Genomic DNA, 56944 nt, shown 5'->3' with positions numbered 1-56944 from the left:
GCCCTGGTAGCGCGCGTCGATGACGGCAGACAGGCGCTGCTCCGCGTCGTGCACGCCTTCGCTCGACAGCCAGGCCCGGGCCTTGCCGGCCAGGGCTGCCAGCGCCTGGCGGACCACCGTCCAGCCGTCGGCGGTGGCGTAGGCCATCAAGGTCTGCACGAAGTCCATGGAGATGTCGGACAGCAGGATGCCGCGTGCGCACATGGTGCCGGGCTCCTGCGGGATCAGCAGGGTGCCGATGCCGCAGTCGCGCGCCAGTTCGGCGGCATGCAGGCCGCCCGCGCCGCCAAAGGCGCACAGTGCGAACTTGCGGATGTCATGCCCGCGTTCGGTGGAGACCGCGCGCACCGCGCGCGCCATGTTGGAGTTGGCGATGCGCAGGATGCCGTAGGCGGCTTCTTCGACGCTCAGCCCCAACGGGCGGGCGATCTGCGCTTCCAGCGCTTCGCGCGCCTGCCGCGCATGGACTGCCATGCGGCCTTCCAGCAGCGCGACCGGGTTCAGGCGGCCCAGCACCACGTGGGCGTCGGTGATGGTCACGACTTCGCCGCCGCGGTTGTAGGCGATGGGGCCTGGCACCGCGCCCGCGCTCTGCGGGCCGACCTTGAGCGCGCCCGCGTCGTCGATGCGCGCGATGCTGCCGCCGCCCGCGCCGATGACGTGCACGTCCACCATCTGGGTCTTGACCGGATAGTCGGCCACCAGGCGGCTGGAAGTGAACAGCGGCCGCAGCTCGGCGACCAGCGACACGTCGGTGCTGGTGCCGCCCACGTCGAAGGTGATCAGATTGGGCAGGCCCGCCACGCGGCCCAATTCGGTCGCGCCGATCACGCCGGCGGCGGGACCCGACACGCAGGTGCGCACGGGCGCGGTCAGCACGGATTCCACCGACATCAGGCCGCCGTTGGAGTGCACGGTGGTCGGCTCGGCAGCCACGCCCATGGCGCGCACGGAGCTCACGAGGTTGCGCATGTAGCCGGCCATGCGCGGGCCGACGTAGGCATTGAGCGCGGTGGTCGACATCCGCTCGTACTCGCGGAACTCCGGCAGGATCTCGCTGGACACGCTGAGGTAGACGTTCGGCAAGTGTTCGGCCAGGATGTCGCGCGTGCGGCGCTCGTGCGCATCATTGCGGTAGCTGTGCATGAAGCAGATGGCCACGGCCTCGACGCGGGCCGCGGCCAGTTCGCGCGCCACCGCCGCTACCTCGTCCTCATCCAGCGCCTGTAGCACCGCGCCGTCGGCGCCGATGCGCTCGGTCACTTCGAACCGCCATTCGCGCGGCGCCAGCGGCTGCGGCTTGGTGACGTTGTAGTCGTACAGGTGGGGGCGCGTTTGCCGGCCGATCTCCAGCACGTCGCGAAAGCCGCGGGTAGTGACCAGCGCGCAGCGCGAGCCCCGGCGCTCGATCACCATATTGGTGGCCACGGTGGTACCGTGGCCCACGTGCGCCAGTTCGGAACCGGCGATCTCGTGTTCGCGTATCAGGTGGGCCAGGCCGGTCTGGATGGCCTCGGACGGATCGTGCGGCGTCGAAGGCACCTTGTAGTAATGCAGTTCACCGGTGTGCTCGGCAAGCAGGGTGAAATCGGTGAACGTGCCGCCTACGTCGAAGCCGACGCGAAAACGGCGGGCGCCCGGGGCGGATGCGGTCTGGGTCACGCTGGTCTCCAGGATGCTGGCGCGCAAGGCGCCGGGAGTGGGATGACCAGAATGCTATTGACGCACCATCATTCGGTCCAATCAAAGATTGGTATCAGTGATTATCACTGTTGTGAATGATTTGTCAGGACGTCAGTACGTCAGTACGGATGAGACTCCGCCGGTTGTGCCTGATCGAACACCATCCCTTGCGCCTGGCAGACCTTCAGGATCTCCTCTCTCAGCCAGCGGTGAGCGGGGATATTGTCCGAGCGCTCGTGCCAGATCAGGTTGACGGTGCGCGGGGCGAACGGGAAGGGCGCTTCCACCGCTTCCAGCAAATGGCTGTAGGGACTGTTGCGCACGGTGTTCAGGGGCACCACGCAGATCAGGTCGGTCTCGGCCAGCAGGCGCGGGGCCAGCGCGAACTGGTTGATGGTGAGCACCACGTTGCGCTTGTAGCCGTGGGGCGCGAGTTCATGGTCGATCAGGGTCGGCGTGCCCAGCAGGCTCACCATCAGGTGGCGCGCGCGCAGGAAGTTGTCCAGGGTGAAGCGCGGCTGCGCCAGCAGCGGGTGGCCCTTGCGCATGGCGCAGACGTAGGTCAGCGTTTCCAGCGGCAAGGTGCGCAGGGACGAGCCGAAGTTGGAATACACGCCCGCCGCCATGTCGACTTCGCCTTTCTCCAGCAGCACGCCGGCGTTGTCCAGCGAATAGGGATGCAGGTGGATGCGGACATTGGGCGCCACGGTCTGCTGTTCCACGAACAGCGGGCGGATGACCTGATCCGCCACGTAGTCGGACATGGCCATCCGGAACACGGCTTCGGAGCGCGCCGGATCGAAGTCGTTGCGTTCCAGCGTATCGGCGATGCGGGCCAGCGCGTCGCGGATCGGCGGCCACAGGAGTTCGGCGCGCTGCGTGGGCAGCACGCCGCCCTGGATCTTCACGAACAGCGGATCCTTCAAGGTCAGCCGCAACCGGTTGATGGCATTGCTGACCGCGGGCTGCGTCATGTGCAGGGCGGAGGCCGCGCGCGTGACGTTGCGTTCGGTCATGACCGCGTCGAAGATGCGCAGCAGGTTCAGGTCCATCGAGGTCAGCATCGCAGTCCCAGGTGATTATCAACGTTGGTGATAGAGATCTATTTTAATTGTTGATTAGCCATATAACACGGGAGCGCTTAATCTTCCCCGGGTGCAAGCGCAGTCGTTACACCACGAGGGGAAATCATTGATGGTCAAGCATCTGAAAACTCTGGCCGCTGCCTGTCTGGCGGCCGGGATCGCCGCGCCCGCGATGGCCGCGGACGTCTATCCCAGCAAGCCGATCACGATCGTCCTGCCGTACGCGACCGGCGGATCGGCCGACATGCTGGCGCGTTTCGCGGCGCAGGCCCTGCAGGCCGAACTGGGCAAGCCGGCCATTGTCGAGGCCAAGCCCGGCGCGGGCGGCGTGCTGGGTACCGAGTTCGTCTCGCGCGCCGAGCCGGACGGCTACACGCTGGCGCTGACCGCCAGCGGCACCATGGCGGTCAATCCTTACGTCTACAAGCTGCGCTACAAGCCGCTGGAAGACTTCAAGCAGATCACGGTGCTGGTCGACCTGCCTTTCGTGGTGGTCACGAACAATGAATTCCCTGCCAAGAACCTGCAGGAATTCATCGACTACGGCCGCAAGAATCCCAACAAGATCACCTTCGGCAATGCCGGCCTGGGCACGCAGCAACACCTGACCCAGCTCATGTTCGCCCGCGCCGCCGGCATGCAGGTCAACATCGTGCCCTACAAGGGCAGCAGTCCGGCCATGAACGATCTGCTGGGCGGCCACATCGACGCGGTGCTCGACAACACCGGCGTGCAGACGCCCTTCATCAAGGCCGGCAAGGTGCGCCCCTTGTTCGTCACCAACCCGGAACGCGTGGCGGCCTTGCCCGACGTGCCGACCGCGCCCGAAGCCGGCCTGCCGGGGTTCTCCGCAGTTGCCTGGTTCGGTCTGGCCGCGCCCAAGGGCACGCCGGACGAGATCGTCGACAAGATCCAGCAGGCTCTGGCGCGCGAGTTCGCCAAGCCGGAAATGAAGCAGCGCCTGCTGGACCTGGCGATGATCCCGCGCGTGTCCACGCCGGCCGAAACCACCGCCCGCGTGAAGAGCGATCTGGAAACCTTCGGCAAGATCGCCAAAGAGGTCGATCTCAAGCCGATGTGAGGCCTTGCCGCGTCAGCGGCATGGCCTCGGCGTCGTCCCACGGCGAGCGGGTTGCTGAGATCGGCAGCGCGCCCGCCATCCTTCAGCTGCGCTTCCTCAGTCCGTAAAAACCCGGGTTTCTTGGTGTTTTATATCGTACTACGATCTATTTTCGTATCACGATAAAAACACCAAGGAGCGGGGATGGAACTTGTCGATAACCTCATGCTGGGGTTTTCCGTGGCGTTTACGCCGGAAAACCTGCTGTATGCGCTGTTGGGATGCGTGCTGGGCACGCTGGTGGGTGTGTTGCCTGGCCTGGGACCCGTGCCCACCATTGCGATGCTGCTGCCGATCACCTATGTGCTGCCGCCCGTCGCGGGGCTGATCATGCTGGCTGGCATCTATTACGGCACACAGTACGGCGGCTCGACCACCGCCATACTTGTCAACCTGCCAGGCGAGACTTCCGCGGTCGTCACGGTGCTCGACGGCCATCAGATGGCCCGTAACGGCCGCGGCGGCGCCGCGCTGTCGCTGGCCGCCATCGGCTCCTTCTTCGCCGGATCCGTGGCCACCATGCTGATCGCGGCATTCGCGCCGCCGCTGGCAGAGGTTGCGTTCAAGTTCGGGCCGGCCGAATACTTCTCTCTGATGACGCTGGGCCTGGTGGGGGCGGTGGTGCTGGCATCGGGTTCGCTGGTCAAGGCGATCTGCATGATCCTGCTGGGGCTGCTGCTCGGCCTGGTCGGCACGGACGTCAATTCCGGCGTGGCCCGGTACGACTTCGGCATTCCCGAGCTGCAGGACGGCATCAATTTCGCGATCGTGGCGATGGGCGTATTCGGTTTTGCCGAGATCATGAATAACCTGGAACTGAAGGACAAGCGGGTCGAAATCACGGACAAGGTGGGTTCGTTGTATCCCAACCGGCAGGAGATCCGCGAGGCGGCGCCTGCGATCGTGCGCGGCACCGCGGTCGGATCGATGCTGGGCATCCTGCCCGGGGGCGGATCGGTGCTGTCGGCCTTCGCTTCCTACACGCTGGAAAAGAAGCTGTCCAAGGAACCCGAGCGTTTCGGCAAAGGCCATCCGGCCGGGTTGGCCGGGCCAGAATCGGCCAACAATGCGGGGGCGCAAGCGTCCTTCATCCCGCTGCTGACGCTGGGCATCCCGGGCAATGCGGTAATGGCGCTGATGGTGGGCGCGATGACCATCCACAACATCCAGCCCGGCCCCCAGGTCATGACCAGCCATCCCGAGCTGTTCTGGGGCCTGATCGCGTCGATGTGGATCGGCAACCTGATGCTGGTGATTCTCAACCTGCCGCTGGTCGGGCTCTGGGTCAAGCTGCTCAAGGTTCCCTACCGCGTCCTGTTCCCCGCGATCCTGGTGTTCTGCACGATCGGGGTGTATTCGCTCAACTACAACACCTTCGACCTCTACATGACGGCCTTCTTCGGCGTCGTCGGCTACATCTGGAGCAAGCTGCGCTGCGAGGGCGCGCCGCTGCTGCTTGGCCTGGTGCTTGGTCCCATGATGGAAGAGAACTTCCGCCGCGCGCTGCTGCTGTCGCGCGGCGATTTCACGACTTTCGTGGAGCGGCCGCTGTCCGCGTCCCTGCTGGGCGCGGCGCTAGTGCTGGTCGTGCTGGTTGCCTTGCCCAACATCCGCAAGAAGCGCGAGGAGGCGTTCGTCGAAGAGGACTGAGGCCGGGCCGCTCCTGCTTTAGCGTGGACCGCGCGGCAGGTGACGTCTACTGTCTGCCGTTCTCAATCGCCAGCTGCTGCCGATACTCCGCGCCCGTGCGCATCCTTACATACTCCGCATATCGCTGGCGGTACTTCAGGCTGAACACGTCAGGCTCCTGCGCCCCGCGATAGAGGTCCGCCATGCCCGAGCGCTTCCACAGGTTCAGGTCGGCGCGCACTTCCGCGCGCGTCTTGGATGCGGTCGCCGGCCGGGAAGGCGGGTAGTCCAGCTCGCCGTAGGTGACCAGGCCGGCGGCCTTGGCGCGTTGCAGTTCGTCGGCAACCTGGGCGCTGGTCTTGCCCGCTTGAGAGGGCGCGATGGCGGGCGGGTAGTCCAGTTCACCGTATGTGACCTGGCCGGCATTCCTCGCCTGCTCCAGTTCAAGCCTGACCTGTTCGCGGGTCTTCGGCTCGGCCTGGACAGCCGGGGCCGCTGCGGCAACGGAAATGGCAAGGATCAACAGGGTCAGACGATTCATAATTTCTCCATGGAACGTGGTCCGGCAGTCTCAACAATCCAGGGGAGGCAGATGGCCTCCCTGAGGCCGGCGCCCTTGAAAGCCGCTGTTTTGGCTGGCTTTCAAGCGGCATGGAGAAATTCTAGGGAGCGGGGGCGGACAGAATCCGGACAGGCGGATTAGCTTTCTGTAATGTCCGCCGCCGCGATGCTGAAGCCTATGGTGGTGGTCCGGTTCGCCGATCTGGCGTAGCTGCGGCCGCCGTGCATGCGGGCGATGGCGGCGACGATGGCCAGCCCCAGCCCATGGTGGTTGGCGTCGAACTCGCGCGAGCTGTCGCTGCGGTAGAAGCGATAGAAAAGCCGCGGCAGATGCTCTTGCGGTATCGGCTCGCCCGCGTTGTGCACGGAGACCAGGATGACGCCGGCGGCGTCGCGCGCGATTTCGACTTCGATCACGCTGTCCGCGGCGGCATAACGCACCGCATTGGAAACCAGGTTCGACACGGCCCGCTGGAACAGCCTGCGGTCGACCAGGGCCGGCGCGTCGCCGGCCACGGCTATCTCAACGCCTGCGTCCAGGGCTTCGGCCTCGTGGTACTGCGTGACCTCCTGAACGATGGCGGCCAGGCTGTCCTGCCAGCTGCCTCGGGCCTGCGCGCCGCGGTCGGCTTGCGACAGGAACAACATGTCGTTGACGATGCTGGAGAGGCGCTGCAGTTCCTCGAGGTTGGAGCCCAGCGTTTCCAGCAAGGCCTGCGGCGACGGGCGCGTGCTCAGCGCCAGCTCGGTCTCGCCGATCAGCGTCGCCAGCGGCGTGCGCATCTCGTGGGCGACGTCGGCGTTGAACCCTTCCATCTGCACGTAGGCGCGCTCCAGCCGCTGCAGCACCGCGTTGAACTGGCGCACCAGCGGCCGGATCTCGCAGGGTTGGCCGCTTTCGTCCAGGCGTTCGCCGATGCGGTCCGGGGACAGCTGCGCCGCCTGCTTGCCCAGCGCGTCCAGCGGCGCAAGCCCGCGGCGCACCAGCAGCGTGCCGACCGCCGCCACGACGATGGCGCCGGCCAGGGCGCAGGCGAACAGGGTCCAGGCCAGGGCCTTGCGCAGCAGGATGTCGCTGGAGATGTCCAGCACCAGTTCCGCGTTCATGGCGTCGCCGGGCGCGCCGGGGAAGGGCAGCGTGAAGGCGATGCGCCGTTCATGGCGGAAGTCGTTGTCGCCGGCGATGGGGCTGCCGTAGTAGACCTTTTCGCCGTCTATTTCCAGCACCAGCGAGAAGTCAGGGCGTCCGTAGAAGAAGTCGCTCAGCTTGTGGCGCAGGCGGGTGGAATCCTGGCTGGCGGCGTTTTCCTCGACCAGGTGCCGCACGACCTCGACCTTCTGCTGCAGCAGGGCTTCCTGGCGGCTGGCCAGGTTCAGGTTGGTCGCGTAATAGACCGCCACGCATACCAGGCCGAGCGCGATGAAAGTCTGGATCGCCAGCCAGCGCGACAGCCAGCGGTGCAGCGATTTGGGGCGCTGCCCGGCCATCAGTCGCTCCGCGGTTCCAGCACGTAGCCCATGCCGCGCACGGTATGCAGCAGCTTCTTTTCGAAGGGTTCGTCGACCTTGCCGCGCAGGCGGCGGATCGCGACCTCGACCACGTTGGTGTTGCTGTTGAAGTTGATGTCCCACACCTGTTCGGCCAGCTCCAGCCGCGACAGGACTTCCCCCTGCTTGCGCATCAGCAGGGCCAGCAAGGTGAATTCCTTGGCGGTCAGATCCAGCCGCACGCCGTCGCGGCTGGCGCGCCGGCGCAGCAGGTCCAGTTCCAGCCCGTCGATGCGCAGCACGTTCTGGGCGATGGTTTCGGTCTGGCCGTGGCCGCTGCGCCGGCCCAGCGCCAGCACCCGGGCCAGCAGTTCCGACAAGGCAAACGGTTTGGCCAGGTAGTCGTCGGCGCCATCGCGCAGGCCCTTGACCCGGTCTTCGAGCTTGTCGCGCGCGGTCAGCATCAGGACGGGGACGCGGCTGGTCTTGCGGATCTCGGCCAGCACGGAGAATCCGTCCATGGCGGGCAGCATCACGTCCAGCAGGACGAGATCGTATTGGCTTTCACGGACCAGATGGAGTCCGGTGACGCCGTCCAGGGCCACGTCGACCACGTAGTTGTGTTCGGTTAGCGCTCGCCGCAAGTACTCGGCGAGTTTTTTTTCGTCTTCGATTACGAGTACTTTCATATCAGCAGAATAAAAAGAGTGCGCGGAAGTCCTCGGATCCTGCGTCCTATTCTAGGCGGAATCGTCGCAGGCGAAGAAAACGCAAACAGGGCGGCCCAGCCGCCCTGCGCACGCCGGCAGGCGCGGGACGCGTCCGCCACGGGGCCGGGTTCAGCCCGGGGTGTAGATCGCGTCCAGGCGGGCGCGTTCAGCCGGCGTCATGGCTTCGATTTCCGCCATGGCGTCCGCGCGGGTGCGGGAGGTGCCTTGCTTGACCCAGCCCGGCTTGGCGGCGTTCAGATTGGTCAGGAACCACTGCTTCGGGTCGGACTTGGCCACGGCCAGCTCGGTCTTCACTTCTTCGCGGGTCTTGCCGCCAGCGGCATGATCCGGCGCGATGGCGTAGCCGATCTCGGTGTTGGTCTGGTGCCAGGTGTTCGAAGCGCTGGCGGCAAAGGGAAAGGCCAACACGGAACCCAGGGCGAGGGCGGCGGAAAGGGTTTGGATCTTCATGGATATCTCCTAGGTTGAGCGCGGCGCCGACGACGGTGTCGCGGCCGGTGCATACACGCTGTTTGTGTAGCGACGGTGACACTCTACGGACGCATGTCCGTCAATTCACGAACTCCCTGATTACGTTTTCGTAAGGCCCGTGAACCTTACGGAAATGTCATTTTTCTGTCGGTCGATTGACGCGCCCGCCTGGATACATTGCCGGCTCGCACCTTCCTTGGTTGAACCATGCATGTATCTGCCTTGCCGCTGACCCTGGCGGCCCTGATGATCGCCGCGTCCGCGTCCGCCCAGGACGCAAGCGCGGCTCGCACTCCCGTACCCGTTGAACAGAGCCAGGCAGGCGCCGTGCTGACGCTGGAGCGTGCCTTGGCCGCGGCGCTGGAACGCAATCCTGGATTTGCCGCAGCGAAGAATGAGGCCGCGGCGACCGAAGGCCTGCTGACGCAGGCGGGCGTGCTGCCCAATCCGTCTGTCGACGTCAGCGTGGACGATACGAAATCGGCTACGCGCACCACCACCGCCATGCTGAACATGCCTTTGGAGACCGGCGGCAAGCGGGCCGCCCGGGTCAAGGCGGCAGGCCTGTCCCGGGACCTGGCGCGCCAGGACGTGGCGGGCACGCGGGCCGGCTTGCGGGCGGCGGTGATTGCGGCCTTCTTCGACGTGGCGGTGGCGCAGGAATCCGTGCGCGTGACGCGCGGCACCGTGGATATCGCCAGCGGCGCCTTGCGGCTGGCCGAGAGGCGCGTGGCTGCGGGCAAGGCGCCGCCGCTGGAAGGCAGCAAGGCCCAGGTCGCGCTGGCCAATGCACGCATCGAGGCGCGCGGAGCCGAGGCGGCGTTGCAGGGCGCGCGCCGCAAGCTCGGCCTGCTGTGGGGCGAGGCCGAGCCCGGTTTCGCCAGCGTGGGCGGAGATTTGCAGGCGCTGCCGGAGCGGGCGCCCATAGACGAGTTGCGCGCCGGCCTGGCCGCAACGCCCAGGATGCGGGGCGGCAAGCTCGCCGTCGATCTGGGGCAGGCGCAGCTGGAAGTCGAGAAGAGCAAGCGCTATCCGGACATCACCTTGAGCGCGGGCGTGGCCCGCGACAACGAAGCAGGCCGCAACAAGGCCCAGCTCGGCGTTTCCATTCCCTTGCCGATCTTCGACCGGAACCAGGGCAATGTCTACGCCGCCACCATGCAGGCCTACAAGGCGCAGGACCAGTACCGCGAGCTGGAGTCCGGCCTGATGGGTGAACTGCTGCAGGCCGTGACCCGTTTCGATCTGGCGGTGGGCTCCGCGCGCGAGTACCGCACCGCGGTGCTGCCGGGCGCTACCCAGGCCTATGACGCCGCGCGCAAGGGCTTCGAAGCAGGGAAGTTCGGCTTCCTGGAGGTGCTGGACGCGCAGCGCACCCTGTCGGACGGAAACATTGCCTACCTGACGGTGTTGGCATCCGTGTACCAGGCTTCCGCGGATATCGACCGCATTCTCGGACGTTGAAACGAGCACAAGAAATGGCAAAACACAAAAACAAGCAACCCCCCATGATGTGGACCGCGGCGAGCCTGTGCGCGGCGCTGCTGCTGGCGCCCGCGTACCCCGTGCTGGCGGCGGGCGAAGCGGATCACGGGCATGCCGAGACGGAGCAAGGCGCGGAGGCTGCGAAGGAACAGGAAAAAATCGCCCTGACGCCCGAGCAGATCGCGGTGGCCGGCATCAAGTCCGAAGTCGCTGCGCCGGCCGCGCTGGCGACGTCCGTACAGTTCCCGGGCGAGATCAAGTTCAATGCGGACCGCACTGCGCACGTGGTGCCGCGCATGGCCGGCGTGGTGCAAAGCGTGTCGGCGGACCTGGGTCAACAGGTCAAAAAGGGCGAGCTGCTGGCGACTTTGTCCAGTTCGGCGCTGTCCGAGCTGCGCAGCGAATGGCTGGCCGCGGCCAAGCGGCGCGATCTTGCCGCCCAGACCCACAGGCGCGAACTGCGCCTGTGGCAGGAAAAGGTATCCGCCGAACAGGACTACCAGGCGGCCCGCACCGCGCTGCAGGAGGCCGATATCGCCGTGCAGAACGCGGAGCAGAAGCTACGCACGGTAGGCGCCGAGCCGCGTTCCAAGGACCTGGGCAGCCTGGAGATCCGCGCGCCCTTCGACGGCGTGGTGGTCGAAAAGCACATTGCGCTGGGCGAAGCCCTGCCCGACAACGCCAGCATCTTCACCTTGTCTGACCTGCGCACGGTGTGGGCCGAATTCGTGATCGCGCCCAAGGACCTGCAGGATGTGCGCGTCGGCGAAGCGGCCAGCGTGAGCTCCGCCGCCTTCGCCGGCAAGGCGGAAGGCACGGTCTCATACATCGGCTCGCTGCTGGGCCAGCAGACGCGCACGGCCACCGCCCGGGTCACGCTGGAGAATCCGGACATGGCCTGGCGTCCCGGGCTGTTTGTCTCGGTCGACGTGGTGACCCGGATGTCCGACGCCGCGGTGACGGTGGCGGCCGACGCGGTCCAGACCGTCGACAACGAGCCCACCGTGTTCGTGGAAGTGCCGGGCGGCTTTCTGGTGCAGCCGGTGAAACTGGGCAAGGCGTCGGACGACCGGGTCGAGGTGCTGTCGGGACTTGCGCCCGGCATGCGCTATGCGGTCGAGAACACCTTTGTCCTCAAGTCGGAGCTGGGCAAGGCCGGCGCCGAGCACGCGCACTGAGCCGGGGCGGAACATGTTTGAACGCTTGATCCGTTTCGCCATCGAACAACGCTGGCTGGTGCTGTTCGTCACACTGGGCATGGCCGCCATCGGCGTCTACAACTATTCCCGGCTCGCCATCGACGCCGTGCCGGACATCACCAACGTGCAGGTCCAGATCAACGCCGGCGCGCCGGGCTATTCGCCGCTGGAAACCGAGCAGCGCGTCACCTATCCGATCGAGACGGTGATGGCCGGCCTGCCGGGGTTGCAGCAGACGCGGTCGTTGTCGCGCTATGGCCTGTCGCAGGTGACGGTCATCTTCAAGGACGGCACCGACATCTATTTCGCCCGCCAGCTGGTGAACCAGCGCCTGCAGGAAGCGAAGGAAAACCTGCCCGAGGGCGTGACGCCCATGATGGGGCCGATATCCTCGGGCCTGGGCGAGATCTATCTGTGGACGGTGGAGGCGCGGGACGACGCCCGCAAGCCAGACGGTTCGGCCTACACCCCCATGGACCTGCGCGAGATCCAGGACTGGATCATCAAGCCGCAGCTGCGCAACATCCCTGGAGTCACCGAGATCAACGCCATTGGCGGCTACGCCAAGGAATACCAGGTGGCGCCCAGTACCGAGAAGCTTGCCTCCTACGGGCTGGCGCTGACCGACATCATGACCGCGCTGGAACGGAACAACGCCAATATCGGCGCGGGCTACATCGAGCGCAAGGGCGAGCAGTACCTGATCCGGGCGCCCGGACAGGTCAAGTCCATGGACGACATCCGCGACGTGGTGCTGGCGACGGTGGAGGGCCAGGCGATCCGGATACGCGACGTGGCCGAGGTTTCCATCGGCCGTGAACTGCGCACGGGCGCGGCGACCAGCAACGGCGAGGAAGTGGTGCTGGGCACGGTGTTCATGCTGATAGGCGAGAACAGCCGCGCGGTGTCTCAGGCCGTCTCGGTCAAGCTGGAGGCCATCAACAAATCGCTGCCGGCCGGCGTGCAGGCCGTGACGGTCTACGACCGCACCAACCTGATCGACAAGGCCATCGCCACGGTCAAGAAGAACCTGCTGGAAGGCGCGGCGCTGGTCATCGTCATCCTGTTCGTGTTCCTGGGGAACATCCGCGCGGCGCTGATCACGGCCATGATCATCCCGCTGTCCATGCTGTTCACCTTCACCGGCATGGTGACCTACAAGGTCAGCGCCAACCTGATGAGCCTGGGCGCGCTGGACTTCGGCATCATCGTCGACGGCGCGGTGGTCATCGTGGAGAACTGCGTGCGGCGCCTGAGCCATGCGCGGGCGCACCATGGCAGGCCGCTGACGCGCAGCGAACGCTTCCATGAGGTTTTCGCGGCAGCGCGCGAGGCGCGGCGGCCGCTGCTGTTCGGCCAGTTGATCATCATGGTGGTGTATCTGCCCATCTTCGCGCTCAGCGGGGTGGAAGGGCGCATGTTCCATCCCATGGCCCTGACCGTGGTGCTGGCGCTGCTGGGGGCGATGATCCTGTCGGTGACCTTCGTTCCGGCCGCGGTGGCGCTGTTCATGGGGAACAATGTCTCCGAGAAAGAAAATCGTCTGATGGCATGGGCCAAGCGCCGCTACGAGCCCTTGCTTGAAGTGGCGCTGCGCCGCACGCCGCTGATTCTGGCTGGCGCAACCGTTTTCGTGGTGTTGAGCGGGGTGCTGGCGGCGCGCATGGGCAGCGAGTTCATCCCCAACCTGAACGAAGGCGACATGGCGATCCAGGCGCTGCGGATCCCGGGCACCAGCCTGACGCAGTCGGTCGAGATGCAGAAGCAGCTGGAGACCCGGCTGAAGCAGAAGTTCCCGGAGATCGAGCGCATGTTTGCGCGCACCGGCACCGCGGAGATCGCCTCCGACGCCATGCCGCCCAGCATTTCCGACGGCTACATCATGCTCAAGCCGATCGACCAGTGGCCCAGTCCCAGGAAGACTCGCGCCGAATTGCTGGCGGCGATCCAGGAGGAGGCCAACCAGGTTCCCGGCAACAACTATGAGTTCTCCCAGCCCATCCAGCTGCGCTTCAACGAGCTGATCTCCGGCGTGCGCAGCGACGTGGCGGTGAAAGTGTTCGGCGACGACAACGACGTGCTGAACCGCACGGCGACCGAGATTGCCGAAGTCCTGCAGACCATACCGGGCGCCTCGGAAGTGAAGGTGGAGCAGACCACCGGCCTGCCCATGCTCACGGTCAACGTCGACCGGGCACGCGCCGCGCGCTACGGTTTGAGCATGGCGGACGTGCAGGACACCCTGGCTATTGCCGTGGGCGGCCGCGAGGCGGGCACTTTCTTCCAGGGCGATCGGCGCTTCGACATCGTGGTGCGCCTGCCCGAGGCCGTGCGCGAGAACCTGGCGGCGCTGAAGAAGTTGCCCGTGGCCCTGCCCAGGCAAGAAGGTCAGGCGCAAGCGGCCTACATCCCGTTGAGCGAGGTCGCCACTTTCGACCTGGCGCCGGGGCCCAACCAGATCTCGCGCGAGGACGGCAAGCGCCGCATCGTGGTCAGCGCCAACGTGCGGGGCCGCGACCTGGGCTCGTTCGTGTCCGAGGCTACCGCGGCCATCGAACAAAAGGTGCAGGTGCCTGCCGGCTACTGGACGTCCTGGGGCGGCACCTTCGAGCAGCTGCAATCCGCGGCCAAGCGCCTGCAGATCGTGGTGCCGGCGGCCCTGCTGCTGGTATTCGTGCTGCTGTTCGCGATGTTCGGCAACGTCAAGGACGGGCTGCTGGTGTTCACCGGCATTCCCTTTGCGCTGACCGGCGGCGTGATCTCCCTGTGGCTGCGCGGCATTCCGCTCTCCATCACCGCGGCGGTGGGCTTCATCGCGCTGTGCGGGGTGGCGGTGCTGAACGGCCTGGTCATGCTGTCGTTCATCAGCAGCCTGCGCGAAGAGGGCAAGTCGGTGGCCGAAGCCGTGCGTATCGGGGCGCTGACGCGCCTGCGTCCGGTGCTGATGACGGCGCTGGTGGCCTCGCTGGGCTTCGTGCCGATGGCGATCGCCACCGGCACGGGCGCCGAGGTGCAGCGCCCGCTTGCTACCGTGGTGATCGGCGGCATCATTTCTTCCACCATCCTCACGTTGCTGGTGTTGCCGGCCCTGTACCGCCTGGCGCACAGGAATGACGACGCCGACGAACTTGAACTGTCGAAACCGGCGCTTGCCCGGGAATAGGCCCGACAGAGAGGCGATCCGATGAATGCCAGACCCGAAATCGACATCGCGGCGCTAAGCGTAGCCAGCCCGATACAGCTGTCCGTCATCATTCCCTTCCTCAATGAGCGGGAGGTGCTGCCGGCCTGCCACCAGCGCCTGCGGCGGGTACTGAAGGCGCTGGGCATGCCGTACGAGATCGTGTTTGTCGACGACGGCAGCAGCGACGGCAGCGCCGAGTACTTGCAGGCGTTGCTGCGCGACGAGCGCGGCATCAAGCTGGTCCGGCTGAGCCGGAACTTCGGCAAGGAGGCGGCGATGACGGCGGGGATAGAACATGCGGCTGGCGCCGCGGTCATCATGCTGGACGCCGATCTGCAGGATCCGCCGGAGGCCATCCCCGAGATGGTCCGCGCCTGGAAGGAGGGCGCGGACGTGGTCAGCATGCGGCGCCGCAGCCGCGCGGGCGAGAGCGTCCTGAAGCGGCTCTCCGCCTATGCCTACTACCGTCTGTTGAGTCGGCTGAGCAAGGCCGCGATCCCGCCCGATACCGGCGACTTCCGGCTGATGAGCCGGCGCGCCGTGACGGCGCTGATGCAGCTGCCCGAACGGTGCCGCTACATGAAAGGGCTGTACGCCTGGGTGGGCATGCCGACCCGCATCATCGACTACGACCGCGAGCCGCGCGCCGCCGGCACCACCAAATGGAGCTACCTGGCGCTGTTCCGCCTGGCGATGGAAGGCATCACTTCGTTCTCCACCGCGCCCTTGCGCTGGGCGACGGGGCTAGGTGCGGTCGCGGCCCTGGGCGGCGCGGTGTTCGGCGCCGGCATCATCTTCAAGACCTTGATGTTTGGCGATGACGTTGCGGGCTATCCGTCGCTGATGGCGATGATGACCTTCATGGGCGGCGTGCAGCTCATCACCATCGGCCTGCTGGGCGAATACGTGGGCAAGACCTACATGGAAAGCAAGCAGCGGCCTGTCTATCTGGTGCGCGACGTCCAGCACAGCGGTTCCGCGGGCGTGACGGCATCGGGCTACGGGAGGGATGCAGCTTGCAGCTGAGCGCCCGGGCGGTGGCCGCCGGCCTGGCGGCGATATTGGGCGTGCGCCTGCTGGCGATGGTCCTGGCGCCGTTCGCCGACACGTCCGAGCCGCGCTACGCGGAGATCGCCAGGCTGATGGCGGAAAGCGGCGATTGGATCACGCCCTGGTTCGCGCCGGGCGTGCCGTTCTGGGGCAAGCCGCCGCTGGGATTCTGGGCCGAGGCGCTGTCGATCCGGCTGCTGGGCTTGAGCGAATTCAGCATCAGGTTGCCGTCACTGCTGGCCACGGCGGCGACGCTCGCCATTCTTTATGCGCTGGGCCGCCGTCTGTACACGGTGCAGGCCGCCAGATGGGCCGTGCTGGCGTATGCCTCCATGTTCCTGCCCCTGGTCGCGGCCGGCGCGGTGCTGACCGATCCATTCCTTGCCCTGGGCGTCACGCTCAGCATGGCGTCATTCGCCCTGGCCCGCGGGCCAGCGGCGGGATTATGGCGCTACGGTTTCTTCCTGGGGCTGGCCATCGGCCTCTTGTCCAAGGGGCCGCTGGCCGCCGTGCTGGTGGCGGGCGCCATCGTGCCGTGGATGCTCTGGCAGGGGACCGTCCGGGCCGACCTGCGGCGCCTGCCGTGGGCGGCGGGGACCATCATGATGGCCGTCCTGGTCCTGCCCTGGTATGTGGCGGCGGAAATCAAGACGCCGGGCTTCATCCAATACTTCATCGTCGGTGAACACTTCCTGCGTTTCGTCGATGCGGGCTGGAGCGGGGACCTCTACGGTTCCGCGCACAGAAGGCCTTACGGCGCCATCTGGCTGGACGGCCTTGTGGCATCGCTGCCCTGGGGGCTGTTCGGCGTCTGGCTGCTTGCGCGCCGCTGGCGCGGCTGCGGACCCGCGGCGCAGGCCAGGAGATGGCTGCGCCGTCCACGCTGGACCTACCTGCTGGCCTGGGGGGCGGCCACGCCGGTCTTCTTCACCTTGTCGGGCAACATCCTGTGGACCTATGCGCTGCCAGCCTTGCCGCCGCTGGCCCTGGCGATAGGCGTGTGCCTGAGCCGCGCCCGCGCTTCTGGGCCGGGCCGTGCCGCGCTGGCCTGCATGGCGGTGGCCCCGATTGCGGTGGCCGTCTTCTGCGCCATGCTGCAGGTCAACCCGGAACGGCTCAAGACGGAAAAGCAGCTGGTCGCCCGGGCCTATGCGTTGATGGCGTCCAACGAAAAGTTCTACTTCGTCGACAGCCTGCCGTTCTCGGCGCGCTACTACTCGCGCGGACAGGCTGGACTGGTGCCATTGGACGGTGTCGCGACTGTGTTGCCCCGCGAGAGCGGCAGGGTCTTCCTGGCGGTGGAAAAAGCGGATTTGCCGCGAGTGCGCGAGCAACTGGGCGCGATGCTGGAGCCCGTCTACTCGAGCCGGCGCTATCTCTTGCTGATCGCCGGGCCGCAAGCGCCGCCCTAGGGCGTGCAAGTTTGGGCGGTCACGCAGGCGGCCGTATGCGCCGCGTGATCCGATAGCCTGAAATGCGCATCGCCGCCGGAAGCGGCGGCGATGCTTGGCACGTCGCGCCCGGCCAGGCCGGGCTGGGCTCAGAAGCCCACGGCCTGCCCGTCCCGGCGCGAGTCCGAGGCGGCCGCGTAGCCGCCTTGCGGCAGGCGGCAGATCAGCTGCGCGGAGCCGAACTCCAGGCTGTCTGCCGGAGCCACCGCGACGTTATGGCCGCGCGCGCGCAACGCGTCGACCACGTCCGCGGGCAGATGCGATTCCACGTTGACCACCGGGCCTTTTTCGACGCGGAAGCGCGGCGCGTCGCTCATGGCCTGCGGGTTCTGGCCGAACGCCGCCAGGCGCGTGATCATCTGCAGATGGCCCTGGGCCTGCATCGATCCGCCCATGACGCCGAACGACATCAGCGGCTGGCCGCCGCGCGTCACGAACGCGGGGATGATGGTGTGCATCGGCTTCTTGCGCGGCGCGACCTGGTTGGCGTGGCCGGGCGTGAGCACGAAGTTCAGGCCGCGGTTGTGCAGGCTGATGCCGGTGTCGGGCACCACCACGCCGGAACCGAAGCCGTGGTAGTTGGACTGGATGAAGGACACCATGGTGCCGCTGGCGTCGGCCGCGGTCAGGTACACGGTGCCGCCGGTGGCGGGCGTGCCTGCGACCGGCACGCTGGCGCGGTCCATGGAGATCTGGCGCGCGCGTTCGGCCAGGTAGGCGCGGTCCAGCAGGGCGGCGGCGCTGGTGCGCATGTGGCGCGGATCGGCGACGTGGTGGTGCAGGTCGGCGAAAGCCAGCTTCATCGCTTCGATGCTGACGTGGTAGTAGTCCGCGCTGTCGCGGCCCATGCTTTCCAGGTCGAACTGTTCCAGCATGCCCAGCGCCATCAGCGCCGAGATGCCCTGGCCGCTGGGCGGGATCTCGTGCAGCTCATAGCCGCGGAACGATTGCGAGATCGGCGTGACCCATTCGGGGCGGTGCTCGTCCAGGTCCTGGGCGCTGAGCGCGCCGCCGGTCTGGCTGGCGAAATCGGCAATCTTCTGGGCGAGCTCGCCGCGGTAGAAGCTCTCGCCGCCGCTTTCGGCGATGGCGCGCAGCGTCTTGCCCTGCGCGGGAAAGCGCCACCATTCGCCGGCCTGAGGCGCGCGGCCCTCGGGCAGGAAGGCGGCGGCGAAGCCCGGCTCCTGCGCCAGCTTGGGCGCCTGCGTCGCCCACTGGCGGGCGATGGTGGGCGATACCGCGAACCCGTCCTCGGCATAGGCGATGGCGGGCTCGAACAACTGCGCGAAAGGCAGCTTGCCGAAGCGTTCCGACAAGGCCTTCCAGCCCGCGACCTGGCCCGGCACGGTCACCGTGCCCCAGCCGGTGCCGGGCATGGCGTCGCGTCCGGCGAAGTACTCCGGCGTCCATGCGGCGGGCGCGCAGCCGCTGGAGTTCAGGCCGTGCAGTTGGCCGTCATGCCAGACCAGCGCGAACATGTCGCCGCCGATGCCGTTCATGACGGGTTCGACCACCGTCAGCGCGATGGCGGTGGCGATGGCGCTGTCCACGGCATTGCCGCCGGCCAGCAGCATGCGCAGCCCGGCTTGCGCCGCCAGCGGCTGGCTGGTCGCGACCGCATTGGCGGCCAGGACCGGCATTTTCCGGGAGGCGTAGGGGAAAGACCAATCGAAGGGTAAAGACATGGATGCGGGAACTCGTGATGAAAATTACTGGGGCGTGATGCCGGCCTGATCGATCAGCTGCTTGGTGCGCGGGATTTCGGCCTTGATGAAAGCGGCGAACTCCTCGCGGCTGCCGCCACGGGGCTCCGCGCCGGCTTCCGCGAGCTTACTGCGCAGCGCCGGATCGGCAAGCACTTTGTTGACGGCGCGGTTGAGCTTGTCGAGCACCGGGGCGGGCGTGCCCTCGGGGGCGACCAGGCCATACCACGGCGCGATGTCGTAGCCGGCGTAGCCCTGTTCGGCGATGGTGGGGATCTCCGGCGCCAGCGCCGAACGCTTGGCGTTGGACATGCCCAGCGCCAGCAGCGCGCCGCTCTTGGCCTGGGGCAGGCCGGTCATGATGGTATCGAAGTACATCGAGACCTGGCCGCTGAGCAGCGCCGGGATGGCTTCGCCCGCGCCCTTGTAGGGCACGTGCAGGATGTCGATGCCGGCCACGGACTTGAGCATTTCGCCGGCCATGTGGGAGGTGGTGCCAGTGCCGAACGAGGCATAGGTCAGCTTGCCCGGGTTGGCGCGGGCGTAGGCCACCATCTCCGGCAGGGTCTTGAACGGTTGCGACGGGTTGGCCAAGAGGATGTTGGGCGTGTAGGCCACCATCGACACCAGCGCGAAGGCGTCGGGGTCGTATGCCAGGCGCTTCTGCAAAAAGCGGTTGGTGACGATGGCGGCGGGGCCGCCCATCAGCAGCGTGTAGCCGTCGGGCGTGGCGCGCGCGACCGAGGCGCTGCCGATGGCGGCTGCGGCGCCCGGACGGGCCTCGACGACGAAGGGTTGTCCCAGTTCCGTCGACAGCGCGGCGCCCAGCTGGCGCGAAATCAGGTCAGTGGCGGAACCCGCCTGGAAGGGCACGACGATGCGCACGGGATGCTGCGGCCAGTCGGTCGCCTGGGCGCCGGCCTGGGCGGCGAAGGCCATGGCGGCGGCGCCTGCCAGCGCCCGGATGAGACGAAACTTCATGAATTCCCCTTGATCGCGTTATGGAGTGCGTGCAGGGATTAGACGCAAGCGGACGATCCAGGACTATTGGTATTTGCATCCATGGATCACTGGATCCAATTTGTGTTATTTTTGCGGTTATCTATCATGGCGGCTTCGTGGAGCCTGTGCGAGGCTCCTTTTAGTGTTGACTGGCCCTAACCCTGGATCCCCAATGCTGCAATTCCAGAAGACAGCGATCAGCGCCGAGGACGAGGCGTACCTGCACCTGCAGCGTGAAATCCGCCTGGGCCGCTACGCACCCGGCCAGCGCCTGGTGCCCGAGGTGGTCGCGGCCGAGATCGGCACCAGCCGCATGCCGGTGCGGGGCGCGCTGCGCCGGCTGGCCTCCGAAGGGCTGGTCGAGATCCGCGCCAACCGCGGCGCGGTAGTGCGCGGCCTGAACCAGCAGGAAATGCTGGAAGTGTTCGAAATGCGCTCCGTGCTGGAAGGCCTGGCCATGCGCAACGCAGTGCTGCACATGGGCGCCGAGCACATCCGCCGCTTGTCGCTGCTGCTGGAGCAGCTGGAGCAGGGGCCGGGCGAACACCTGGACTGGATAACGGCGCACCGCGAATTCCACGAATACCTATGCAGCTTCTGCCAGCAGCCGCGCCTGCTGCGCCAGATCTCCGAACTGCATTCCGTGGTCGAACCCTATATGCGCCTGTGGGTGGCGCAACCCGGCCGCGTCCTGCGGGTGCGCGAATCGCACCAGGAATTGATCGCCGCGCTGCAAACCCGCGACCCGGCGCGCTGCGAGGCCGCAATGCGCCAGCATGTGCTGAATACCGTGCCGGCCTTGCAGGCGTTCCTGGAACAGGCTGGCTAGGGCGTCGAGGCTTCCGGTTGCGTGACTCGGTCTGCGAGTAGGTCTGGCGAGCTGCGCCGTGCTCGGCCATCTAGCTGTTGAGAACTCGCTTCAGCTCGTCAAAAAATGAAGCGATGGTATGGCCCCAGAGTTTTGGATCGAAGCTTCCCCATCGTTTCGCAAAGGCGTCTGCAGCGTCCGTGCCATGGTGACTCATGAACTTGTTCATTTCAGCGCATGCCAGAAGGATTCGCCTCTGATCCACTGCCCGCCTGTAGGACGTAGCGATTTCCTCGATCGTATCGCCGGATAGATCGAAATCCTCATTGAAATAGGCCCAAAAGAGTTGGTCGAGCTCCGGGTATTTTTCTTGCGTCGTCGTCATTGGGTGGCTAAGTAGGCAGTTAAAACGAAGTACGGCATGCCGTTGTATGTTTGCTTCTTAAGCGCGACCCTGACTACTGTCCCTTCGACTACAGTAGTCGCCCCTCGTACGAGCACAACACCCAGATTTCCGGAGGCGGGGCCGCTCAAGCCCAGTTTGTCGCCATTATGGGCTGACGCGGCCCATGTCGCCACCGTCTGAGATTGACGGCGCATTAGCGCGTTTACGGCCTGCTCTGCCGCCGCAATGGAATGAAAAGTCGAGGCGGCAGGAAGGCGTGGCTCTGCCCGCAACCGTGCCTCAAGGAATGCCTTTGTCTTTTCAACATGTTTTGCAAGCGTGTGCCCGCCGACTCCGCCGAGAATGCTGGCTTCATGCCTCGACAGCGATATCCGCCCGGCGATAACACTCGATACCCGTGCAGCTTTTACCGCACCCGCAAACCCCACGGGCACCGCTATCTCGACTGCCAAGCCCAGCGTCCGGCCTGAGCCGGGTGTCGCACCATGCTTCGTGGCAAGCTCGGTGAGACCCCTCGCCGTCAGAGATTGCGCTTGCTGGCCCGTCCACATTTGGTACAGACCGGTTGTTGCCGTATCTGAACCGTGGGCACCAAGCAGTACGCAACCGGCCTTGGTCAGGCCGGTTGGCTCAGGCACTACACAAAGTGCAGCGCCGCCGACCATTTCGGCCAAGCCCGCCACCAGCGTAAGGCCACCCCACATTCGATTCGAAAGAGTCGCTTCATTGCCAATCGACTCGCCATGCAGGATCGCAGCCAACTGCACGGGTGTAAGCGCAATGCTGACGCCTGAGTCTTCGGTCATTCGTTCGCCCCATCTAATGACAGAACGTCGAATGTCTCGAAAATCCAAAGGTTCGTCGATCAGGCTTGTCCGATTGTCCGGATGGAATCGCTCCCAATAGATACGAAACCGATGTTCTTGACGCCTGGCGAGGCTGGCAATGGCTCCGCGACGTCGGTCAGATCTTGTTCGACCTGACCTTGGCGGCTTTCTTGCGTCCGAACTTGACCTCGCTGGCCAGCACCCCCGCCACGATCAGGCCGGCGCCCACCAGCGCCAGCGCCGGCAGCCGGTCGCCGGCCAGGCGTCCCACGATGCCGCCCCACACGGGCTCGCCCGCATAGATGACGGTGGCGCGGGTTGGCGACACCGACTTCTGCGCCCAGTTCATGGTCAGCTGGATGATCGCGCTGGCCAGCCCCAGGCCGATGGCGGCGCCGGCCCATAGCCACGAGAATTCGGGTACTGCTTCGCCCATCACGGGCATCAACGCGAATGACACCAGGCCGGCCGTCAGCAACTGCACGAAGGTGACGCGGCGGCTGTCGACCTTCTTGGCGTAGTGGCCGATCAGGATGATCTCGGCGGCGATCGCCGCGGCCCCGGCCAGCGTCGCGGCTTCGCCCGCGCTGAAGTTCAGGGCGCCGGCTTGCGGGCCGGCCAGCAGGATCAGGCCGGCGAAGGCCAGCGTCACGCCCACCCAGCTCATCAGGCCGGGCGGCTTTTTCAGCACGGCCCACTGCAACAGCGGCACGATGGGCACGTACATTGCCGTGATGAAGGCGGACTGGCTGCTGGTGATGGTCTGCAAACCGTAGGTCTGCAGGAAATAGCCCAGGAACAGGGCGCAGCCGATGGCGATGCCCGCGCCGACCTCCTGGCGCGTGATTGCCGCCATGTGCTTGCGGAACATCAGCAGCGCCATCAGTCCGGCGATCGTGAAGCGCACGCCCACGAAGAACAGCGGCCCGCTGTGCTGCATGGCGATGTGGATGATGAGGAAGGTGCTTCCCCACAGCATGGTGACCAGCACCAGGGCGATTTCCTGGCGGGACAGGGCGAACATCGAGGTCTTGGACTTCACGGTCTGCTTCAGGCGCTACGAAATGGTGAGCAATATACAGCGCCTCAAGACACGCTCCACGGCGCGCGTATGCGCGGGGATGCCGATCCGATGACCGCTCACCGAACAGATTTCCGGATTCCGGGCGGAGCAGACATATAGCCAGGAGTAATATGACGCGTCCGGCGGCGTCTGTCCGCCGGCGCCAGCAAGCCGATTCACGCCTCGATCTTCCCGCCCCTGCCGCCAGCGCAGCGCTTGCGCGCCCGCCCGGCGGCGTCAGCGAACCTGGGCGCGCAAGCGGCCATAAGAAGATATCGAGGAGAAGCACAAGTGGAGAAGCAAGAGTCGGGCGGCTGGTATTTCGGCTGGAATATCGTAGGCGCCGCGACGGTACTCACCCTGTTGACCGTCGGCCTGCGCATGGGGGTTGGGCCGTTCTTCCTGCCCATCGCGGAGACGCTGGGCTTCACGCGCAGCACGCTGTCCGCCATCGTCGCGCTCGGCATGCTCTGTTATGGGCTGGCCATGCCGCTGGCGGGTTATCTGGTCGGCACGCGCGGTACCCGCTTCGTACTTCTGACTGGCACCGCCATCGTCGTGTTGTCGATCATCTGGACGGTCTTCGCGCGCGGACCGATCGAATTCCTGCTGTCCTTCGGCGTGGCGCTGTCCATCGGCCTGGGTTTCACCAGTCCGGTGGCGCTGACGCCGGTGATCAGCCGCTGGTTCACGCGCCAGCGCGGCATGGCGCTGTTCTTCCTTTCCACGGGCTCCATGGCCGGCATTGCGCTGATGACGCCGACCCTGACCTTCGCGATTTCGGCCGTGGGCTGGCGGGAGACCCTGCTGGCCTTTGGCGTGCTGTTCGCGCTGCTGACGGTGCCGGCGGCGCTCTTCGTCATGCGTGATGAAGCGCCCGAGCATACCGACCTGCTGCCGCACCAGATCATCGACAAGGCGGGACCGGCCAAGGCCACGGCCAGGCGGCCGGCGCCCAATGTGCGGGCGGCGTTGGGCTCGCTGCCGTTCTGGCAGGTGGCGCTGGGCCTGTTCGCCTGCGGCTTCAGCATGAACCTGCTGGGCACGCATGGCGTGCCCATGCTGATGGACCATGGCTTTGACGCCACCACCAGTTCGCTGGGCATAGGCCTGATTGGCCTGGTCGCCATTTTCAGCACCCTGGTCCTGGGACGCATGTCCGATCAGATCGAACGGCGCGCCATCCTGGCTGCGATCTACCTCGTGCGCGGCTTGGGCTTTTTCGCGCTGGTCATGGTGGGCGCGCATTGGGAACTGTATGCCGCGGCCACCCTGGGCGGCATCGCGTGGGCCGGCAGCATCGCCTTGTCATCGGCCATTCTTGCGGACGTATACGGCGTGCGGCTGGTGGGCGTGCTTTACGGATTGGTCTACCTGGGCCATCAGGTGGGCGGCATGATCAGTTCATGGCTGGGCGGCTGGGCCTACGAGACCTTCGGCACGCATTGGGTGGCCTTCGGGTCAGCGGGCGCGCTGCTGCTGGCCGCGGCCCTGATTTCCTTGCGCCTGCCGGCGCGGGACTTGCCCCGCGCGGTGGCGGCGACCGGGCATTGATCATCGCGGATTGCGGACGCGTTGCCGTCCGCAGCATCCGCCATCGCATCCGTGACGCCGGATGCGATGGCCTCTGAGACCGTCTTAGCGGTCCTTCAGCAGCGACACCAGTTCGGGCACATAGCGCTCGCCGCCGCCCTGCGTGACCGCCTGGTCGAAGGTGTGCTGCACGGCCGCGCCGATTTCCCGCACCGCGCCCGTTTCCGCGGCCATGGTGTTGTAGTAGGACAGGTCCTTTTGCGCGTTCGACATGAAGAACCGCAGCGAAGACGGATCCTGTTCCAGCAAGTACGGCTTGATCCGCTCCAGCGCCACACCGCCGCCGCCGCCCTTGGCCAGCACGTCGGCGAACACCGCCGGATCGATGTCCGCGCGCAGCGCGCAAGCCGCCGCTTCCGACAGCAAGGCGACCACGCCCAGCGACACGTAGTTGTGCAGCAGCTTCATGCGGTGGCCGGCGCCGATCGGGCCGGCATGCGTGATGTTCTCGGCGAAGCAGGCCAGCAGCGGCTTGCATTCCTCGAACAGCGCGGCATCGCCGCCCACCAGCAGGTTGAGCCGGCCTTCGGCGGCTTCCTTGGGGGTGCGCGTCATAGGCGCATCCAGGAAGCGGCCGCCGCATTCCGTCACGGCCTGCGCCACCTTGACGGTGGACGAGGGAATCGCCGTCGAGCAATCGATGATGACCGTGCCAGGCCGCAGGCCGGATAGCACGCCGCCCTCGGACAGCAGCACGGCTTCGACCTGCGGGCTGCCGGTAACGCAGAGGATGATGACGTCAGACCGGGCCGCCAGCGCCGCGCCGTCGGTCACGCTGGCCGCGCCCGCGGCCTTCAGCGCGTCCAGCGGCTGATTGCCCGGATGCTCGAGCACGGTCAGCGCATGACCGTGCTTGACCAGATTGCTTGCAATGCCATGGCCCATGAGGCCGATACCAACCATGCCGACGTTCGCCATCTTCCAATGCTCCTGCCATATATAGGGGTGTTTGTTATGGCGTAAATCTTACTCTGACTTGCGGGGCGTCCGCGCCGCGACCACAGGCACGCGGGAAGCCGTGTCGGCAGCGGTCTTCTTTGCGATACTTGAGGTACTCCCCGTGAAAAAACCAGGCTTGAGCATGACAGACTCCATTCCTTCCGGTTTCGCGCCCTGGCGCCCCAGCAGCCCCTTCATGGAACATCTGGCCGACCTTGGCGCGCTCTACAAGCGGGATGCCGATTGCGTCCTGGCGCTGCGCGTGGGGCAGGCTCACACCAACATGCACGCCATCGCCCATGGCGGCCTGCTTGCCACGCTGGCCGACAGCGCGCTGGGCCACACCATCGCGGAGCAGACGCTGGCCTCGGTGGTCACGGTGCAGATGTCGGTGGAATACCTGAACCCGGTCAAGCCCGGGGATTGGCTCGAAGCCCATGTTCGCATCGACAAGCAGGGCCGCCGGCTGATCTACGCCTCCTGCCTGCTGCAGGTCGAAGGCCGCGTCATGCTCAAGGCCAACGCGGTCTTCGCGGTGCGCGCCGCACCGGCGCCGGCTTCCGACGGTTGAGGCGCGAGTCGGCTACAAATACGGCGTGGCGAGCCAGATCACCTTGTTGCGCAGGCGCTTGGCGAACGGCGCTCTTTGCAGGTTTTCCAATGTTTCGCGCCGGCCTTGCGCGATCAGCCCGTCGACCCGCGCGCCGATCCAGCGCGCCACGCTGGGATCGTAGATTTCGGTGTCCAGCTCGAAGTTCAGCCGCAGGCTGCGCGGGTCAAGATTGGACGAACCCACATAGGCCCAGGCATCGTCCACCGTCATCAGCTTGGAATGGTCGAACGCGCCCTGCGAGCGCCACACCCGGCAGCCCGTGCGCACCACCTGGTCCAGCTGCGCGGTCATGGCGTAGTCCACCAGCCGCAGATTGTTCTTGCCTGGAATCACGATGTCCACCACCACGCCGCGTCGCGCGGCCGTGGCCAGGGCGCCGATCAGCGTCTGGTCGGGCAGGAAGTAGGGCGACTGGATGCGCACATGGCGCTGCGCCACCGCCAGCGCGCCCAGCAGCATATTGTGGGTGCTGCCCAGGGCCCGGTCGGGGCCTGACGGCACGCAGCGCATCGGCACGTCGCCCGTGGGCGGCAGGGCCTCGGGATCGAACCAGGGCTTGGCGGGCAGCGATTCATGCGTGGTGAAGTTCCAGTCGTGCGCAAACACCGACATCAGCTGCGTCACGATCGGCCCTTCCACGCGGAAGTGCGTATCCCGGTTGGTGCCGTCGCCCGCCAGCGCGCTGACAAAGGCCGCCCGCACGTTCATGCCGCCGGTAAAACCCACGCGTCCATCGACCACCAGCACCTTGCGGTGGCTGCGCAGATTGGCATAGGGCATGCGCAGCACGCCCAGCGGATTGGTCATGAAGCGCGCCACCGGCACCCCGCCGCGCGACAGCATGCGGACGATGGGCGGGCGGGAATACTTGGAACCGATGGCATCGATCAGCACCCGCACCTCGACCCCGCGCTCGCGCGCCTCGATCAGCGCCTGCGCCAACTCGCGGCCGATGGCATCGTTGTCGAAGATGTAGCTCTGCATCGCCACCGCGTGGCGCGCTTCGCGGATCGCCTGCAGCATCGCCGGATAGGTCTCGTCGCCGCCGGCCAGCGGCTGCACCGCGTTGCCGCCGAGCAGGCGGAAGCGGCTGACGCGGTCGCCCAGCACCTTCAGCGACGAGAACTGCTGGCCGGAGATCGGCGCCACGTCCACGGGCGCGGTCTCGACCTGCTCCGCGTCCACCACCATCGCCTCGTCGCGCTGCTGCGACAGCCGCGTCTTGCGGATCCGGTTGATGCCGGCCACGAAATAGAACAGCGCCCCGAACAGCGGTGAAAACAGCGCCACCCCCACCCAGCCTATGGCGGCCCGCACGTCCTGTTTGGTCATCGCGGCATGCACCGCCGCGCCCGTCCCGGCCACGATGCTGATGGCAAATACCAGATGGGGCCAATAATCGATCAAGATTGCGTGTATGCGGTCCATGGCGATGGCGTAGGCGCGGCCTCCGTAGATAATCAATGGCGAAGGATAGCAAGGTGGCCCGCGCTGGCAAGTAGGGTAGCGGGGGCTGTTTTCACATCTTCAAAAAAACGTGCTAGAATTCGGCCTCTTCGTTGTTGAGCAGCTTTCAAAGAGGCGCGGCAAGGAAGAAAGCAGTACCAGAGGTGGCTGTAGCTCAGTTGGTAGAGTCCTGGATTGTGATTCCAGTTGTCGTGGGTTCGAGCCCCATCAGCCACCCCAAAGAATTCAAAGAAATCAGGCACTTACGCGAAAGCTAAGTGCCTTTTTTCATTTCACGATGTGAATTTTTAAATAGAAATTCGCAGTTTTAAATTCACTCCGTTGCTGCGGCACTTTTCACCAGTCGGCGATCATAGTGCTTGTGCGTCGTTGATGGGTTCGCGTGACCGGCGAAGTCGTATGCGTCTTTGGCCTGCATCTCCAACTTTCGGGAAACTGCTGCCGGGCGAATATCAAGCAGTGAGAAGTAGAGCGGATGATCCGTGACGAGGTCAGTTTCGTTCACAGATTGGTCCTGAGCTCTGATCCAAGCGTTCATGGCGTCTTGCCAAGAAGATCCCCATCCTGACCTTGAATAGCAAGCGCCCCGGCGGGTTGCAGCGAACAGGTATTTGCTAGCGATCTTGTCCTCTCGCTGTAGGGCGCGTTCGACTACACAACGCAATCGTCGAGACCAGTATCGCCGCTTTACTGAGGCTGCTTCACCTTTTTTCCGTTTTGCGGAGACGACGATAACGCCATCACGTTGGAGGCCGTCTTTTGTGAACGGACGCACTTCGGCGGCACGAAACCCGGTGAGATACGTGAACATCGCCGCGCAGCCCAGCGTTCGATAGTTCTGGCGCTGTTTGAGAGACCAAAGGTAGAACCTCAAAACTTGCCGTCGACTGACCACGCGGAATTTCGTGTCCGTCTTGTTGAGCATCATTCCCGTGAACGGGTTGTCTTCCATCAAGTCCCAACGCACCCCATAGTGGCAAATCGTTGCTAGCTGCGAGAGCTCCTTGTTTGCGCGAGCGGGCGCACCTGCTTCGGCCCGCGCTTGCAGATATTGATAGCCGTGTTGTTTGCGTAGAGTCCTTGGCCCCATTCTTCCAAAAAAGGCAGACAGATTTTCGTAAGCGGCGAGCCTCAGTGCCTTCCCGTGCGGACTTTGATCTGCATAGTGCGTTGAATCGATCTCATCGCGGAACTTCTCGATCATTTCGGCAACGGAGCCAGCAATGACTGCACCATCGCGGATTTCTAAGGCCCGTCGCATAGCTGTGCGACGGGCCTGTTCAATAGCCGCTTTATCGCCGAGTGATGCCCTGCCCAGAGTTTCGCCCCTGCCGTCGGGGTGAATGTAATAGAACGACACGACGTTCGTGCCGACGCGTTTATAGAGTCGCGCCACTCCTGTGGGCTCTCGCTGGCCGCCGGAACGCGTCGACGTTCGGGCTCGCTTCGAGGCGGGCTTTTGTTCTTTGCTCATCAACAAGACCTAGCTTTCTGTTTCTGTATTCGCGAAGCACGCGCGGTAGACCGTTCATAGTCACGACGTAGCTCCAACGGTTAGCGGTGAGCCAATTTGCCATAGCGGCTCGTTGGTTCGCCTTGCAGCCGACAAGTTCGGCGAGCTCTGATGCTGTCAGATATTCGCTCACGACGTGAATCTCCGTGGTTCAGCGTTGATGTGTTCATGAGGGGAAACTCGGAACTGAATCTCCTGCTCCGGCGTTCCAGGACCACCAACCATCTTGCCCATACCTGTCATCGTAAAGAGCTGTTTTTTCTGCCCTTCGAGACTGGTACTCGGGCGTGCTCATACCCCAAACCTCCAAAGGCGTGGGCGTGTCAGTATCGCGTAGCCAGAAGTCGGGGAAAACGGCGTCCTCGCCAGCATCAAACCGCAGCGGCTTTTCGAACCGACGCTTTTCCGCCACGAGCTTGTCAGCGACTAGAGCCTCATAGCCTGAATCGACCGGTATCCAGTCGCGCGTTGTCTGCATGAGAGCGATATCGACAACCTGCGCGCGCATGCTGCCGCCAGAGGATTTGGGCGGGTCGGTTTGTACGACTGCGATGACGTCATTTCCTGCCCGCCAAGAATCAATTTCTCGGGCAAAGCGGCGCTCCAACGGTTCCCAGACGTTCTCATCGAGGTTCAGGTACGGGATTCCATGAAACCCCGCGATAGGCAGCGTGGTGCTGCCGTCCATTCCCTCTTGGTGCTGTGCGAGGGGGGCAATCACAACCAAGCGCCGTCGTTGCGTGACCGCTTCCAACGCCTTGGCCTTGTTGTGCCCTGCTTGTTGCCCGGTTGCGGTCGGCGTGGCGATCACGAGGTTTTGAGCCAGTCGCACACGCCCCGCGTAGGTAGTCATTGCCGAGCGCATCAAGTGGTAATGCACCACACCAAGATTGCGCTTTCCTTCCATGCCTGGGGACCAAGTATGGAGGCCTGCTTGTGTCCAAAGAAAGTGCAGGAGGCCAAGCAATGTCATGCTGGCTTGACCGGTTCGCGGGCGCGTCGCAGGCATCGGCGGAGCGGCGGCCGACGAGGCGTCCCCATCTTCTGGGGCGGCTGTCGCACGCTGTTGAAGCCCGACCTTCAGCTTAATCTTGACCGCGCCGTCGTCGAGTTCCTGGACCACTCCGCGTCGGTATGAACCAAGACCGGACATGTTCGGATCTACGCCGTAATAGACGCAGTCTTCACTGTGTTCTGATCCAGTTTCAGGAAAACGGGCCAGGTGGAACCGATCGGAGTTGGAACGACTGTGGATCGACAAGCGCCGTTCGCCCGATCCAGGGCAAGTACACCTCACGTCTGCCTTGCCATGCGCCATCAACAGTACGCGCTTCCAGCCCTCCTTGAACTGATCTGCCGTTTGAAACTCTGGCGAGTACGGCCGTGTCGTGGACCCAAGCGTTATTTCAACCGGGTAGACCTTGCGATCCATGGCCTACTTCCGCACGATCGAACAAAACGTGGTGGCTACGTATGCCTGCTTGTAGCAGTCTGCTTTGGCGGAGGAGTAAAACTCGTACGACGCATAGCCCGCTGCGAGGATCACGGATACGACGCCCCAGATAATCATATGTTTTTTCATTGAATTTCCGTATGAAGGAAGCCTCGCTTCACAGAATCATGTCGAGCGTGAGCGGTACCCTTGTCCCTAGGACAGGGTGCCTGTCGTCAGCATGGAAACAGCTCTTGTCAGGATGGATATGCAGACGGATATCGAGAGAGCGGTCGAAGAGAGCGCCAACTACCCGAGGATGCCGTTGTTAATGAACAGCGCGTTTGAGCTGCTGTAGACCTACGTGAGATGGAGCCATGTGCCATCCGAATCGGAGCGCTCGACTTTCGAAGTGTTTAGCAGCTAAACACCGGGAAAAATCCTGATGAACGCCGATTCGGATGCCGCCGCCGAGATACCACAACGTTGGCGGCTTCCTGCCGACTTGCACGGCGCAGGCAAGTTGAGACCCTGCCCGGTGTTCGCCCAACACGTTATTCGCCACGTGGAGCATGTCTTACTTAGGCGCTCGCTTGAAAGTCCGGCCTCGCGGTTGCGGTCGCCGGTTCACTTCAGCAGGGGTGGAAAGCAACTCCATTCACTGCACGAGATCAATGAGCCCGCCAGGCTCTGCACCTGGCCGGATTTGTACGTCAGCACGGTTGCTAACGAGCTTCACGGGCCTCGTCTGGCGCATTGATTCTTGCCGCTTCTTTAATGCCCGGGGCCAAGCTTTCGCTCGCGGCAATCTCCCCTACCACTGCGCCTCTGGGCGCGGTGGGGCGGTACTAAAGATTCTAGTTGTAAAAGAACGTATCTATAAAGCAGTAAGAAACTGTTCCATCAAATTATCGGGGTTCCGATCATTGTTGTCAATCGGAAAGCCGATATTTTTGTGTGCGCTGGTGGAAAGGACGAATTGGCCTCGGATGGCCTGCGTATGCAAAGCAAACCGGCGGCGGTTTACAGATACGTTTAGATTCTTGAGTGGTATTTAGTTACTTGGCAGGCAAAATTTTGTGCCAGCGATGGGGCCAGATCACCCTTCTATCTGATGAAACGAGATACCGGGGTTTAGGCGGCTGTGCGCGCTTTGCGCGCGGTGCTTTTTCGGGGCGTACCCCTGACCTTCGAGAGTTTCAACTCGATATAGTCTTCGATGTCTTCTTTAACAGCAGGGTCCAGCAAGGCGTAAGCCTCTGGGCGAATCCTGTCGCTAAATGGCCAAGAAACACTCTCTGCACTAATGGGCTCTGGCTCGTTCTCGTCTATTGGGGACGTGGCCATAGGTCCGTCCCCGTCAGCAAGCCATCGAGCGCTGACCGCATATATATGGGCAAGCCGCGTGGTGAACGTGGACGTGGGGTACTCGTCATTCTCGAGCTCGGACAATGTCGACTGAGACATGCCCGCTTTTTTAGCTGTAACCGCTTGGCTGAGCTTAGCTTTTTTGCGAGCTGCCCGTAAGCGTTGACCGAAGGTGACCATATCGGAATTCTGAACCCTGTTGCCATCGGCACGCCGATTGACAAAATTATCGGAACACCGATAATATTCACCGATGAACTGGAAAAAACTAATACAAGACCTTGTCGCTCGCGGCATGACCCAGTCGCAGATAGCGGCCGAGGTGGGGCTTAAACAATCGACCGTCGCGGGCATCCTAGCCGGTGGGCAGAAGGATATGAAGTGGCACAACGGCGAAAAGCTCAGGGCTTTGCACAGCCGGATCTGCGGAAAGGATCAGTCGGCCAAATGAAGCGCACCGCAGCCCAGCGAAAAGCATGTTGGATCGCGGGGCCGAGAAGTGCGTTTAGCAGCTAAACCCAGCAATCACTCTGGAACGCAAATCAGCATGAAAATTCTCGCAGTCGCACAAGGAAAGGGCGGTGTTGGCAAGACCACGACCGCAGTCAACACCTCATTTGAAGCTGCCGAAGCAGGAGCTAGGGTCTTGGTTGTCGACTTGGATTCTGGCGACCTCTCCAAGACCATGGCCCGGTTCAACCTGGAAATCCCTGCAAGCGCACTCTTTCTCGACAGCACGCCTGTGGCGCCGACACACGACTCGAGCATCTCCTTGATCGCGGCAGATCAGCTGCTGGCGAACTTGATTTACATGCCGCTCGAGACAGCGCTGAGAAATTTCCGGGTAAATCTGTCGGCCTTCGCTCAAAAGGGCTATGACCTTTGCGTGATCGACACAGCGCCAGGCGTAAGTATCGCCCTGGCAGCAGCGTTGCACGCTGCTGACGCGGTGATCTCTCCTGTGGAGATGGAGGAATACAGCATAGAGGGGATCAAGAAGATGATGCGCGTCATCCTCAATGCGCGGCAGCACAATGCGAAGCTGCAATTTCTTGGGCTGGTCCCGAGCATGGTAGATCGGCGAAATCCTCGGCAGGTGCGACATCTGGAAGAAGTGCGCGCCGCCCACGAGAAGTTGCTTGCTCCCGTCGCCATCGGTCTGCGCAGCAGTGTCGCCGAGGCGCTTGCGAGCGGCGAACCTGTGTGGAAAAGCAAGAAGACTTCGGCACGCGCCGCCGGAGCCGAAATGCGCGCCTTGGGCCAGTACATCCGTACCAAGATGGGAGTAAAGGCATGATGGATCTGAAAGGACTTGGAGATCTCGCTTCCATCTTGGATATGCCGTCCGCCCCAACTGGGGAGCCGATGATGGTTGACATCAATCTCATCGACGAAGATTGCAACGTTCGTTCAGAAGACAATCCGGGGTTCAGCGAGGAGAGTATCGGCGAACTGCGAGCCTCTCTTCGCAGCGATGGGATGGAAAGCCCAATTTCCCTTTACCCCAACCCTGATCGACCTGGTCGCTTCATTATTAATTTCGGTCACCGGCGCTTTCGCGCCGCCAAGGCTGAAGGTTGGCTCCAAGTGCCCAGCTTTTTGAGGCCGAAAATCAGCCGCCGTGCTCAAGCCGCGGAGAACATTCAACGGGAAAACTTGACTGCCCATGAGATTGCTCTCTATATCCGCGACGAATTGGCAGATGGGCATAGCCAGACCGCAATCGCTGAGAGCCTTGGCAAGTCCAAGGCCTGGGTGACCCAGCATGCAAGATTGTTGGATCTGCCTGGCCCTGTCGCAGAAGCCGTTGCCACCGGCAAAGTCACGGACGTAACGTTGGCAAATGAACTCGCGGTCGCGCATCGGGAGAATCCGCAAGCCGTTGCCGACCTGTTGAAGGCGCCAGAGCAAAAGCCCACGCGGGCCGCCGTAAAAGCCATTCGGCAAGGCACCAAGCCGAAGGACCAACCGGCCGAGCCCAAGGGCCCTACGCAATCCGAAGATCCCGTCGATGATCGGCGTGACGGCCAGACGGTAGAGCAGGGCGCAATGATGACGTCTGTTGCAGACACGACCGACACCCGCCTTCAGCGTGAAGCTCCCGACGAGGTGAAGGCCGAATATCAACGCCGTGGGGACGCACTCGAGAAAGAGCAACGAGGCCGACCCAATCCCGCGCTTCGCAAGGCGGGGATTGCCGCGCTGGAACGCCTCATCGACATCGCTCGACGCGATACCGGACAAAGCCAACGCGTGGCGGATTTTCTGCTGGCTTGGTGGAACGCGACCAGTTGCGGAGGATTCGATCTGACTGACTTTTGGAGCGTGGATGCCGAAATCGCGGACGACATGCTCGTTGTGATCGGCCTAATCCGCGAAAGTCGTGCCTATCCTGACACGTTGGGGACACCTGCTCACGAAGCATTCCGGGAACTGGTCAAGCTCTGGAGGCCCCAGCTTGCTAACGCCTGAAAAAGCGTGCCGATGTTTAGCGGCTAAACATGCAGCTTCTGAGGCAAGCTACAGAGCCCACAACGAAATCCACGTTACGGAGTCTGTTAAATGGACGCGTTCTTATGGCTACTTTATGGCGCCGCATTGGCAGCGATCGGCGGCTGGCTCCTCAGGTTCTGGCGTAGAAGTGAAGACGGGCGGAGGCGAAGCTATGCGGCAGATATCCTCAAGCGCTACGGTATGACGCCCCAATTCTATCTGGCGACTGTTGACGAGGAAGACCCCGAACTGCTCAAGGCGCTCGATGTCTTCGCCTTGACTGGCTACATCCTTACAAGAACCAATGGCGAGGCAGTGGGCAAGCTGTGCCCCAGAGTAGCGAAAGGCTCACACTTGCGCCTAGTCGTATCGAACAGCTAAGCCCCACAACCCACCTACTTATCCTTCCAACGAAATAAGCGCAAGGAACTTCAATGTACTCGAACAAAACGCTCGCGAAACTCACTGCTCAAATTCAAATTCTACAGCGACGTGCCGAAAACCTACGCGCCAACGGCCGGGCGTCGGCCGTACAAAAGATCGTCGCGCAAATGCACGAGTTCCAGATTTCTCCGTCGGATATCCAGGCCGCATACGGCGCAACGAAGTCCGCTCGCCCCAAGCGCAAAAAGGTCGTTGAGCGAACTGAATCTCGTCGCCCCGTCGCGCCGAAGTACCGTCATCCTGAATCTGGTTATACCTGGACCGGACGTGGGCGAGCGCCGCGCTGGCTGACTGCTGCGGAGCTCGCAGGAGCGTCGCGCGAACAATTCAGAATCTGAAGCAGGATGGCTCAGACAGCCATCCTGGAAACAACATTGCGACTTTGGAGACATGTCATGAGCGATAGCCATTTGCGTCCCAGACCCCGTCAATGCCTGGGCAACTTGTGGGTGTACAGGGCGACTGTGATCTGCATGCTGCTTATGGCCCTCGCGGCTGCGATCGGGCTCTTCTACCTCGCATCCATTTTTATGGACAGCCTGGCCCCAGACACAAGGATGTTCGTCGACATTCTCTCGTTCTTCTTTATCGCTTTCCTCATCGTCGTCAGTGCATGCTTTATGTCGCGGCGTTGGCCAGAGTGACTCGGCCGGCTTTACGTCGTGCAGTTGCGTCCACCCGGTAAGTTAGCCCCTGACGCAGGACTTGTTGCAGTAAAATGAAAGACCTTCGGAGATACCCCAATGCTGACTTCTAAAGACGTGATAGAACGGCGCCGCGCTGTAGCAAATGCGGTGGCGAACCAGCGGCTGGAAGGCTTGGAACCCGACTCACGCACAGTTGCCGATCTTGAACGTGCAGCGGCTGGTGAATTGAGCGTGTCGGACGTCCTCCGTACGCTGCATGCCCGCATCGCCGCTGGCGAATTTCGTTCGTCGTCCGCACGATAACTTCAATGACCGCATAGGCCAGTCCATGGCCAAATACCCCATCAACGCGCAAGATCCATACGTAGACCCTGTTTCCGGGGTTCTGCGTACTCGTCTTGGAATTACTGACCAGGGCGAGCTGGACAAGGTGGAGGCAACCTTCGCCGCCGTGCGCTCCTACGAGCTTGCTACGAACCCCGTCCGGGGGCAGTTTGACCTGGCGCACCTTCAGCACATCCATCAGCGGTTGTTCGGCGACGTCTATGACTGGGCGGGTAAGATCCGCACGGTCGACATTTCGAAGGGCACAACACGCTTCGCCAGCCACGAGCAGATCTCGAGCTATGCGCCACAGATCACGAGACCACTTTCTCGCGCGAAGGTCTCCTAAAGGGCCTTGGGCCCGATTCGTTCAATGAGCGTGCTGGCCATTACTTGGGCGAGTTGAATGTGCTTCATCCCTTCCGGGAAGGCAATGGCAGAAGCATCCGGGAGTTCATCGGTCAGCTTGCAATGGATGCCGGCTACGGCATTGACTGGCAAGGCGTTGATCGGGGCGAGATGACGAAGGCGTCGATTGAGGCCTATCAAGGAGACTCGCAGCGCATGGCGCACTTGATTCGCGCCAGTCTCCGAGAAATTGACCGGGAATACGCGCTGGATCTGGCGAGGGCGGTGGCGGGCGATCGCGCACACGTCGTTCAGGCTATTCCTGGGCAGAGCTATGAGGGCGTGGTTATCGGATTGACGGAGCGGTACCTGGTTCAAGAACAAAAAGGGCTGGCTGGGGAGATGGTCCTGCACAGCCGTCGCGCGCTCCTCAACGTGGATCTCGTCGTTCCGGGGCAGATGATCGGAATCCGCTATCCGCATGGTGGCGTCGGCCTGGTGGAAGCATCTCTGTCACAGTCCGAGCGAGAGAATTCAAAACAGTTGCAACGCGACCGCGACATAGAGCGGTGAAGCGACTGTTTAGCCGCTTAACATCAAATTCAAAACACGTTTATCCGAACCCGTGGATATGTGGATGATCGCTTCGCGACCACCCGGCTCGCTTCGCTCGGCCCATGGACAACCACTGATGGACAAACGGTGGACAGGCTCCGCCTGACCACGCGCTTGACCACAGGGTGTGCCCACCGGCTTCCCGATTTTCTCCCACATACCCACCGGCCCCCATCAAGCCGCCATAAGATAAATAACTTCAAATCAGACCCCGTAGGTGATGCCGCGCGTCGTTCCGCAGAAGCAAAGCCAAACGGGTGAGTCGTCAAAGCTGCGGCTACTGTCCGCCGACAACAACCCGCGGCCAGATCGGGTCCCGAGAGGCGCGGGCGATAGGCAGTATTTGTAGCCGGCCGCTGTCGACCCATTGCGGCCACTAGCGGCGGAGCACCGGCGACGCTGAGCCATTGTGGAACCGGTGTTCATGATTGATCACCTTTGCTGTTTGACGATCGTACGCGTTGGGTTCAGCGCCACCCGTAACGTCCGGCCATATAGCGCGGCTTTGACGATGCCCGCTTTCTATCGAATTAGGAACTTCCCAAGGAGACCTACTCTACGATAAGCCCATGGCTTCTTCAAGGAATTTGCGCGGAGTTCGGACGCCTTTAACCGAATCGAAGTGATGAGCACCACGCCAGGAAGCTCGCGGGGGTCTACTGAGGCAGCTGGGCTGCATCGGGTTTGGATAAGTACGTTTTCGCCGCCGCGCTATGGATCGTCGTCACAGAGGACCGTGATGGCATTTCGATATGGCGCAAACGCTGGATCGCACTGGACTCGGCACTTGGAAGCAGTAGCTGCCACCTTTCAGAGATTTCTAGCTGACACATCTACAGTGGAATGTCGACGCGACGAGATCATGCCTGTAGCACGATCATGACCTCACGATCTCTCCCATCGTCCAGCAAGGGAATTTCCCCAGATTTCTGCAGCACTCCATCAAGCGTCACGTAGCCCGCCCCATTTTCGGACTGTCCGCGCAGGGCGGTCACGGAGTACAGCGTAGCCCCGTGCCGATAGTGCAGCTTGAAGGTGTTCCAGTCAGCAGGCAGACAGGGGTGGAAGCTCAAGGAGGCGCCGCGCCGACGCATGCCTAGTACCGATTCCAGGATCAGGCGGTACATCAGGCCTGACGAGCCGGTGTACCAGGTCCAGCCGCCACGGCCTTGCTGCCCGGGCGTGGTGTAGATATCCGCCGCCATGACATAGGGCTCCACCTTGTAGACGGCGGCTTTTGCCGGGGAGTCGGAATGGCTAATGGGGTTGAGCATCGTGAGCAGGTCGCCGATGCGCGCGTTTTCTCCCAGGCCGCAGAACGCCATGGCTGTCCAGATGGCGGCGTGGGTGTACTGGCCGCCGTTTTCGCGCACGCCGGGCACATAGCCTCGGATGTAGCCGGGATTCAGGGCGGAGGAATCGAAAGGCGGGTCAAGCAGCCGTATCAGTCCGCGTGCGTTGTCGATCAGCCGCTCATCCACGGCCTGCATGGCAAGACGGGCGCGGTCTTCCCGGGCGGCGTCCGACAGCACGGCCCAGCTTTGCGAGATAGCGTCGATCTGGCATTCCGGGTTCTCGGCGGACCCCAAGGGGCTGCCGTCATCGAAATAGGCCCGCCTGTACCACCCGCCGTCCCAGCCGGACTCCTCGAGCCGCGAGCGCAGCCGCGCGGCTTCCGATTCGCAATGCGCAGCGAACGGCAGGTCTTCTCGCGCGCGGGCTAGGCCCGCGAACCGCGTCAGTGTGTTGTAGAGGAAGAAGCCCAGCCAGACGCTTTCCCCGCGACCGTCCTCACCGACCTTGTCCATGCCGTCGTTCCAGTCGCATGATCCCATCAGCGGCAGGCCATGGGACCCAAAGGCGCTCAAGGCATGCGACAGAGCACGCGTGCAGTGCGCATACAGGCTGGCGGTCTCCTTGGACGGTGTGGGATTGTCGTAGTTGGACGATTCCCCTGGGTTGAGCTGGCGGCCTTCAATGAACCCCGCCATTTCGTCCAGCGCCTCCGAGTCCCCAGTCACTTCCACATAGTGGCAGGCGGCGAACGGTAGCCACAGGTAGTCGTCCGAGCAGCGCGTGCGCACCCCGCGATTCGAAGGCGGGTGCCACCAATGCAGCACATCGCCCTGCACGAACTGCTGGGCCGCGCAGCGCAACAGGTGCTCGCGCGCCAGGGCGGGGCGGGCGATCACCAGCGCCATGACGTCCTGCAACTGGTCTCGAAAACCGAAGGCGCCGCCCGACTGGTAGTGGCCGCTGCGCGCCCACAGCCGGCATGCAAGCGTCTGGTAGAGCAGCCAGCCATTGGCCAGCGTGTTCACGGCAGGGTCGGGCGTGTCGATGCGCACGACTCCCAGCGTATCGCGCCAGTACCGTCTGACGGCCTGGAGTTCGCTGCCCGCCGCACCCAGTTCGCCGTACCGGCGCACCAGGTGCCTGACGTGCTCGACGCCTTGCGAAGAGGCACCGAGGTGGAACAGGATTCTGACGTCCTGCCCGTCCTCCAGCGTGGCGGGGACCTGGATGGCGGCGCAAGGATCGAGTCCCGCGCCTGTCCTGCCCGATAGCCGGCTGCGCCGCAGCGCCTGCGGGTGGCGCAGGGTGCCGTTTCTGCCGATGAACTCCTTGCGGTCGCCGGTCATGGTCCGCGTCGGGGCGCTGGTGTCGAACCATGCGACGTGCCCGGAGAAATCGGTATTGAAGCTGTTGCGGGCCAGCAACGCCCCGGTCTCGGGATCGGTTTCCGTGACGACGTGCATGGAGGACTTGGCGCGCAGGTCGCCCAGCACCCACTCCACGTAGCCGGTCGCCGACAGGCGCCGCCGGCGCCCCGACCGGTTGCGCAGCGTGAGCGCATAGAACTTCACGGGCGCATCCTGGGCAACGTGGATGGACAGTTCGGATTCGATGCCGTCCTCCACGTGCTCGAACACCGTGTAGCCAAAGCCATGGCGCGTGACGTAGGCGGAATCGCCGCCAGCCGGGTAGGGGGCCGGAGACCAGTATTGGCCGCTGCTCTCGTCGCGCAGGTAGAAGGCTTCTCCGCAGGCATCGCTGACCGCGTCGTTGTACCAGGGCGTGAGCCGGTATTCATGGGCGTTGTCGTTCCAGGTGTAGGCCTGCCCGCTTTCGGACACGACCGTGCCGAAGCCGGCGTTCGCGATGACGTTCACCCAGGGCGCCGGTGTGCGCCGGTCCCGAGTCGTGGTGATCACGTATTCCTCTCCGTCTGGCGTGAATCCGCCCAGTCCGTTGTCGTGCAGGAGGATAGAGGCGCCCGAGCCGGGATCCGCCTGCGCCCCGGCCGACTGCACGGCGGGGGGCAGCACCGGCGTCGAGACCACCAAGGGTGCAATGCGCGTCTCGGGCAGGCCCAGGCGGTTCACCTGGTTGGACAAGGTGCCCAGCGTGTCACTGAGCGATATGCGCGACACCGCCTGCAGCAGCGTCCGATCCTCTTCCGATATCTGGTCGCCGGGGCGAACGAAAATGCCGCCGGGGCGGTCGATGATGTGCGCTTCCACGCCCGCGGATATCAGGCCCATCATCCGGTCCTGGAGCGCCTGGCGGTAGCTGCCCATATCCTCGTTCCAGATCACCAGGTCCACCGCCACGCCCTTTTGCCGCCAGTAGGCATGCGCCTGAACCAGCTGGCGCACGAGCTGAAAGTTGGCGGGATCCTTGATGCGGAGCAGCACAATGGGCAGGTCGCCCGAGATGGCGTATCCCCACAGGCCCGACTGTCCGCGGCGATTCTTCAGCAGCGTCGCCGCCTCGGCGCGCATGGCGGGGTTCTGATAGACGATGGCGTTGGCGAGCCGGGCGTAGAGCTGGGCGTCCGCCTCAGCGACGTTCAACTGGCGCAGGGTCACCTGCGCGTGTGTCCACGCAAGTTCCAGCGCCCGGTCAGCCAGGTGGCGATCCCGGTATTTGCTGATCAGGTTCATGCAGGCGCTGCGGCTGTCGCCCACGCCTTGCACCAGATCGATGACCACGGATTCTTCCGCTTCCAGCGTGATCTCGCAACGGATCGCGGATACCGGGTCCAGTACCGAACCCTGGCTGCCCGTCAATGGCCCATCGCCCTCCAGCGCCTGAGGGTCGGCCACCGAGCGGCCCCGGCCCAGGAAGATGGACCGGTCCGTTTCGTAGGAGGCAGTGCCGGGATGACCGCCATGGATCGCCAAGAGCTGGAACATCCACGGCGGGTTGTCCGCCGGGCTTCGGCCTCGGCGGGAACAAAGGATGGCGCGTTCGGACGGGACGATCTCGGTCTGCACAAAAAGATTGCTGAATGCCGGATGCAGTTCATCCGCCATGGGCGGCGCGATAACGACCTCGGCATAGCAGGTGATTTCTATCGTTCGCCGCTCGCGGCTGCGATTCGTCAGGTGGCAGCGGCGCAGCTCGATATCGTCTTCCGGCGACACGACGATCTCGGTGTGCGTGTCGATCTGGTGGTCCGTGCGGCGGAATTCGGCGCGGCCTTCGGAGAAAATGACCTCGTAGTGATCTGGCCGCGTCAAGGTAGGCTGGTGCGAGGTGGACCAGATCGCGCCGCTGTCCTTATCCTTCAGATAGCAGAACGTTCCCCAGTTGTCGCAGGTGCCGTCTTCGCGCCAACGGGTCACGGCCAGGTCTTTCCAACGGCTCGAGCCCGCGCCGCTGTTGGTGACCATGACGTGGTAGCGTCCGTTGGACAGAAGCTGCACTTCCGGGATCGCGCTGTCGGCGGTATCCAGCACGCGCACCGGCGTTTCGGGCTGTCCCGTCGCGGTGCTGCGAATGACCGACAATTCGGCTGCCTTTGTGAAGGCGGTCGCAGCGCGCGGGACCCGCTCCTGCAGCAGGAGCATGGTGGCCTGGAACGAAGGATCCGCTTCAAAGCGTACCTGCATCGTTCGTCCCAGCAGTACGTTCGCGATAGACAGGAATCCCATGCCCTGGTGGTGCGCCATATAGGCATAGACGATCGCACCGGTCTTGCCCGGCGGCACGCGGCGCGGCGTATAGTCGATGGCCTCGTAGAATCCGTAGCGCCCCAGCAGGTTTTCCTTGGCCAGGCGCTGCAGATTGTGGCAGGCCTTGTCGGGCAACACCATCAGCGCCAGCATGGACGCATACGGCGCCACCACCACGTCGTCGGCCAGCCCCCGCTTCAAGCCTAGCCCCGGCACGCCGAACGCCCGATACTGGTAATTCATGCCGATGTCGAAAAGGTTGTAGGCGCTTTCGGACATGCCCCAGGGGATGCCGAGCTTGTCGCCGTACTCGATCTGGGCGCGCACGGCCGACACGCAAGTCTGTTCCAGCAGGGTATGTGGGTAGGACGGCATGACGAGGCGTGGCATCAGGTATTCGAACATCGAGCCGCTCCACGACAGCAGCACCGTGCCGCTTGCGGCGCCGCTGAGCTGCCTGCCGAGGGCAAACCACGTTTCCTGCGGCAGTTGGCCCTGCGCAACCGCTACGAAGCTGCTAAGACGGGCCTCGGAGGCCAGCAAATCGTACAGCCCCTCGTCGCGCCGGCGTTCGGTGAGGTTGTAGCCGATGGCCAGCAGCCGGCTGCCCGGGTCGTACAGGAATCGATAATCCGCCACGGCCATTTCGGCCAGCGTGTCGGCCAGCACGGCGATCGAGGCAAGCCGATCGCGGGCGCGTTCACCCGCCGCGATCACTGCAAGCTCGGTTTCCAGCAGCCAGGTCTGCTCGTCGGAAGTGATATCCGGTGATGACAGCCGTTCTCGCAAGGTGGGCAGCACGCGCCTCGCCATGTCCGCGACCTGCTGCAAAGTCGGCATGGCATGCAGTTCGGGAATGTCCCGCCATCCGGCGGCGTTGGCCAGGCCTGGCCACGGCGCAAGTAGCGCCAGCTCGTTGCGTGCGGCTTCGCATTGCTGCAGCAGCGCCTGGCAATGCCAGAGCGCCTGCCCAAGTTCGGGCGCCGCATAGTGTCCTATCTGGGCTGAGGCCAGCGCGCATAGCCGATCCAGGTGCTGCTTCGCCTGGGGCAAGGTCAAGGCGCCGGCCTGGATGACGGAGTCCAGCGCGTCGGCGAAGGGCTCCAGCTCGGCGGAACTCCCTTCGGAGACGCTTTCCCGCAGGACCGCCAATGCATCGGAGCATCCCTGAAATGTGCGGGGATGCAGGAGGGGCGCCTGCGCCAGTTCCAGCAGCCCGGGCCGCAGGGTGAGCAGATGGCCGGCAAGATTGCCGCTGTCCACGGTCGAAATGTAGAGCGGGGCCAGCGGCTTCAGGGTGATGGTGTCGTACCAGTTGTAGAAGTGCCCCAGATAGCGCTCCAGCGTGGCCATGGTGCCCAGCGACGCGTGCGTCTTTTCCAACAGGCGGCTCGCCTGGAGGTAGCCGAAGTCATAGGCGGCCAGGTTGGCCAGCAACGCCAGGCCGAGGTTCGTGGGCGAGGTGCGGTGCGCGATGCTCGGGGACGGCCGGTCCTGGATGTTGTCGGGTATCAGCCAGTTGTCTTGCGCGCCGCCATGGCCGTCGAAAAACGACCAGGTCTTGCGCGCCAGCATCCTCAGGAACTCGGTCTGGTCGGGGGACAAGTCGATCTTGGCAAGTACCGGCGGGCGGCTTAAGCGCCAGGCGATGACTGGCATCGCCGCCCAAAGCGCCAGAACCGGCAGGGCGGCGCCCCAGGCCGATGGGTTCAGCAGCATCACGCCGACTCCGATGGCGGCGGCGAGCAGGGCGGAGCTCCAGACGGAAAGCAGGATAGGACCGGACCGCGTTCCGCCGTCGCGGTTGGTGACGCTGGACGGCTTCCATTCCAGCAGCCTCCGGCGCGAGACCGTCAGGCGGTACAGTGTCCGGATGACCGCGTCCAGGCTGTACAAGGCTTCATGCGCCAGGCTGGCCAAGGCAAACGCCGCCCGCGTGAACTGGCGCAGTGTCGGCGCAACCCAGCCGACCAGATGCTGCGCAAGCACGACGTCTTCTTCTTTTCTTACTCCGCTCAACGCCGAGGCAAACAAGGCCGGCAGGAACAGGATCAGCACGCAGGCGACTGTCCACAGGTACGGGGCAGGCAGTCGTGTCCAGCCCAGCGCAAGCAAAAGCACAAGACTGGCCGGGACCAGGCTGCGGCGCAGGTTGTCCAGGATCTTGGCGCGCGCGAGCGCCGGCAGGGGCGATCCGTGCCGCGCGCCTGGTGCCGTGGGCGACCGGCCAATCAGCCAGCCCAGTAGTTGCCAGTCTCCGCGTATCCAGCGATGCCTGCGTCTGACGTCCGCGGCGTAGCGGGCTGGCTGGCCTTCGAAGAGCTGGACGTCGCTCAGCAGGCCGGAGCGGGCATAGCAGCCTTCCAGTAGATCGTGGCTCAGGACCCGGTTCTCGGGGAAGCAGTCCTTCAAGGCCGCCTCGAAAGCGTCTACGTCGTAGATCCCCTTGCCGATGAAGGACCCCTCTTTGAAGATGTCCTGATAAACGTCGGACACCGTGTTGGTGTAGGGATCGATGCCCGGATCGCCGCCGTTTAGGCGCGCATAGGCGGACGCTGTCAGGTCGGTCAAGCTCACCGCCACCCGGGGCTGCAGAATGCCATAGCCTCGAGTCACCCGGCGCGTGTCCGGGTCGAACCGCGCCTGATTGAGCGGATGGGCCATGGCGCCGACCAGCTTCCACGCGGTTTCCCGGGGCAGCTCGGTGTCGGTGTCCAGCGTTATGACGTATCTGATGCCGGCGAGCGCAGCCAGGTCGCCCACGACGCAGGAAAACGCGCCGGCGCCCTGGCCGCGGAGCAGGCCGTTCAGGTCGGCCAGCTTTCCTCGCTTTCTCTCGTAGGCCATCCAGACCCGCTCTTGTTCGTTCCAGCGGCGAGGGCGGTGAAAGAGAAAGAACGGACTGCGCCCTAGGCGCCGGTACTTACGGTTCAGCGCCTGGATCTGCGCCTGGGCGCGTTCCAGCAGCAAGGCGTCCGAGGGCTGATGCTCCGACGCGGCGTCCACGAAGTCCGTCAGCAGGCAGAAGCTCAGGTTCTCGCCGGGATTGGCCAGAAAGCGGATCTCCAGGGCCTCGGCCAGCGTCTCCGCGTCATCGAGGCCAATCAGCATCGTGGGGACGGCGACCAGGCAGCGGCCGCTGTCGGGGATGCGCTTGGCGTAATCCATGCGCGGAAGGCGCTGGGGCCGCACCAGCCACGTCAAGGACCAGTTGACAGTGGCCACGGCGAGATGGCTGGCGGCGATCAAGGACAGCACGGCGAAGCACGCCATGTCCCAGGGGCCGACTTCTGACCCATGGGCCATCGCCAGCAGCAGGGCGCCGACGCCTACCGTAAGCAGGATGATGGCGCCCGCATACAGGCGCAGCGCGGCGCGGGGCGAGATGCGGGCCACCCTCTCCCGCACGCTGAACTGAGCCTTGGCCCGTTTCGCCAGCTCGTCCTGGCCCTCGTCGATCAGGTAGTAGCCCACATGCGCGCGCCGGAAATCGGCGCCCGGGCTCGGGTCGGCCGCGCCTGCCGTTGCCAGGTCGACTGCCATGGCGGCGATTTCAGTCTCCGCGTGCTCGGATTTCCGCGCCATCCGCTCGACGCGATGGCGGTAGTGGTCTCGGGTGGGAAAATCCATGCCGGCGTAGACGCCGGCGGGATCCCGGCGCAAGGTCCGGTCCACGATGCTGACGGCTTCCACGAAGTCGTTCCAGTTCGTCGTCGACAAGGTGCGCAGGCTGCCGATGCTGTTGCTGATGGATACCTGGTCGGCCGCCTGTTGCTGGTTTTCGGTGATGACCATCTGTTCAATGGTCAGGTTGGACTGGGCAAGGCGCTGCTCGAACCACGTCAACGGCAGGGCCAGCGCCGGACCATGCCCCTGGAGTCGCCTGGCCAGTTCGGCCACGAACGAACCGTCTATGGGTGGATTCGAACGCGCCATGTTGGCGATGACCAGTATCAGGCTGGTGGGATCCTCCTCGGCCGATTTCCGCATCGTGTCGGCCCAGGTGTCCGCCAGGCCGCGGTTCATGTTCGCGTAGGCCAGCCGGATGGCGACGCGGCGCAGGTTTTCGATCAGGCCCAGGCGCATCATGATGGGAATCGCCCACAATTCTCCCAGCTGCAGCGGCGTAACCACTTGATAGGCCGCCACGAATGCCTGGATGCCCGCGGCATCGATCCGCGCGTCGCTATGGGAGATCATCTCCAGTGCAATGTCGTACACCCGCGGCAGTCCCTGCGAGGGGCCCGTGTCCAGCTTCGGCAGGCTGCGGCTGTAGCCCTTGGGCAGATGCCGTTTGGCCAGCCGGATCTGCTCTTCGATCAGGTAGAAATTGTCCAGCAGCCATTCGTCGGCCGGCGTGATCTGGCGATTCTGCCGCACGGACTCCATCAAAAGCGCGCAGGCCTGAGCCAGCAGCGTCTGGTTTTCGGTAAGCCGTGGCAGCAAGGTGTCCGGCGGACGCGATCTGCCCACGTGATGCGCGTGCGCCAGCGCCTGGCCGTGCTGCTCCATTTGCAGCGAGCTGAACAGCTCCGCCCGCAGTGGCGGCTCGCTTTCGGCCGAGCGCAGCGTGGCCGTACCTCGGGCAAACAGGTCTATCCACTCGGGTGCAGCTTCGAGCGAGGGCCAATCAATAGGTTTCATAGCCATAGAGTGACCAAGCTCGGCCGCGGGCTCTGTGCGTTAGCGCACGGACGCCCTTCATTGCCTATGGCATAACAGATGCGAGTCCCGGATTCTCCGCGGTTCCGCCAAGCGGCTTGGAGGCAGAGGGCAATGGACAGACAAGGAATGGGCGGCCCGGGCGATGTGTCGCGCACCCACGCCTGGCAGACGCTGCTAGCGCACGCGGGCGAAGTGCGGCCGCAGCACGTGCTGAACCTGTTCCAGCTTGATCCGGAGCGCGGGCCGCGCTTGAGCGTGGAGGCCGCGGGCTGGTATCTCGACTATTCCAAGAACAGGATCACCACCAGAACTCTCGATCTGTTGCTGCGCCTGGCCCGCGCGACTCGTCTGCCGGCGAGGATAGACGCCATGTTCAATGGCGATCCGGTCAATGTCAGTGAAGGCCGCGCTGCGTTGCATGTCGCATTGCGCATGCCCGCCGATGGCCGCGTGCAAGTGGATGGCAGGGACGTGGTGCCTGATGTCCAGCGGGTGCTACGCCGCATGGAACGCTTCGCCGGCAGGGTGCGCAGCGGAGCCTGGCGGGGCGGAACCGGCAAAAGGATCAAAAATGTCGTCAACCTGGGCATAGGCGGCTCTGCGGTCGGCGTGAGCATGGCCTGTGCTGCGCTGCAGCACTACGGACGACCAGACATGCAGTTCCGCTTCGTGTCCAACTTGGACGGCGCGGACTTCTTTCATGCTACGCGCGACCTGGACCCGCGCGAAACGCTGTTCATTGTCTGCTCTAAAACCTTCCAGACGCTCGAAACCCGCCGCAACGCGGCCGCCGCGCGCGCCTGGTGCCAGGACGACATCCAGGACGAAAGCGCGGTACAGGCGCATTTCGTGGCCGTGACGGGAAATCGCGAGGCCGCTATCCAGGCCGGCTTCGCGCCGGAGCATGTCTTCGACGTCTGGGACTGGGTCAACGGCCGCTATTCATTGTGTTCCGCAATGGGACTGGCCTTGATGGCTGCCATCGGACCTGCCGCCTTTCGCGAGATGCTGGCCGGCTTCCATGACATGGATGCGCATTTTCTTTCCGCACCGCTGGAATGTAATCTTCCCGTCCTGCACGCATTGATGGCGGTGTGGAACAACAATCTCCTGGGTTCGCGATCCGTCGCCGTTCTGCCTTATGAGCATTATTTGAGGTGCTTTCCCTCGTATGTCCAACAATTGATGATGGAAAGCAATGGCAAGTCCGTCACACAGGACGGGGCTCCGATGGCCTGCCACACCAGCCCGATTTACTGGGGCGCTTGCGGAACGAACGGCCAGCATTCGTTCCATCAGTTGCTGCACCAGGGCTCGCAGATCGTGCCTTGCGACTTTATCGGGTTTCTTTCGCCGCTGCCGCCATCGGCGCATGGCCACGAGGAACTGTTGGCAAACATGTTCGCCCAAGCCCAGGCACTGGCCTTCGGCCGTCCACTGGGCGAAAGCGATGGGCCCGCGGATGCGCAGGTTCAGGAAGGGCACCGGCGGGTCCAGGGTAACCGTCCCAGCAACACGTTGCTGGCCGCAAGGCTGACGCCTCGCACGCTTGGAGCGCTTGTTGCGCTCTATGAGCACAGCGCCTACACCCAGGGTGTGATCTGGGACATCGATTCCTTTGACCAATGGGGCGTGGAACTGGGCAAGACGCTCGCCGTGCATATTGCGCAAGCGCTTGCGGCCGGGCAGGCAAGCGCGCCCGGTCCCGACAGTTCCACGCGAACAATGATGCAGAAATACCTGGACGACAAGACCGCCGCGGCTATGTGCGCCACCGAACGGACGTGATCCTGGCCTTCCCCTACCGTTGCACGGTCACACTGGCGCTCCCGCGCCAGGTCAACACAGCTCTTCGCGACAGGATCATCGATATGTCATCGCTCATCAAGAAAGGCTATACCCGCTACACGCCTGCCCAGGTCCCGCGCTCCGGCATTTCGGCAATCGACTCGCTGGGCTTCGTTCCATTCGCGACCTACGGCTCCAGAGCGGTCGGCGCCTTGGCGGGCAGCGCACAGCCACATCCCGGCGCACCCATCGGGGACTCGGGCCAAGTCTCACGAGAGGTAAGCAAGTGGGAAGGCGAGGGCGGAAGCATCGTTGGCTATGTCGGCGTGCTGCGCCCGTTCGTGTTTGGTGGCGCCGGATCGCAGGTTCTGTGGCCGGTGCTGGCGTGGCACAGAGAAGAGTCCTGACGCGTTCGGGTCAAGTTTGCGCAATGGGGAAAGACCCATCATCCATGCGACAACTCAAAAAGTATGCGCAGTGTTCGTCGCGCTTTCACTCACTGCGGTGCATGCAGATCAAATAGCATCCGCTTAGCGGGGCCCATGACCAATAGTGCGGTACTCTGGGCAGGACTCCGTTCGCCACCGTACATAACGCGTGGGGATTGCCCCTGCCGAGTGGGCAAAGTGTGCCGGAGGATTTTCGGATAACGGCCCTGGATCGGGCCGTTGCAACCGGGCTTGTTGGAGGGACTCATCATGCCTGATTCTCACGATCCCACCCAAAATCATCTATTGGCGGCGCTGCCTCCGCAGGAGATGAAGCGAGTGTTTCCTCTGCTGGAGCGGGTCTCCCTGCCGTTGGGAAAGGCGCTGTACGAACCGGGCGGTCGAATGCGGCATGTCTGCTTTCCGGTCGACTGCATCGTTTCCCTGCTGTGCGTTATGGAAGATGGCGCCTCGACCGAAATCGCTGTGGTCGGCAACGAAGGCATCGTCGGCATTTCCTTGTTTATGGGCGGCGAAACCACCCCCAGCCGCGCAATCGTGCAAAGCGCGGGGGTGGGCTATCAGTTGAAGGGGCAGGCGCTGAAAGACGAGTTCGACCGGGGCGGAGCCATGCAGCATCTGCTGCTTCGATATACGCAGGCGCTATTGACGCAAATGGCCCAGACCGCGGTGTGCAATCGTCATCATTCGCTGGACCAGCAGCTTTGCCGCTGGCTCCTGCTCAGCCTGGACCGTCTGCAATCAGACGAACTGGTCATGACGCAGGAACTCATCGCCAACATGCTGGGCGTGCGCCGGGAAGGGGTCACCGAGGCCGCCGGCCACCTGCAGGAGGATGGCCTGATCCGGTATCGGCGCGGCCACATCACCGTGTTGGACCGCAAGGGGCTGGAGGCTCGCGTCTGCGAATGCTATATGGTGGTCCGGCAGGAATATCAACGGCTGCTGAATGTGACTGGTAGCGCGATCCGCGCCTGAGATGGACCCTGGAGCACAACTTGCCGCACCTCCCGATGGCCGATGTTCCCAACCGCCTGCTCGACGCCTTGCCCAACCGAGAACGGCCTCGTTTGCTGGATCGCTTCGAGTCCGTCGACCTGGTCTTCGGGCAATGTCTGCTTCAGCCGGGCGACCGCATCAACGACGTCTACTTCCCCTGTGGGGGCTATATCTCCCTGATCCTGCCGCAGACGCGCGGCGCTTCGCTGGAAGTGGGGCTGGTCGGCAATGAAGGGATGTGGAGCGTCGACGTTCCATTGGGCGCCGATACCTCGCAACTCCGCGCAGTCGTGCAGGGAGCAGGGTCCGCGTTGCGCATGAAAGCGGATTTGTTCCGACGGGAACTGGACGCCAGCGCCGCGCTGCGCGGCCTGATCAGCCGATATACCGTAGTCATCCTGCAGCAACTCGCCCAGGCCGCGGCCTGCATGCATGCTCATGTGCTCGAGGGCAGGCTTGCGCGCTGGTTGCTGATGACGCAAGACCGCGCGCACTCAGGCAGCTTTCACCTCACTCATGAATATCTGGCCTATATGCTAGGTGTGCGGAGGGTCGGCGTGACGGTGGCTGCCTCGGCCCTGCAGCATCGCAAGCTGATCGCGTATCGCCGCGGAAATATCGAGATCTTGAACAGGCGAGGCTTGGAGCAGGCGGCGTGCGATTGCTACGCCGCAGACCAGTTCAGCTATGGCCAACTCACGAGGTGGCCCCATTAAGATCCGGAGGGACAAAATTGGTTCATTGATCTGGTTGGCCGACTGCCATCCAAAACGGAAGCGCGACATCCGTGAGTTGCGCCTTGGGGGAACCCCTCGCCACGCTCGAACCGGAGAGTTTGGCGCTTCGTGGCCGTCTCAGTGGGCCGGCTCGCTTGAGTGCGTCTTGAACCATCCCAGCGCGTCTAGCAGTTGTCGGCTCAGATCCGCCGCTTGGTCCCTGTCGAGAACGAAAACGAAGATGTTCGGCGCCGCCGCCGGTGCGTCGACTGTCAAGGGGGTGTGCTGGAGGCGCATGATGATTGCGTTAAGTGTTCCGTCCAATACTCCGATGTCGAAACCGACGGCGCGGCCTATGTTGGTGTCCGGATTTTTCTTCATGAGTGTCTCCGGAGTGGCCCCCGCGAATGCTCACGTTAGCACTCTGTACACCGATAAGGAATAGTCACCCTGCGCCGGGCCAGGTAGCCCGAGTAGTGTGGGTTGAGGACCCCGCGGATCCTATGCGAAGCGGGCCTTCGCCAAAGCGTCCCGGTTCGCCCAGACGGCATTCAATCGCCAGTACTACTGGTCCCATCAGGCGTTTCATGCTTACAAGGATGAAACCTGTAATGCTGCTCGATGAGATGGGTGATCCCGCTAGCGCTTACGGCGACGAGTTTCATAGCCAGGTTTGTGTGGATTGTTGCCATGGAATGCCTGTCTACATTGGCGGTGCTGACATTTCTTCGCCTGAACCCGAACAGAATCGGGCCGATGGGCGAACAGCACGCATTGGAAGAGACCGCGCTGGACAAGGAAATGGTTATTCTGGACGTCCGGCCTGGCGCGACGATGCGGCGAGTAGGCGGAAGCCTGATGTTCGCCGGCTGAAGCGGCCGGGCTCGGGCAAATGCCGACCGACGGCTCCTGGCCGGCAGCCGTCCTTGTTGACCGACTGCTTTCGACCCGAAGCGGCCACTAGCCGGACATGTCGTATTCGCAGGGCGGGCGGGCCCCTAGCATGCGAAGGAGTTAGCACCTCAGACGGGGAGCTGGTCCGCAGCCACATCCGCGCTCTGCGATCATCGGGCATGAGATCGACGCTGCGGTGGTAGGCACCATTCGCGGGATCCGCTTTTGTGCGCTGTGAATTAGTGAGGTTCAGAAAACGTAAAGTTCTTCCGAACCTAAGTGTGGGCTTTTAACGGCTACCGGAGAACGACCTCATATGAGGAAATGGAGGCTCCCTCCAGCGGAGAGGCCCCCCAATTCCCGCCATTACCAACGAGTCGCGACGGTCACATCCGGCTCTGCGCGAGCTAAGCGCAGCGTAAAAGCATACGCCGACCAATATTGCCAAAGCAATTCCGATTCCTAACATGGCGATGCATCCTAATGTTGGTCGATCAGTTCTTACTGAAGGCTGAATAGATCAGCCGAAGAACGTTTAGTTCCGTAAGGAGCGCAGCTCCCACCCTGTCCTATCCAGATAGGCAGGCCACATGTACCGACCGGTATCCCAAAGATGCCGGTCGCACCGAACCGCAGGGTCTAGACCTCATTAATGTCCTGGAGGGGCTGCCCGCTTGCGCGGCTACCGCGTGCGCTAGTCATGGGCGCGCGTTCGTCCCGAGGGCCGCTGCCTGGATAGTGGCAACGTTGTGTCGCATCATGTCGATGTAGCTGGCTGCGGGGCCTGAGGCGTCGGTGAGGGTGCCTGAGTACAACGTACCACCTACAAAACCGCAGCGCGGCCATAGGCCGAGCGACACCGGAACGATTACACGTGCTGGGAATGAGCGATCAAGCTCGGCTTCTTGCGGTAAGTATGTGATCCGGGTGGCTTCGCGGGTTGTGCATTTGCCGTAGATGGGGCGGAGAATGCCTGCGATACCTTTCAGGAGGGTCGACTTTCCTGCCCCGTTTGGGCCAACCATCGCAGTCAGAGACCCGGTTTGTAAGGTTCCATTGACGTGATCGACGACAGGCTTGCCGCTATAACCTAGTGTCAGGTCAAGGAAATCAAGGCAGATGCGGGCCATCAAATGTTCGCCGGTTCTGTGGTCATAGCTAGGTGACAGGCACCAAATATTTGCAATGATATAACATGTTTTATGTTCGCATATGTGATCCCTTTCGCGCCGCGGAGCAGACATCCCTTGCAGTTCGTCAAATCCTGTGGGGGAGGATATAATTCGGCGGTTGGTGCAACGCCCCGCGCGGGCGCGCCTAGTCTGGACCACTACAGCTCGACCATCGCGTCATTGACACTTTTGCCGTTTCATCTACGCCTTATCCGACACGTCATCGCGTTCATCGCGATGATTGTGTTCGTACTCCCGACCACCAGCGCACCGGATCAACTATTCGCTGCGGTTGCTGGCCAGTCGGGCTGGGGCGTCGAAGGCGGACTGCATGGTCACGTGCACGAACATGACGACCCGACATTGACCGCTTCACAAGCGGGAAACCCGGATGCAAAGCACTCGCACGGCCACAACCAGGCCGATCATTCGCACGACGCAACGGGTTTGGTTGCTTCTTCATCAGCGCCGCTCACCTATCGCCAGCGATCATGGCAGACCCGCCGGGTTGGCTTGCCGCTTTCGCACACCCCATTTTTGCTAGACCGTCCACCGAGACCCGTAGTCGCCCTGTAATCGTGCCGCATCAGCGGCCAAACTCATCGACTAATGGATACTCGCATGACCGCTATCGCTCATCGATACGGGCAGACGCTTGCGCGCGCAACACGCGGCCACCTGCTCGTCTCATCCCTACTGCTTTTTTTCGCCCTTTCCCTTCTAAGCGGAGCCGCGTTTGGCCACGCCGTGGCAGAAGGAGATAAGGGGTACATCCAGGAGATTTCAGGCGTTCACCTGATGTCGTTCATCTACCTGGGTGCCAAGCACATGGTCACGGGCTATGACCATATCCTCTTCCTGCTTGGCGTCATCTTCTTCCTGTATCGGCTCAAGCACATTGGCCTTTACGTCAGTCTGTTTGCCCTTGGACACTCCACGACGATGTTGTTGGGCGTGTACTTCAACGTGGGCATCAACAGCTACGTCATTGACGCGATCATTGGGCTATCCGTCGTGTACAAGGCGCTCGACAACATGGGAGCCTTTCAACGATGGTTGGGCTTCCAGCCCAATACGAAGGCAGCCACATTGATATTTGGCTTCTTCCATGGCTTCGGGCTGTCGTCAAAGATCATCGAATACAACATCTCGCCAGACGGGCTGGTGCCAAACCTGCTTGCGTTTAACGTCGGTGTCGAAATCGGCCAATTGCTCGCCCTGTCCGCGATTCTCATCGTCATGGGCTACTGGCGTCGGACCGACAGCTTCTTCCGCCACGCGTACTCTGCCAACGTCGTGATGATGTGTGCTGGATTCGTCCTGATTGGCTACCAACTTACCGGCCTGTTTGTGGCCTGAAATTCAAGGATTCCCTGACATGTACAACACCGATAAGCCCACGCGCGAAGAACTGCCAACGTCCGCGCAACTAAAACGGTCCACGTTTATTGCTGCCGTCAGCGCCGCATTCCTGTTGGTCACCATCGTGCTTCCGTCTGAATACGGTATAGATCCCACTCGCATCGGGCGCCTGTTGGGTCTGACAGAAATGGGCCAGATCAAGACTCAGTTGGCTGCGGAAGCCGCCGCTGACGCGGCCAGCGATGGCGCAAGCGCTTCCGGCGGAGCCGATCAAAAGGCTGTTTTGAATCGGCTCGAGCGCATAGAGACTCTGCTCGTTCGTGGTGCCATCCCGAATGCAACGGCAGCAGGTCTTGCTGCTCCGGGGGCTTCAGACGCGCCAGCAACGCCTGTGAAGCCTGCCCCAACTGTGCCGGCGAACACGCAGCCCGTATCGACTACGCCGCCAGCTGTAACCGCATCATCGGGAGCCGCTGCCTCCAAAAAAATGGCGGGACGATCTGACGAAGTGTCCTTCCAGCTCGCGCCCGGACAGGGCGCGGAAATCAAGCTCGTCATGAAGGAAGGCGCACAGGCCAAATTCAGCTGGGCATCGAAAGGCGGATCGGTCAACTTCGATACGCACGGAGACACCAAAGGAAAGTCCATCAGCTACGAAAAGGGGCGGGGCGTGGACGCTGATGACGGTGTACTGGAAGCTGCTTTCGACGGAAACCATGGCTGGTTCTGGCGCAATCGGAACGGCGCCACATTGACCGTCACTCTAAAGACCAATGGGGACTACGCGGAAATTCGACGCGTTCTTTAACTGGCAGTCTACCGGCGGGCGGGAAATTTGCCGTTTCCCGTCCGCCACTTCGCCGCCATTCGCCTCTGCCCGCCTAGGCCGGCCGTGGCCGTATATCTGCCCGAAAGCGCCGCACCATTTTGTTCTCCGGTTGTGGCAGGGGCCACAATCAATCGGAAATCCCATTCATGAACTCTCGCCGCTCTCAGGCGCGCCCAATCTCCGCGCAGTCTAGGAACCCATTAGCTACCTGGTTGACAGAAACGAAGGAATTCCTCTCCGCATTGGTCTCTAATCCTCTATCAATGGGCGCCGTACTGCCTTCAAGCGCTGCGCTTGCCGCTGCGATAACAGCGTCGGTGCAGCCGGGGCCCGGGAGAGTCCTGGAGCTTGGATGCGGCACAGGCGTGTTCACCCGAGAGATCCTGCGGAAAGGTGTCTCGCCGGCAAGGCTCATCTTGGTAGAGCGGGACGCTACCTTGAGCCAAGGGCTGAAGGTCCAGTTCCCTGCCGCTACCGTACTTCAAGTGCTTGCTCAGGATTTATGTCCGGTCCAGTATCCCGAGCTCAAAGAAGTTTCGACCACGGTCTGCGGCTTGCCATTGCTGAACATGAGCGGTCTAGAGCACGAGCGAGTTCTTCGGACGGTCTTTGATGTCATGGTGCCTCAGGGTGCTTTGTATTTGTTCACCTATGGATTTCGTTGCCCCGTCTCGCAATCGGTTCTCGACAAATTCGAACTATCTTTCAGTCTGGTCAGCTTTGTGGCTCGTAATCTCCCCCCAGCGTCCGTTTACCGAATAGCCAAGCGAACCTATGTGACACGAGGCGGCCTCGCTGCCGGCTGTCCCGAAGGCGCTCGTCTGTAAAAGAGTGAGAGTCCAGGCGTGTCGCGCTTATCTGGGGAGGGAGCGCTGGCACCAAATGCTCCAGCATGTTTCTGTGTATGATGCTTCCATCATGAGCAAAGCAAGCCCCCTACAGCCACACCATCATCAAGATGCGGTCTCCAAGCGGTTAAAGCGAGCCGACGGCCATCTGCGCAGCATTTTGCAGATGATGGAAGATGGTAGGTCCTGTTTAGAACTGGCCCAGCAGCTGCATGCTGTGGAGAAGGCGATTTCTCAGGCAAAAAAGGTGCTGATACAGGATCACATCGATCACTGTCTTGAGAGTGCGATTGGGACGGTCAGTGCGGAGAGTCAGCGTACGATCGACGAATTCAAGGAAATCACGAAGTACCTGTAGGCCTACAGCCCCATGTCGCCGCTTCCGTGACTTAGTCTGTGACTTTCGAGGCGGCTTCCGCCCGTAGTCTTTCTACTTCAGCCTGATACTCCGGGCCACTTTTCAGGCGCTGGTACTCCGCATAGCTACGGCGATACGCCGGGCTGAAGACATCGATTGGCCCCCGGCCGCGGTAGAAGCGGTCCATGCCTGAGCGCTGCCACATCGCTACATCAGCCCGCACCTCTATTCGGCTTAGGCCCGACGTTCCAGTTTGGGCGCTCGTGCACGCGGACAAGACCGCTGCGCACGCGCACAAGAAGAGAGTTCGCGTCATATTTTCAAGTCCATTGGCAATTTTGGTTCTCGAGGAAGGAGGGCCCTATATGGCATTTCGGATGCTTATGGTTGAATCGCCCGGAAGCGCGAATCCGATGGAGACCAAGTTTCCTTGGCAGCTGGCGAAACTACGCCCGCCGTGCATTCGGGCAATCGCAGCGACGATTGCAAGCCCCAGACCGTGGTGTTGTTGTTGATCTCTGCGAGAACTATCGGCGCGGTAGAAACGGTGAAATAGCATAGGGAGATCTGCGGCCGGAATCGACTCTCCTTCGTTCACGACCCGCACGGTGAGGCAGGGGCTATCGCAGATATTCACTTCGACTGTCGAGCCGCGATTCGCATAACGCAGTGCATTCGAGAGCAAATTAGAGACCGCTCTCTGCAGAAGCTTCCTGTCGACCGCTGCTTGTGCTTCGCCTGTCACCTGTACTATTACTTCGCTTTCGGCGGCCTCCGCCTCGTGATATGCCACCACTTCTTCCAGAGCGCGTGCGACGCTCTCCACCTGCGAACGCCGGGCTTGGACGCCCCGGTCTGCGCGTGAGAGAAAGAGCATGTCGTTCACGACCTCCGCCATATGCTGCGCATCTTCTAAACTGGATGCGACCACCTCCCGGAAGGCGAGTACGTCCAACTGCTGGGTCAGCGAAAGTTCCAGATTGCCCACCAGCGTTGCCAGGGGAGTGCGCAGTTCGTGCGCGACGTCCATATTGAACGACTCTAGCTGTAGGTATGCAATTTCAAGCCGTTGCAGCAGCGAATTGAATTGTTCGATCAGTGGCTGCAGCTCCAATGCCTGGCCTTCACCGCTCAAGCGCTGTCCCAACGAATCGGCATCCA

50 protein-coding genes and 1 tRNA gene (2 of these 51 cut by a window edge) are annotated in these 56944 nt (G+C 63.2%); 30 read left to right on the top strand and 21 right to left on the bottom strand.

The window, feature by feature from the left end; genetic code table 11:
* Positions 1–1662 carry the 5' portion of a hydantoinase/oxoprolinase family protein gene (locus tag WBB14_RS24450; protein WP_424242053.1) on the bottom strand. Its footprint begins 414 nt before the window's first position, so 1662 of the gene's 2076 nt are visible here — the first part of the coding sequence; its start codon is at positions 1660–1662; its stop codon lies off the left edge, out of view.
* Between the two features lie 140 nt (positions 1663–1802).
* Complete coding sequence (locus tag WBB14_RS24445; protein ID WP_013395305.1) at positions 1803–2747, bottom strand: LysR family transcriptional regulator; 945 nt, start codon at positions 2745–2747, stop codon at positions 1803–1805.
* A 130-nt stretch (positions 2748–2877) separates the two neighbouring features.
* On the opposite strand from WBB14_RS24445, the gene WBB14_RS24440 reads away from it, so the two are divergent.
* Entirely contained in the window at positions 2878–3849 is a 972-nt protein-coding gene (locus tag WBB14_RS24440) for a Bug family tripartite tricarboxylate transporter substrate binding protein (protein WP_424242052.1), read from the top strand.
* Positions 3850–4032: 183 nt separating this feature from the next.
* Complete coding sequence (locus WBB14_RS24435; RefSeq protein ID WP_332013615.1) at positions 4033–5538, top strand: tripartite tricarboxylate transporter permease; 1506 nt, start codon at positions 4033–4035, stop codon at positions 5536–5538.
* A gap of 46 nt (positions 5539–5584) precedes the next feature.
* Here WBB14_RS24435 and WBB14_RS24430 read toward each other — a convergent pair whose 3' ends face one another.
* The 4 genes from WBB14_RS24430 to WBB14_RS24415 form a co-directional block, all read right to left on the bottom strand.
* The gene (locus WBB14_RS24430; RefSeq protein ID WP_424242051.1) at positions 5585–6058 is read right to left on the bottom strand and encodes a DUF4148 domain-containing protein; all 474 of its coding nucleotides are present in this window, start codon (positions 6056–6058) and stop codon (positions 5585–5587) included.
* A 158-nt stretch (positions 6059–6216) separates the two neighbouring features.
* The gene (locus WBB14_RS24425) at positions 6217–7566 is read right to left on the bottom strand and encodes a heavy metal sensor histidine kinase (RefSeq protein WP_424242050.1); all 1350 of its coding nucleotides are present in this window, start codon (positions 7564–7566) and stop codon (positions 6217–6219) included.
* The gene (locus tag WBB14_RS24420; protein WP_424242049.1) at positions 7566–8255 is read right to left on the bottom strand and encodes a heavy metal response regulator transcription factor; all 690 of its coding nucleotides are present in this window, start codon (positions 8253–8255) and stop codon (positions 7566–7568) included. The genes WBB14_RS24425 and WBB14_RS24420 overlap by 1 nt, the downstream gene beginning before the upstream one ends.
* A 150-nt stretch (positions 8256–8405) precedes the next feature.
* Entirely contained in the window at positions 8406–8747 is a 342-nt protein-coding gene (locus tag WBB14_RS24415) for a DUF4148 domain-containing protein (RefSeq protein WP_424242048.1), read from the bottom strand.
* A gap of 228 nt (positions 8748–8975) precedes the next feature.
* Here WBB14_RS24415 and WBB14_RS24410 point away from each other — a divergent pair, with 228 nt between their 5' ends.
* From WBB14_RS24410 to WBB14_RS24390, 5 genes are read left to right on the top strand one after another with little or no spacing between them, the layout of a single operon-like run.
* The gene (locus WBB14_RS24410) at positions 8976–10232 is read left to right on the top strand and encodes a TolC family protein (protein ID WP_424242047.1); all 1257 of its coding nucleotides are present in this window, start codon (positions 8976–8978) and stop codon (positions 10230–10232) included.
* 14 nt (positions 10233–10246) lie between these two features.
* Entirely contained in the window at positions 10247–11431 is a 1185-nt protein-coding gene (locus WBB14_RS24405; protein WP_424242046.1) for an efflux RND transporter periplasmic adaptor subunit, read from the top strand.
* Positions 11432–11444: 13 nt separating this feature from the next.
* The gene (locus WBB14_RS24400) at positions 11445–14615 is read left to right on the top strand and encodes a CusA/CzcA family heavy metal efflux RND transporter (protein ID WP_424242045.1); all 3171 of its coding nucleotides are present in this window, start codon (positions 11445–11447) and stop codon (positions 14613–14615) included.
* A gap of 21 nt (positions 14616–14636) precedes the next feature.
* A complete protein-coding gene (locus WBB14_RS24395; RefSeq protein ID WP_424242044.1) occupies positions 14637–15662 on the top strand; it encodes a glycosyltransferase family 2 protein in 1026 nt (341 codons plus the stop codon).
* The gene (locus WBB14_RS24390) at positions 15653–17098 is read left to right on the top strand and encodes an ArnT family glycosyltransferase (RefSeq protein WP_424242043.1); all 1446 of its coding nucleotides are present in this window, start codon (positions 15653–15655) and stop codon (positions 17096–17098) included. Before WBB14_RS24395 ends, WBB14_RS24390 begins: the two co-directional genes overlap by 10 nt.
* 128 nt (positions 17099–17226) lie before the next feature.
* On the opposite strand, the gene ggt is transcribed toward WBB14_RS24390, so the two are convergent.
* Together ggt and WBB14_RS24380 are read right to left on the bottom strand one after the other, a co-directional pair.
* A complete protein-coding gene (gene ggt / locus WBB14_RS24385) occupies positions 17227–18822 on the bottom strand; it encodes a gamma-glutamyltransferase (protein ID WP_424242042.1) in 1596 nt (531 codons plus the stop codon).
* Positions 18823–18846: 24 nt separating this feature from the next.
* Positions 18847–19821, bottom strand: coding sequence for a Bug family tripartite tricarboxylate transporter substrate binding protein (locus WBB14_RS24380; RefSeq protein ID WP_424242041.1), 975 nt, complete (start codon positions 19819–19821; stop codon positions 18847–18849).
* Positions 19822–20014: 193 nt separating this feature from the next.
* On the opposite strand from WBB14_RS24380, the gene WBB14_RS24375 reads away from it, so the two are divergent.
* Positions 20015–20671 carry a GntR family transcriptional regulator gene (locus WBB14_RS24375; protein WP_424242040.1) on the top strand — a complete coding sequence of 219 codons (657 nt, stop codon included), beginning with the start codon at positions 20015–20017 and terminating at the stop codon, positions 20669–20671.
* A 70-nt stretch (positions 20672–20741) separates the two neighbouring features.
* On the opposite strand, the gene WBB14_RS24370 is transcribed toward WBB14_RS24375, so the two are convergent.
* The 3 genes from WBB14_RS24370 to WBB14_RS24360 form a co-directional block, all read right to left on the bottom strand.
* Entirely contained in the window at positions 20742–21035 is a 294-nt protein-coding gene (locus WBB14_RS24370) for a contact-dependent growth inhibition system immunity protein (protein ID WP_424242039.1), read from the bottom strand.
* Positions 21032–21862 (bottom strand): RNase A-like domain-containing protein, encoded by an 831-nt coding sequence (locus WBB14_RS24365; RefSeq protein WP_424242038.1) that lies wholly within the window; start codon positions 21860–21862, stop codon positions 21032–21034. The genes WBB14_RS24370 and WBB14_RS24365 overlap by 4 nt, the downstream gene beginning before the upstream one ends.
* A gap of 157 nt (positions 21863–22019) precedes the next feature.
* Positions 22020–22907, bottom strand: coding sequence for a DMT family transporter (locus WBB14_RS24360; RefSeq protein ID WP_424242060.1), 888 nt, complete (start codon positions 22905–22907; stop codon positions 22020–22022).
* A 330-nt stretch (positions 22908–23237) separates the two neighbouring features.
* Here WBB14_RS24360 and WBB14_RS24355 point away from each other — a divergent pair, with 330 nt between their 5' ends.
* Entirely contained in the window at positions 23238–24500 is a 1263-nt protein-coding gene (locus WBB14_RS24355) for an MFS transporter (RefSeq protein WP_424242037.1), read from the top strand.
* An 84-nt stretch (positions 24501–24584) separates the two neighbouring features.
* Here the strand turns inward: WBB14_RS24355 and WBB14_RS24350 are convergent, their stop codons facing one another.
* On the bottom strand, positions 24585–25457 hold the full coding sequence (locus tag WBB14_RS24350) for an NAD(P)-dependent oxidoreductase (RefSeq protein ID WP_424242036.1): 873 nt from the start codon (positions 25455–25457) through the stop codon (positions 24585–24587).
* A gap of 163 nt (positions 25458–25620) precedes the next feature.
* On the opposite strand from WBB14_RS24350, the gene WBB14_RS24345 reads away from it, so the two are divergent.
* Positions 25621–26049, top strand: coding sequence for a PaaI family thioesterase (locus tag WBB14_RS24345; protein ID WP_424242035.1), 429 nt, complete (start codon positions 25621–25623; stop codon positions 26047–26049).
* 12 nt (positions 26050–26061) lie between these two features.
* On the opposite strand, the gene cls is transcribed toward WBB14_RS24345, so the two are convergent.
* Entirely contained in the window at positions 26062–27519 is a 1458-nt protein-coding gene (gene cls, locus WBB14_RS24340) for a cardiolipin synthase (protein WP_424242034.1), read from the bottom strand.
* 182 nt (positions 27520–27701) lie between these two features.
* Between cls and WBB14_RS24335 the strand changes: the two genes are divergently transcribed.
* Positions 27702–27777: transfer RNA gene (locus WBB14_RS24335), tRNA-His, on the top strand.
* A gap of 94 nt (positions 27778–27871) precedes the next feature.
* Here WBB14_RS24335 and WBB14_RS24330 read toward each other — a convergent pair.
* The 4 genes from WBB14_RS24330 to WBB14_RS24315 all read right to left on the bottom strand — a co-directional run bounded on the left by WBB14_RS24330 (position 27872) and on the right by WBB14_RS24315 (position 32051).
* Positions 27872–29032 (bottom strand): hypothetical protein, encoded by a 1161-nt coding sequence (locus tag WBB14_RS24330; protein WP_280026980.1) that lies wholly within the window; start codon positions 29030–29032, stop codon positions 27872–27874.
* Positions 28938–29204, bottom strand: a complete 267-nt coding sequence (locus WBB14_RS24325) for a DUF4224 domain-containing protein (protein ID WP_424242033.1) — start codon at positions 29202–29204, stop codon at positions 28938–28940. The genes WBB14_RS24330 and WBB14_RS24325 overlap by 95 nt, the downstream gene beginning before the upstream one ends.
* Before the next feature lie 33 nt (positions 29205–29237).
* A complete protein-coding gene (locus WBB14_RS24320) occupies positions 29238–30503 on the bottom strand; it encodes a DUF1173 family protein (protein ID WP_280026979.1) in 1266 nt (421 codons plus the stop codon).
* 1134 nt (positions 30504–31637) lie between these two features.
* On the bottom strand, positions 31638–32051 hold the full coding sequence (locus WBB14_RS24315; protein ID WP_424242032.1) for a helix-turn-helix domain-containing protein: 414 nt from the start codon (positions 32049–32051) through the stop codon (positions 31638–31640).
* 73 nt (positions 32052–32124) lie between these two features.
* Between WBB14_RS24315 and WBB14_RS24310 the strand changes: the two genes are divergently transcribed.
* The 9 genes from WBB14_RS24310 (at position 32125) to WBB14_RS24270 (ending at position 36700) form a co-directional block, all read left to right on the top strand.
* Positions 32125–32322, top strand: coding sequence for a helix-turn-helix domain-containing protein (locus tag WBB14_RS24310; RefSeq protein ID WP_280026978.1), 198 nt, complete (start codon positions 32125–32127; stop codon positions 32320–32322).
* A 96-nt stretch (positions 32323–32418) separates the two neighbouring features.
* On the top strand, positions 32419–33168 hold the full coding sequence (locus WBB14_RS24305; RefSeq protein WP_280026977.1) for a ParA family protein: 750 nt from the start codon (positions 32419–32421) through the stop codon (positions 33166–33168).
* Positions 33165–34343, top strand: a complete 1179-nt coding sequence (locus WBB14_RS24300) for a DUF7673 family protein (RefSeq protein ID WP_341767838.1) — start codon at positions 33165–33167, stop codon at positions 34341–34343. Before WBB14_RS24305 ends, WBB14_RS24300 begins: the two co-directional genes overlap by 4 nt.
* A 90-nt stretch (positions 34344–34433) precedes the next feature.
* The gene (locus tag WBB14_RS24295) at positions 34434–34745 is read left to right on the top strand and encodes a hypothetical protein (protein WP_280026976.1); all 312 of its coding nucleotides are present in this window, start codon (positions 34434–34436) and stop codon (positions 34743–34745) included.
* A gap of 53 nt (positions 34746–34798) precedes the next feature.
* Positions 34799–35146 (top strand): H-NS histone family protein, encoded by a 348-nt coding sequence (locus WBB14_RS24290; RefSeq protein ID WP_280026975.1) that lies wholly within the window; start codon positions 34799–34801, stop codon positions 35144–35146.
* Between the two features lie 57 nt (positions 35147–35203).
* Positions 35204–35452 (top strand): hypothetical protein, encoded by a 249-nt coding sequence (locus WBB14_RS24285; RefSeq protein WP_127183278.1) that lies wholly within the window; start codon positions 35204–35206, stop codon positions 35450–35452.
* Between the two features lie 99 nt (positions 35453–35551).
* Positions 35552–35758 carry an antitoxin VbhA family protein gene (locus WBB14_RS24280; protein ID WP_280026974.1) on the top strand — a complete coding sequence of 69 codons (207 nt, stop codon included), beginning with the start codon at positions 35552–35554 and terminating at the stop codon, positions 35756–35758.
* A 25-nt stretch (positions 35759–35783) separates the two neighbouring features.
* On the top strand, positions 35784–36128 hold the full coding sequence (locus tag WBB14_RS24275; RefSeq protein ID WP_280026973.1) for a Fic/DOC family protein: 345 nt from the start codon (positions 35784–35786) through the stop codon (positions 36126–36128).
* Positions 36129–36172: 44 nt separating this feature from the next.
* Entirely contained in the window at positions 36173–36700 is a 528-nt protein-coding gene (locus WBB14_RS24270; protein WP_424242031.1) for a KfrB domain-containing protein, read from the top strand.
* A gap of 902 nt (positions 36701–37602) precedes the next feature.
* Here the strand turns inward: WBB14_RS24270 and WBB14_RS24265 are convergent.
* Positions 37603–46347 carry a GH36-type glycosyl hydrolase domain-containing protein gene (locus WBB14_RS24265; RefSeq protein WP_424242030.1) on the bottom strand — a complete coding sequence of 2915 codons (8745 nt, stop codon included), beginning with the start codon at positions 46345–46347 and terminating at the stop codon, positions 37603–37605.
* A gap of 147 nt (positions 46348–46494) precedes the next feature.
* On the opposite strand from WBB14_RS24265, the gene pgi reads away from it, so the two are divergent.
* The 4 genes from pgi to WBB14_RS24245 all read left to right on the top strand — a co-directional run bounded on the left by pgi (position 46495) and on the right by WBB14_RS24245 (position 50320).
* Entirely contained in the window at positions 46495–48156 is a 1662-nt protein-coding gene (gene pgi / locus WBB14_RS24260) for a glucose-6-phosphate isomerase (RefSeq protein ID WP_424242029.1), read from the top strand.
* Positions 48153–48563: a hypothetical protein gene (locus tag WBB14_RS24255; protein ID WP_424242028.1), complete on the top strand. Its 411-nt coding sequence runs from the start codon at positions 48153–48155 to the stop codon at positions 48561–48563. Before pgi ends, WBB14_RS24255 begins: the two co-directional genes overlap by 4 nt.
* A 291-nt stretch (positions 48564–48854) precedes the next feature.
* Positions 48855–49583 carry a Crp/Fnr family transcriptional regulator gene (locus WBB14_RS24250; RefSeq protein ID WP_105557973.1) on the top strand — a complete coding sequence of 243 codons (729 nt, stop codon included), beginning with the start codon at positions 48855–48857 and terminating at the stop codon, positions 49581–49583.
* 20 nt (positions 49584–49603) lie between these two features.
* Complete coding sequence (locus tag WBB14_RS24245) at positions 49604–50320, top strand: Crp/Fnr family transcriptional regulator (RefSeq protein ID WP_280026969.1); 717 nt, start codon at positions 49604–49606, stop codon at positions 50318–50320.
* Between the two features lie 138 nt (positions 50321–50458).
* Here WBB14_RS24245 and WBB14_RS24240 read toward each other — a convergent pair whose 3' ends face one another.
* The gene (locus WBB14_RS24240; RefSeq protein ID WP_105557926.1) at positions 50459–50701 is read right to left on the bottom strand and encodes a hypothetical protein; all 243 of its coding nucleotides are present in this window, start codon (positions 50699–50701) and stop codon (positions 50459–50461) included.
* Positions 50702–51010: 309 nt separating this feature from the next.
* Between WBB14_RS24240 and WBB14_RS24235 the strand changes: the two genes are divergently transcribed.
* Positions 51011–51193, top strand: coding sequence for a hypothetical protein (locus WBB14_RS24235; protein ID WP_280026968.1), 183 nt, complete (start codon positions 51011–51013; stop codon positions 51191–51193).
* 719 nt (positions 51194–51912) lie between these two features.
* On the opposite strand, the gene WBB14_RS24230 is transcribed toward WBB14_RS24235, so the two are convergent.
* Positions 51913–52344 carry an ATP-binding cassette domain-containing protein gene (locus WBB14_RS24230; RefSeq protein ID WP_127185749.1) on the bottom strand — a complete coding sequence of 144 codons (432 nt, stop codon included), beginning with the start codon at positions 52342–52344 and terminating at the stop codon, positions 51913–51915.
* Between the two features lie 117 nt (positions 52345–52461).
* Between WBB14_RS24230 and WBB14_RS24225 the strand changes: the two genes are divergently transcribed.
* From WBB14_RS24225 to WBB14_RS24205, 5 genes are all read left to right on the top strand, one after another.
* Complete coding sequence (locus WBB14_RS24225) at positions 52462–52962, top strand: hypothetical protein (RefSeq protein ID WP_127185748.1); 501 nt, start codon at positions 52462–52464, stop codon at positions 52960–52962.
* Positions 52963–53007: 45 nt separating this feature from the next.
* Positions 53008–53745: a HupE/UreJ family protein gene (locus tag WBB14_RS24220; protein ID WP_081397462.1), complete on the top strand. Its 738-nt coding sequence runs from the start codon at positions 53008–53010 to the stop codon at positions 53743–53745.
* A 19-nt stretch (positions 53746–53764) separates the two neighbouring features.
* The gene (locus WBB14_RS24215; protein ID WP_127185747.1) at positions 53765–54556 is read left to right on the top strand and encodes a hypothetical protein; all 792 of its coding nucleotides are present in this window, start codon (positions 53765–53767) and stop codon (positions 54554–54556) included.
* Positions 54557–54723: 167 nt separating this feature from the next.
* Complete coding sequence (locus WBB14_RS24210) at positions 54724–55404, top strand: class I SAM-dependent methyltransferase (protein ID WP_076469037.1); 681 nt, start codon at positions 54724–54726, stop codon at positions 55402–55404.
* A 91-nt stretch (positions 55405–55495) separates the two neighbouring features.
* On the top strand, positions 55496–55783 hold the full coding sequence (locus WBB14_RS24205; RefSeq protein WP_127185746.1) for a metal-sensing transcriptional repressor: 288 nt from the start codon (positions 55496–55498) through the stop codon (positions 55781–55783).
* A 361-nt stretch (positions 55784–56144) separates the two neighbouring features.
* Here WBB14_RS24205 and WBB14_RS24200 read toward each other — a convergent pair whose 3' ends face one another.
* Positions 56145–56944 carry the 3' portion of a heavy metal sensor histidine kinase gene (locus WBB14_RS24200; protein WP_280026967.1) on the bottom strand. 568 nt of this gene lie beyond the right edge of the window, so only the last 800 of its 1368 coding nucleotides appear in the window; its start codon lies off the right edge, out of view; its stop codon occupies positions 56145–56147.

The sequence above is a fragment of the Achromobacter sp. genome (genome assembly GCF_049647645.1).
Taxonomy (GTDB): Bacteria; Pseudomonadota; Gammaproteobacteria; order Burkholderiales; family Burkholderiaceae_B; genus Achromobacter.
This window is presented reverse-complemented; position numbering and strand designations above follow the sequence as displayed.

What these genes read in the sequence shown, in the direction of transcription:
- WBB14_RS24445 (WP_013395305.1), bottom strand. Translation starts at nt 2,747, where the DNA reads ATGCTGACCTCGATGGACCTGAACCTGCTGCGCATCTTCGACGCGGTC.
- WBB14_RS24440 (WP_424242052.1), top strand. Translation starts at nt 2,878, where the DNA reads ATGGTCAAGCATCTGAAAACTCTGGCCGCTGCCTGTCTGGCGGCCGGG.
- WBB14_RS24435 (WP_332013615.1), top strand. Translation starts at nt 4,033, where the DNA reads ATGGAACTTGTCGATAACCTCATGCTGGGGTTTTCCGTGGCGTTTACG.
- WBB14_RS24430 (WP_424242051.1), bottom strand. Translation starts at nt 6,058, where the DNA reads ATGAATCGTCTGACCCTGTTGATCCTTGCCATTTCCGTTGCCGCAGCG.
- WBB14_RS24425 (WP_424242050.1), bottom strand. Translation starts at nt 7,566, where the DNA reads ATGGCCGGGCAGCGCCCCAAATCGCTGCACCGCTGGCTGTCGCGCTGG.
- WBB14_RS24420 (WP_424242049.1), bottom strand. Translation starts at nt 8,255, where the DNA reads ATGAAAGTACTCGTAATCGAAGACGAAAAAAAACTCGCCGAGTACTTG.
- WBB14_RS24415 (WP_424242048.1), bottom strand. Translation starts at nt 8,747, where the DNA reads ATGAAGATCCAAACCCTTTCCGCCGCCCTCGCCCTGGGTTCCGTGTTG.
- WBB14_RS24410 (WP_424242047.1), top strand. Translation starts at nt 8,976, where the DNA reads ATGCATGTATCTGCCTTGCCGCTGACCCTGGCGGCCCTGATGATCGCC.
- WBB14_RS24405 (WP_424242046.1), top strand. Translation starts at nt 10,247, where the DNA reads ATGGCAAAACACAAAAACAAGCAACCCCCCATGATGTGGACCGCGGCG.
- WBB14_RS24400 (WP_424242045.1), top strand. Translation starts at nt 11,445, where the DNA reads ATGTTTGAACGCTTGATCCGTTTCGCCATCGAACAACGCTGGCTGGTG.
- WBB14_RS24395 (WP_424242044.1), top strand. Translation starts at nt 14,637, where the DNA reads ATGAATGCCAGACCCGAAATCGACATCGCGGCGCTAAGCGTAGCCAGC.
- ggt (WP_424242042.1), bottom strand. Translation starts at nt 18,822, where the DNA reads ATGTCTTTACCCTTCGATTGGTCTTTCCCCTACGCCTCCCGGAAAATG.
- WBB14_RS24380 (WP_424242041.1), bottom strand. Translation starts at nt 19,821, where the DNA reads ATGAAGTTTCGTCTCATCCGGGCGCTGGCAGGCGCCGCCGCCATGGCC.
- WBB14_RS24375 (WP_424242040.1), top strand. Translation starts at nt 20,015, where the DNA reads ATGCTGCAATTCCAGAAGACAGCGATCAGCGCCGAGGACGAGGCGTAC.
- WBB14_RS24370 (WP_424242039.1), bottom strand. Translation starts at nt 21,035, where the DNA reads ATGACGACGACGCAAGAAAAATACCCGGAGCTCGACCAACTCTTTTGG.
- WBB14_RS24365 (WP_424242038.1), bottom strand. Translation starts at nt 21,862, where the DNA reads ATGACCGAAGACTCAGGCGTCAGCATTGCGCTTACACCCGTGCAGTTG.
- WBB14_RS24360 (WP_424242060.1), bottom strand. Translation starts at nt 22,907, where the DNA reads ATGTTCGCCCTGTCCCGCCAGGAAATCGCCCTGGTGCTGGTCACCATG.
- WBB14_RS24350 (WP_424242036.1), bottom strand. Translation starts at nt 25,457, where the DNA reads ATGGCGAACGTCGGCATGGTTGGTATCGGCCTCATGGGCCATGGCATT.
- WBB14_RS24345 (WP_424242035.1), top strand. Translation starts at nt 25,621, where the DNA reads ATGACAGACTCCATTCCTTCCGGTTTCGCGCCCTGGCGCCCCAGCAGC.
- cls (WP_424242034.1), bottom strand. Translation starts at nt 27,519, where the DNA reads ATGGACCGCATACACGCAATCTTGATCGATTATTGGCCCCATCTGGTA.
- WBB14_RS24330 (WP_280026980.1), bottom strand. Translation starts at nt 29,032, where the DNA reads ATGAGCAAAGAACAAAAGCCCGCCTCGAAGCGAGCCCGAACGTCGACG.
- WBB14_RS24320 (WP_280026979.1), bottom strand. Translation starts at nt 30,503, where the DNA reads ATGGATCGCAAGGTCTACCCGGTTGAAATAACGCTTGGGTCCACGACA.
- WBB14_RS24315 (WP_424242032.1), bottom strand. Translation starts at nt 32,051, where the DNA reads ATGGTCACCTTCGGTCAACGCTTACGGGCAGCTCGCAAAAAAGCTAAG.
- WBB14_RS24310 (WP_280026978.1), top strand. Translation starts at nt 32,125, where the DNA reads ATGAACTGGAAAAAACTAATACAAGACCTTGTCGCTCGCGGCATGACC.
- WBB14_RS24305 (WP_280026977.1), top strand. Translation starts at nt 32,419, where the DNA reads ATGAAAATTCTCGCAGTCGCACAAGGAAAGGGCGGTGTTGGCAAGACC.
- WBB14_RS24300 (WP_341767838.1), top strand. Translation starts at nt 33,165, where the DNA reads ATGATGGATCTGAAAGGACTTGGAGATCTCGCTTCCATCTTGGATATG.
- WBB14_RS24295 (WP_280026976.1), top strand. Translation starts at nt 34,434, where the DNA reads ATGGACGCGTTCTTATGGCTACTTTATGGCGCCGCATTGGCAGCGATC.
- WBB14_RS24290 (WP_280026975.1), top strand. Translation starts at nt 34,799, where the DNA reads ATGTACTCGAACAAAACGCTCGCGAAACTCACTGCTCAAATTCAAATT.
- WBB14_RS24285 (WP_127183278.1), top strand. Translation starts at nt 35,204, where the DNA reads ATGAGCGATAGCCATTTGCGTCCCAGACCCCGTCAATGCCTGGGCAAC.
- WBB14_RS24280 (WP_280026974.1), top strand. Translation starts at nt 35,552, where the DNA reads ATGCTGACTTCTAAAGACGTGATAGAACGGCGCCGCGCTGTAGCAAAT.
- WBB14_RS24275 (WP_280026973.1), top strand. Translation starts at nt 35,784, where the DNA reads ATGGCCAAATACCCCATCAACGCGCAAGATCCATACGTAGACCCTGTT.
- WBB14_RS24265 (WP_424242030.1), bottom strand. Translation starts at nt 46,347, where the DNA reads ATGAAACCTATTGATTGGCCCTCGCTCGAAGCTGCACCCGAGTGGATA.
- pgi (WP_424242029.1), top strand. Translation starts at nt 46,495, where the DNA reads ATGGGCGGCCCGGGCGATGTGTCGCGCACCCACGCCTGGCAGACGCTG.
- WBB14_RS24250 (WP_105557973.1), top strand. Translation starts at nt 48,855, where the DNA reads ATGCCTGATTCTCACGATCCCACCCAAAATCATCTATTGGCGGCGCTG.
- WBB14_RS24240 (WP_105557926.1), bottom strand. Translation starts at nt 50,701, where the DNA reads ATGAAGAAAAATCCGGACACCAACATAGGCCGCGCCGTCGGTTTCGAC.
- WBB14_RS24235 (WP_280026968.1), top strand. Translation starts at nt 51,011, where the DNA reads ATGGAATGCCTGTCTACATTGGCGGTGCTGACATTTCTTCGCCTGAAC.
- WBB14_RS24230 (WP_127185749.1), bottom strand. Translation starts at nt 52,344, where the DNA reads ATGGCCCGCATCTGCCTTGATTTCCTTGACCTGACACTAGGTTATAGC.
- WBB14_RS24220 (WP_081397462.1), top strand. Translation starts at nt 53,008, where the DNA reads ATGACCGCTATCGCTCATCGATACGGGCAGACGCTTGCGCGCGCAACA.
- WBB14_RS24215 (WP_127185747.1), top strand. Translation starts at nt 53,765, where the DNA reads ATGTACAACACCGATAAGCCCACGCGCGAAGAACTGCCAACGTCCGCG.
- WBB14_RS24210 (WP_076469037.1), top strand. Translation starts at nt 54,724, where the DNA reads ATGAACTCTCGCCGCTCTCAGGCGCGCCCAATCTCCGCGCAGTCTAGG.
- WBB14_RS24205 (WP_127185746.1), top strand. Translation starts at nt 55,496, where the DNA reads ATGAGCAAAGCAAGCCCCCTACAGCCACACCATCATCAAGATGCGGTC.